Here is a 44,333-nt window from a genome sequence, read left to right as displayed (position 1 = left end):
TCAGGGGCTTTATGGACGATGCGTGTGGGCGGGGTGAGTTCGACTTGTGGTGGCGGCAGCGATGGCCGTTCCGACGGCGACTGTGACGATCACACCGAGCCCGGGCAGGAAGGTCGCGCCTAGCACTACCCCTGCGGCGGCCAGCATGGTGGCGTTGCGGGGGGTGCTGAGGGTGGTGCGTATGGTGAGGGCCCAGATGCTGAGGATGAATAGGGCGACGGGGATGGTGAGGGTGGCTGCGGCGGTGAGCTCGGTTGTGTGGGCGTGGTGGGTTGTGGTGTCGATTATGACTTCGATGCCGGCGGAATAGGCGCCGGCTGCGGCGAAGATGAGGTAGTGGGTGTAGCCGTAGGTCAGTGATGAGCGTAGCGAGTTGATGTGGTGGTGGTGTTCGCGGGAAAAGTAGATCCACCACATGCCGGCGGCGATGGCGAGGCCTGCCGCGGAGATAGTGAGCAGTTCAGGGATGTGGTTTCCTGCTTCGAGCGCTTCGACGACGGCATTAGCTGAGGCGAGGATGGATTCGCCGAGCAGGATGAGGGTGAACAGTCCATACCGTTCGGTGATGTGGTGCGGGTTCCATGGTGTCGGCCGGTGGGACTCCGCCCAGATCGGGACCGCGATCTCCGCAGCGGCGAGAACGAAGAACCCAATGAACCCGGCCGCCTCAGGCAGGGCAAGTCGGAGGATCCACGCGATCTGGACGGCGGTGATACCGGCGGCGTAGCGGAGCGCGGTGCCGCGGAGGGGCGGATTGGTGAGGGCGACGCGAAGCCATTGTGTAACCAGCGCGAGGCGCATGATCGCGTACCCGAGGGTGATGACGGCGAAGTCGTGGTGTTCCATGGCGTCGGCGGCGCCGGAGGCGAGGACGAGGACGCCGGCCATCTGCACAAAGGTGAGGATGCGGTACAGCCAGTCGTCGGTGTCGAACGAGGTGGCGAACCAGGTGAAGTTCATCCATGACCACCAGATCGCGAAAAACACCATCAGGTATCCCAGGACTCCCAGTCCTAGGTTGCCGCTCGCTTCCATGTGGTGCAGCTGCACGGAGGAGAACGACACCGCGACCACGAACACCAGGTCGAAGAACAGCTCGAGTGGACTAGCAGCGCGCCCCCGCTCGTGCGGGTCGCGGCCAGTCATGCGTCGAAGAGCACCGGTGAGGGGTGTGGTGGACATGTCGTTTCCTTGGGTCGTGAACCGGTGTGCGTCAGCGCCCCACGAGGCGCGTGGGCGGGTCGTGGGGCGCCGACGGGAGTGCCGAAACGGGTCAGTGGTTCGGCGGGATGGTGAAGCTGCGGAGGCGTTCGTCGTGGACGACGAAGATGCCCGTGGACTCACCGTTAAACACGCGGCTGCTCCAGTCAAAGCGGACCGTCGTGGTGTCAGCCTCGGTGCTCGCCGTCAGCAAGGTCATCTTCGCAAGGGCGCCGATGGCGTCAGAGTCCGCCCATCGGCGCACCCCCTCATGGCCGGTGTATTCCGTGTCCCAGTCGTTCACCAACCCGTCGGGGGTGAAGAGGTCGACGAATGCATCGGTGTCGGCGGAGTTGATGGCGTCCACGAACGCCTGCACGGGGGCGGGGACGGTCACATTGCTGCTCATGAAGTGTGCTCCTTCGGCCCGGTTTAGCGGGTGGTGTATCCGCCGTTGGCGAAGATGGTCTGCCCGGTGATCCACCAGCCCTCGGTTGCCAGGAACGCCACGATGGGGGCGATGTCCTCGATCTGGGTGAGCTGACCACCCATGGCCTGCGACTTGTGGAACTCCACCCGCTCGGGGGTTTCCTGCCCGTAGAAGAACGGGGTGTCCATCGGCCCCGGAGCGATCGCGGTGACCGAGATCCCGCGCTCCGCAAACTCCTTCGCCGCAGCGCGGGTGAAGTGCTCGACGGGGCTCTTACCGCCGGCATAGGTGGAGTAGCCATCAGTGAATGCCGCGAGGAGGGAGGTCACGAGGGTGATGACCTTGCCGCCGTCTGCGATGTTCTTGCCCGCTTCCTTGATGAAGAAGTACGCGGCCTTGCTGTTGACGTCGAACATGGCGTCGTACTCCTCCTCAGAGGTGTCGACGATGGGCTTGCGCAGCACCTTACCCACGGTGTTCACCGCGACATCGATCTTGCCAAGAGCGGCTTCGGCGTCGGCGAAGAGCTTGGTCACGTTCTCCGGAACCGTGAGGTCTCCGCTGAGGATGACGCCGCGTCCACCGGCCGCCTCAACGGCGGCAAGGGTGGCCTCGGCGTCCGGGCGCGTTGAGTCGGAGTTGTAGTGAATGGCGACGTTGGCCCCCGCATCTGCGGCCTGACGGCTGATCAGGCCGCCGAGGTTCTTCGCGCCTGCAGCGACGAGAACGTTCTTGCCTTTCAGGGTGTGAACAGTCATTGCGATTCTCCTTCGTGTGTCGGCTCTATGCAGCCATGTATCACTGCTACGGGTTACTATAGCGACATGACAGATGAGGTGCGAAGCGATACACGGACCCGTCTTCTAGACGCGGCTGCGGACATGATCGCCGCAGCTCCTGGCGAGGAGGTGTCGCTACGCGCGATCTGTGCCGCTGTGGGAGTGAAGATGCCCACCCTCTATCACTTCTTCGGCAACAAACAGGGCCTGATCGAAGCCGTCATCGAGCGCGGCTTCGACCTTTACCTCGCAGAAAAATCATCCGCGGAAACCAGCGGGGACCCCATCCAAGACATCCGCGCCGGATGGGATGCGCACGTAGCGTTCGGGCTGGCCAACCCCGGCTTCTACACGCTGATGTACGGGAAAGTCCGCCCCGGGTACTCTCCCGAGCCTCAGGCGCGTCCCAGCGAGATCCTTCGGACTCTCACCGCTCGGGCCGCGCAGCAGGGCCGTCTCGCGGTAACCCCCGACCAAGCGGCCGCGCACATCCTGGTCACCAACATCGGCGTCACTCTCCGCCAGATCGTTCTCGCCGCCGAAGACCGCGCTTTGTCCGTCGCCGTCCGCGAAGGGGCTCTCGCCGCAATCACCGGCACCAGCGGCTCAGCCCACTCCGCACGCGATCACATCACCCGCACGATCGAACACGCCAATGCCCACCCCGACCTCCTGGGCTCAGCGGAAACGTCACTGCTAACCACCTGGCTAGGGCGACTCATGCAACCCGGCATACAAGATCAGTGATGGTGATCGTGATCGTGAATATGAACGACCGTTTGCGAGACATCGAACGAATGGTCCGTTGAAGACGGCGCGTTGTCGGGTACGCGCGCGTCTCGACGAGATCAGAACCCTGACGGTCAGACCGACGCTCTCGAAGCGGCCGGCTGCGACAAGATCTTTGTCGAGCACGCCTCCGGCACCCTGGCGAAGCGACCCGCGCTGACCGATGCTCTCGGTTACCTGAGGGAGGGGGACTCCCTCGTCGTCACGAAACTCGACCGGCTCGGCCGCTCCGTCCGCAACCTCAAACAGATCGCCGACGAACTGCAGCAACGTGGAGTGGGCTGAGCGTCTAGAGGACGTGATGGCGGACTTCTCCTCGTTCGTTGCGATCTGGGGCTCAGATGAAGCAGTCGAGACCTTCTACCGTTTCAGGGTGGCGTCGGCGTCGTCCCCACCGACGCTCATCACGATGCGCCTCATGGCCGACTTCCTCATCGCGGTACGGAGGGACATTGCCTGGCCCGCAACGGAGATCACTGGCCTCCACGTCATCGGTATGCGCATTAACGACTTGCCCGAGCATCCTGAGATGAAGCGCGCCCTGGAGCAGCCGCTCGCAGAGTTGTGCAGAGCAGAGGGTTGGACACCACCGTTCGATCTTCAGACGGTCTAGACCGTAGTCAGGATCTGGCCAGGATGCTTCCGAGAAGCGAAGCGATCCACCGTTATGGCTAACTCTCGACCAAACACCCGCTGACCGGGGTTTTCCACAGTCTTCCCCACGCGCTCGGTAACGCCGCCTAACGCTGCATATCGCGTCTAATCGAACAGTGGGTTCTGGGTTCAAGTCCCGGGGGGTGCACAATGCAGGCCCTCACCCTCACGGGTGGGGCCTTTTCGTCGTCGCGGGGTGTCGCGGGCTGTCTCCGCGGTGCCGACGCGAGGATGGCGGCATGGCCGACGACGAGATGTGGGACGTCACCGACGTCCAGGGCACGCCCACCGGAACGCTCCACCGACGCGGCGACGGGCCGGTCCCGGCCGGGGCGTTCCACGTCGTGGCATCCGTCTGCGTGGTGGCATCCACGGGGCGGGTGCTCGTGAGCCTCCGCGCCGAAGGGAAGGACTATCCGCTGGCGTGGGAGTTCCCAGCGGGAAGCGCGCTGCGCGGCGAATCGAGTCGGCGCGGAGCGATGCGCGAACTCGACGAAGAGGTCGGATTTTCCGTCCTTCCGGACGATCTCGCGCTCGTGGGCCGCGTCGTCGAGGACCGTGCGCTGTTCGACCTCTGGATCACGCGTGTCGAGGGGGAACCCGCACCGACCGTGGACCCCGAAGAAGTCCAGGCGGCCGAGTGGGTCGAGCTCGACGAGGTGCACCGCCGCTGGCAGGCCGGGATGTTCGCCGGTCCGTGGAACGCGCGCTTCGATCAGCTGTGGGACACCCTGCGCGAGCGCGTCCGGGAGGTGCGGTGACCGATCTCACCCATGAGGTCTCCATCCCCGGGGGGACGCTGCACGTGGGGGAGTGGCATCCGGATGCCGAAGGCCTCCCGTGGCTGCTCGTGCACGGCGTCACCGCGTCGCACCTCGCGTGGTCGTGGGTCGCCGGCGATTCTCCCGACGCGCGCCTGATCGCGCCCGACCTGCGTGGGCGAGGGCGCAGCGCCGACGTGGATGGGCCGCTCGGAATGGCCGCACACGCCGACGATCTCGCCGCGATCCTGGATGCCACGGGCGTCGAGCGGGCCGTTGTCGTCGGGCACTCGATGGGGGCGTTCGTCTCGGCGGTGTTCGCGGATCGGCATGCAGATCGCGTGGAGCGGGTCGTGCTCGTCGACGGTGGTCTGCCGCTCGATCTGCCGGCCGGGATGGCGCCGGCCGAGGCCGTCCGCCACGTGCTCGGCCCGGTCGCCGCGCGGCTGGAGATGCGGTTCCCGGATCGCGCGGCGTATCGCGACTTCTGGCGCGGCCACCCCGCGTTCACCGGGCGCGAAGATCCGCTGCTCGACGAGTACTTCGGCTACGACCTGGTCGGCGACGAGCCGGAGTTGCGACCCGCGACGGCCCTCGCCACCGTGGAAGCGGACTCGATCGACCAGAACACCGGCACCGACATCGCTCGTGCACTCGACCGGATGCCGCGGCCGACTGTGCTGCTCGCCGCCGAGCGGGGTCTGCGCGCGGAGGTGCCCCCGCTGTACCCCGACCTGGTCCGCGTGCGTCGAGAGAACCCGCTGCTGAGGGAGGTGCGTCGGGCGGAGGGGACCGACCACTACTCGATCGTCATGTCGGTGGAGGGGGCGCGCGCGGTCGTCGGCGCGGTCCGCGACGGCGCGTGACGCGTGGGGGAGACGGCCGCGTGCCACGGTGGCCGCGGGGGTGAATTCCACGCCCTCTGAGCCCCATCCGACGGGAGGCGGGTGCGAGACGCCCTACCGTCGGCCGAATGCGTCGTCTCCTCGCCTCCGGTGCCGGTCTCGCCCTCCTCGCCGTCTCGGCATTCCTGGTCGCCGGCGCTCCCGCCACTGCCGCCGTTCCCGACCTCACGGGCCGCTCGTACGTCGCGCTCGGCGACTCCTACGCCGCGGCCTGGGGGCTTCCGCTCGCGGCCACTCAGCCCGGTCCGGGGTGCGATCAGTCCGATCAGAACTACCCCCACCTTCTGGCGGCCGAGTTCGGCTTCGCCCTCGATGATCGTTCGTGCGGTGGGGCCGTGATCGCGAACGTCGTCGACACCCCGCAGTCCGTCGGCGGGGGGACCGCACCCGCGCAGTCCGACTCGCTGGATGCCGACACCGCACTCGTCACCCTCACGATCGGCGGCAACGACCTCGGCTTCTGGAACATCGGCCAGATGTGCGTCGCGCTGTCGGCCGCCGGGCCGGTCGTCGGGAGCATCGACGGGCAAACCCACGCGACCTGCCGGGAGCAGTTCATCGTGGACACCCCGTCCGGGCCGGTGAACACCCTGTCGACGCAGATCGACACGACGGTGGCGCCCGCTCTGACCTCGGCACTGGCGGCGATCCAGGCGCGCGCGCCCCACGCCGAGATCATCGTCATCGGCTACCCGGCCCTGGCCCCCGACTCCGCGCACACGCCGAGCGGAGGCTGCTACTCCGGCCTGTTCCAGGGACTGGGCTTCCGGACGAACGCGTTCCCCTACACCGACGTCGACGTGACGCTGCTCCACGAGACCGAGACGCATCTCGACGAGGCGATGGCCGCCGCGACCGTAGCGGCGGGAGCGACCTACGTCTCGTTGGCCGCCGACTCCGTCGCGCACACGCCCTGCAACCCGTCCGACTCGTACGTCAACGGCATCACGCTCACCCTGTCGCCGGACAGCATCCCGGTCAGCGGTCTCCCGTTCGGCGGTGTCCGCCGCGGTGCGCTGCACCCGAACGCCGCCGGCGCCGCGTTCGCGAGCGACCAGGCGGCGGAGGCCGTGCGCGAGCTCTTCGCGGCCCCCGACCCGACGCCGACCCCCACGCCGACGCCGACCCCCACGCAGACGCCGACCCCCACGCCGGAGCCGACTTCGACGCCGGAGCCGACGCCGACCCCCACCCCGACAGCCACCCCCGAGCCGACCGCGACGGCTTCGCCCACGCCGACCCCGACGACGAGTGCCAGCCCGGTTCCGTCCGCCTCGGCATCCCCGGCCGGGGCAGGCCTCGCCTCGACGGGAACGCCGTCGGTCGCCGGCGCGATCGGCATCGCCACGGTGATGCTCCTCGTGGGCGTCGTCGTCACGGTCGTCCTGCGGCGTCGGGCCATACGCGACTGACCCCCCGCACACGAACGCGCCCGGCCGTCGACGAAGGAGTCGACGACCGGGCGCGCTGTGGTTCCCGGGGTCCTACGCTGCGTCTCCCACCAGAACCGCCGCTCCCTCATCGGCTGCGGTCGGGTGCGCCCCGTCGATGTGCGCGAGCGTCCTGCGGCCGAACAGGATGCACGCCGCCGCGATCACGACCGACACCGTGGCCATGACGTACGGCACCCCGGCGCCGGCCGCGTGCCACAGGAAGGCCGCGAGCGGCGGAGCCATCGCGCCGCCCAGGAAGCGGACCGCCGAGTACGCGGACGAAGCGACGGAGCGTGGCAGGTCGGTGGCTTCCATGACCGCCTCGGTGAGCGCCGTGTTGATCACACCGAGCACGAGACCGCCGACCACGATGCACACGACCAGTGCCGCAGGCGAGCCCACCACGAACGCGGCCACGAGGAGGTCCGCCGCCAACAGCGGCAGTGCGACGAGCAGGACGGTGGTCAGCCGCATCCGGCGGAGGAGCAGCGGTGCGACCCACACGCTCGTGACGGCGAGGCCGAGACCCCAGCCGAAGAACGTCAGACCGATGCCCATGGCGCCGAAGCCGAGGGGGAAGGGCGAGAACGCCAGCAGCGTGAAGAAGCCGATGTTGTAGAAGAGTGCGGTCGCAGCCAGAATCGCCAGCGCGGGGCGACCGAGCGCCCGGAACGGCGCGCTGAACGGAATCGGGGAGCGCGCCGGGGCCGGTCCGCGCAGGAGCACCGCGACCGCGACGAACGCGATCGCCATGAGCACCACCACGCCGAAGAACGGCCCGCGCCAACTCGCCTCGCCGAGGATGCCGCCGAGCAACGGTCCCACGGCGATGCCGAGGCCGAGCGCGGCTTCGTACAGGATGATCGCCGCCGAACTGCCGCCGGAGGCGGCGCCGACGATCGTCGCGAGCGCGGTCGAGATGAACAGGGCGTTGCCCAGACCCCAGCCGGCGCGGAAACCGATCACGGCGTCGACGCTCCCGCTGACCGCGCACAGCAGCGCGAACACGACGATGAGGCCGAGACCGACCAGGAGGGTGGCCTTGGCGCCGATGCGGCTCGAGATCCAACTCGTCACGAGCATCGCGAGGCCGGTGACCACGAGGTAGCTCGTGAACAGCAGCTCGGTCTCGACGGGGCTCGCCTGCAACGACTCGGCGATCGCCGGGAGGATCGGATCGACGAGGCCGATCCCCATGAACGCCACGACGCACGCGAACGCGACGGCCCACACCTGGGCGGGCTGCTTCCACACGCTGGGAGCCGCGCTCATCGTGCGACCTCCGGCCGCAGGCCGACGCGGGCGGCGAGGGCATCGGCGCTCGTGCGGACCGCGTCCCACTCGGCATCCGTCAGGTCGGCGACGTGCGGGGTGAGAGCGGCGGCGAGGGTCTCGAGCCACCGGTCGAGTTCCACGAGACCGTCGTCGGTGGCCGAGACGACACTCACACGCGAGTCGTCCGGGTGGATGCCGCGGGCCACGAGGCCGGCACTCTCCATCTGGTGCACGAGCCTCGTCATCCCGGGCTGCGAGACGCGGCTGAGAGTGGCGAGGTCGCCCAGGCGCTGCGGGCCGTGGTCGCGGAGGAGTGTCAGGGTGCGCCACTGCGCAGCGGGGGCGTCGTTCTTGGTGTCGATGGCCGCGATGCGCGTCAAGGCGTGCACCGCGAGGATCAGTCTCTGGAGATCATCGTCGCGGGTCATTCCCCAGAGCATACCCCAGGTATATAACGGTGGTATCTATTATCGTCCCGCGATGCGCGTCGACAGTTGGTGCGCGTGCGCGAGCAGGATCCGCCCGAGCTCTGCCAGCCGGTCGCCGCCGAAGCGGAACTCCACCCCGGTGAGGCTGAGGGCCCACTGCGGTTCCCCGCTCCTCGTGAACACCGCGGCACCCAATCCCCAGCTGCCCTCGACGATGAGTCCGGGGTTCACCGCGTAGCCGCGGGCCTTCGTGTCGGCCACTCGCGTCCGCAGGCGGGCGGGGGAATGCGCGACGCCCCAGTGCTCCGTCAGGTCGTCGTGACGCTCGAGGTAGGCGTCGACCTCTTCCGGCGGCAGGAACGCCAGGATCGCCAGCCCCGCTGACGCGACCCCGAGGGGAAAGCGCACCCCCTCCGACAGGACGTGGGAACGGATGGGGAAGCTCCCGTCCTCGCGCACGAGGCACACCGTCTCGTCCCCCCGACGCACCGAGAGGAACGCGCTCTCCTCGGTCCGCACGGCGAGGGAGCGGACGATGTCGCGTGCGATCGCGGTCACGTCGAACCGGGATGCCGCGACGGTCCCCATCAGATAGAGCTCGGGGCCGGGCAGCCACCGCCCCGTGGCGTCGTCCCGGTCGACGAGGCCCTCCTGCCGGAGGGCGGACAGGAGTCGGTGCGCGGTGGGGCGCGTCAGTTCGGCGTGGCGCGCGAGATCGCCCACCGCGGCGCCCTCGGCCCCGGACGCCGTCACCAAGCGCAGCAGGTGCGCGGCGCGGGCGATCGCCTGCGTCCCCGGGACGCTCGTCCGCGCGGGGGGAGTCGGGGTAGTGTCCACGATGTGGACGCTACGCGGGCCGGCATCCACATCGCAAGAAGTGAGGCGACGCGTCGCGCGCTCCGGGCACAGGATGAGACCACCGATCCCTGCACGAAGGAGTCCGCGTGATCGACAAGACCTGGCCGTCGGCGGCCGACGCCGTCGCCGACATCCCCGATGGGGCGTCGCTCGCCGTCGGCGGCTTCGGCCTCTCGGGAAATCCCATCGCTCTCATCGAGGCGCTGCTCGCGCAGGGGACGCGCGACCTGTCGGTCGTGTCCAACAACTGCGGGGTGGACGATTGGGGGCTCGGCATCCTGCTGGGAGCCGGACGCATCCGCAAGATGACGTCGTCGTACGTCGGCGAGAACAAGGAGTTCGAGCGGCAGTTCCTCTCCGGCGAGCTCGAGCTCGAGCTCACGCCGCAAGGCACGCTCGCCGAGAAGCTGCGCGCGGGGGGATCGGGGATCGCGGCGTTCTACACGCAGACCGGCGTCGGGACGCAAGTCGCCGAGGGAGGCCTGCCGCAGCGCTACGACGGGTCCGGCGGGGTCGCCGTGGCCTCTCCTGCGAAGGACACCCGGACGTTCGACGTCCACGGGGTGCCGCGCGAGTTCGTCCTCGAAGAGGCGATCACCACGGACTTCGCGCTCGTGCACGCCTGGAAGGGCGACCGCCACGGCAACCTCGTCTTCCGTAAGGCCGCGCGCAGCTTCAACCCCCTCGCGGCGATGGCCGGACGCGTCTGCGTCGCGCAGGTCGAGCACCTCGTGGAGCCGGGCGAGATCGATCCGGACGACGTGCACCTCCCCGGCGTCTTCGTCCACCGCATCGTCGAGGTGGGACCCGACATCGAGAAGCGCATCGAGAAGCGCACCGTCACCGAAGGAGGCCGCTGAGATGGCGCTCACCCGCATCGAGATGGCCGCGCGCGCTGCGCGCGAACTCACCGACGGCTCGTACGTGAACCTCGGCATCGGTTTGCCGACCCTCGTGCCCAATCACGTCCCCGACGGAGTGACGGTCGTGCTGCAGTCCGAGAACGGCATCCTGGGTGTCGGTCCGTACCCGACCGAGGATGCCGTCGACGCCGACCTCATCAACGCCGGCAAAGAAACCGTGACGACCCTGCCGGGGGCGGCGTTCTTCGACTCGGCGACGAGCTTCGGCATGATCCGCGGGGGGAAGATCGACGCGGCGATCCTCGGGGCCATGCAGGTGTCGGCCACCGGCGACCTGGCGAACTGGATGATCCCGGGCAAGATGGTCAAAGGCCCCGGCGGCGCGATGGACCTCGTCCACGGAGCCGAACGCGTCATCGTCCTCATGGAGCACGTCGCCCGCGACGGGTCGCCCAAGATCGTCGACGCGTGCTCGCTTCCGCTGACCGGCCGCGGCGTGGTCGACCGGATCATCACCGACCTCGCCGTGATCGACGTCACGCCCGAGGGGCTCGTCCTCATCGAGGTCGCCCCGGGCGTCTCGGTCGACGACGTCGTCGCCGCTACCGAACCCCCGCTCACCGTCCGCATCCCCGAGGAGAAGATCGCATGACCTCCGACACCGACGTCGTCATCGTCGCCGCCGCCCGCACCCCGCAGGGCCGGCTCAAGGGGCAGCTCGCTCCGCTGACCGCGGTGCAGCTCGGCGCGGCCGCCATCTCGGGGGCTCTCGAGCGCGGCGGTATCCCCGCCGATGCCATCGATGCGGTGCTCGTCGGCCAAGTGCTGCAGGCCGGCGCCGGCCAGAACGCCGCTCGTCAGGCCGCGATCGCCGCGGGCATCGGGTGGGACGTCCACGCCGCCACCGTGAACAAGGTCTGCCTCTCTGGGCTCACGGCCGTCATCGACGCCGCACGCATGCTGCGACTCGGCGACGCGACCGTGGTCGTCGCCGCCGGCATGGAGTCGATGACCCGCGCACCGCACCTGCTGATGAACTCCCGCGAGGGGTACGCGTACGGCTCGATCGAGGTGCTCGACCACCTCGCGCACGACGGCCTCACCGACGCCTACGACCGCGAGAGCATGGGAGCGTCCACCGAACGCGCCAACGCCCGGTACGAGGTCACGCGGGAGGCCCAGGATGCCGTGGCCGCCCGGTCCCACCAGCGTGCGGCCGCAGCCCAGGCGGCGGGCGTCTTCGACGCCGAGATCGTCCCGGTGTCGATCCCGCAGCGTAAGGGCGACCCCGTGGTGGTCGCCGCCGACGAGGGCATCCGCCCGGACACGACGGTCGAGACGCTCGCAAAGCTGCGCCCCGCGTTCGCCGAGGGCGGGTCGATCACCGCGGGCAACGCCTCCCAGATCTCGGACGGGGCCTCGGCCGTGGTCGTGACCACCCGGGCGACCGCCGCCGCGCACGGCTGGGACGTCCTCGCCGTCGTCGGCGCGGCCGGACAGGTCGCCGGACCCGACAACTCGCTCCACGCGCAGCCCGCACGGGCCATCGCCCAGGCCCTCGAGAAGGAGGGCATCGCGGCATCCGACCTCGACCACGTCGAGATCAACGAAGCCTTCGGTGCCGTGGTGGCCCGGTCGCAGGCCGAACTCGGACTCACCGACGAGGTGGTCAACCCGCACGGCGGCGGCATCGCGATCGGCCACCCGATCGGTGCGTCGGGCAACCGCCTCGTCGTGCACGCGGTGCACGAACTCGTGCGGCGGGGGAGCGGCACCGCCGCGGTCGCGCTGTGCGGCGGGGGCGGTCAGGGCGACGCGCTCATCCTCACGCGCTGAAGGGATGCCGGGCCCCCGGGCCTGGCATCCTCTGTTCTCGCGTCAGCGCGCGAGGCGCTTCTTCAGGAGCTTCTGCTGCTTGCGCGCGACGGGCGAGTCGCCGGAGACTTGACGACCGCGGCGCGCCCGTCGCGTATCCACGACGGCACCGATGGCCAGGGCGAGCGTGATGCCCCAGCTCAGCCACGCCAGGGCCGTGCGCCATGTGAACGGCTCGTCGTTGCGGAGGCCGCGCAGCAGCGTGATGCCACCCGTGATGGCGCTGAGGAGTCCGGTTCCGAAGATGTACTGGCGCATGCCACCAACCTACTCATCCTCGCGCGGAGGCCGACGACGCCTTGACAGCGGGACGCCCCACCTCGATAAACGCCGTCTCTGTCGAGACACGCGGTGTCGCACCGTGTCTCGACAGAACGGGCGTTTATCGCATTCCGGCGCCCCCGCGGAACCATCGCACCCCGCTGTTAGCCTGAGGGGAAGCTACCGAGGAGGACCTGTGTCACAGGCCGATTTCGTCGTCGTCGCCAATCGTCTACCGGTGGATCGCACCCCCGATGGGGAGGGGTGGCGGCGTTCCCCCGGCGGTCTCGTCACCGCGCTCGAACCCGTCATGCGTCGGGCCGAGGGGGCATGGGTGGGCTGGGCGGGACAGCCCGGCGTCGCCCTCGAGCCGTTCGACTTCGAGGGGACGCATCTCGTTCCGATCGAGCTCTCCGCCGCGGACGTGCAGAACTACTACGAGGGTTTCTCGAACGACACGATCTGGCCGCTGTACCACGACGTCATCGCCGCCCCGACGTACAAGCGCGCCTGGTGGGACGCCTACGTTCGTGTCAACCGCCGCTTCGCCGCAGCAGCGGCCGACGTCGCGGCTGAGAACGGCACCGTCTGGGTGCAGGACTATCAGCTGCAGCTCGTGCCGAAGATGCTCCGCGAGCTGCGCCCCGACCTCACCATCGGCTACTTCCATCACATCCCGTTCCCGGCCTACGGCCTCTACGCGCAGCTGCCGTGGCGCAAGCAGGTGCTCGAGGGCCTCCTCGGTGCCGACGTCATCGGGTTCCAGCGTGTGGCCGACGCCGGCAACTTCGCTCGCGCCGTGCGGCGGCAGTTGCGGTACGACACCAAGGCGAGCGGCATCTCTGTACCGGATGGCGAGGGCGGCACCCGGGTCGCTCTGGCGAAGGCGTTCCCGATCTCGATCGACGCCGAGTCGTACATCGAGCTCGCGCAGCGCCCCGATATCCAGCAGCGCGCGCGGGAGATCCGCGAAGGCCTCGGCAATCCGAGGAAGATCCTGCTCGGCGTGGACCGCCTCGACTACACCAAGGGCATCCGGCACCGGCTGAAGGCGTGGGGCGAACTGCTCGAGGACGGCCGCGCCACCGTCGAGGACGCCACTTTGGTGCAGGTCGCGAGCCCCAGCCGCGAGCGCGTCGAGGCGTACGTGCAGTTGCGCGACGAGATCGAGATGATGGTCGGCCGCATCAACGGCGATCACGACACGATGGGGCACACCGCGATCCGCTACCTGCACCAGTCGTATCCGCGAGAAGAGATGGTGGCGCTCTTCCTCGCCGCCGACGTCATGCTCGTCACGGCTCTGCGCGACGGCATGAATCTCGTGGCCAAGGAGTACGTCGCCAGCCGGATCGACAACCGCGGCGTGCTCGTGCTGAGCGAGTTCGCCGGCGCGGCAGACGAGATGGGCAGCGCGCTGCTGATCAACCCGCACGACATCGGCGGGCTCAAGGACACGATCATCCGCGCGATCGACATGCCGGCCGCCGAGCAGGGGCGTCGGATGCGTGCGCTACGCCGGCGCGTGCGCGATCACGACGTCGAGGATTGGTCGCGCGAGTTCTTGGAGGCGCTCTCGGCCTTCCACGGCCGGACATCGAGCGCCCCGGCGGCCGTTGCCGCTCGGGCCGCCTCCGTGGACGAGGAGGCCGGCTCGTGACCGCCGCCGACGCCGCGATCGAGGCCGTGTCCACCACGGCGGTCCTCTTGGTCGCGCTCGATTTCGACGGCACGCTCGCTCCGCTCGTCGACGACCCGATGACGGCGCGGATGACGCCGCGCGCCCGGGCCGCGGTCGATGCCCTCGCCGCCGCGCCCGACACCGTGGTCGCCCTCGTCTCTGGGCGGTCCCTCGGGCACCTGCGCGAGATCGCGGAGCACGACGACGACTCTCCGGTGTGGCTGGCGGCGTCCCACGGCGTGCAGTACTGGGTTCCGGGCACCGGCGAGGAGCCGGCGCCGGACGACGCCGAGCACCTGTCGCTCCGGGACCGGCTCCAGGCCGAGCTGGAGCGACGCACCGCCCACGCGACCGGCGTCTGGATCGAGCCGAAGGAGTTCGGTGTCGGGGTGCACACCCGTCGAGCGGATGCCACCGACGCCGCGGAGGCGCGCGAGATCGCCGACGCGCTCGTCGGCACGGAAGCGCCACGGTGGCGTCGCCGCACCGGCCACGACATCCTCGAGTTCGCGTTCCGCCACGAGGGCAAGGACTCCGCCGTCGAGCGCCTGCGGGAGCGCGTAGGGGCGACGGCGGTGCTCTTCGCGGGCGACGACGTCACGGACGAAGACGCCTTGCGCTCGCTCTCGGCGGGGGATCTCGGCATCCACATCGGTTCCGGAGAGACCGCGGCCGACCTGAAGGTCGCCGACATCGATGCTTTCGTCGACGTTCTGGAGGCCGTGGCGCATCAGCGTGTCGCCCACGCGCAATAGACTGCGAGAATGCCCGCACCGCACAATTCGACCCCCGCCGGCGAGATCGACATCAAGCCCCGCAGCCGCGTCATCACCGATGGCATCGAAGCCACCACGTCGCGCGGAATGCTCCGCGGCGTCGGCATGGGCGACGATGACTGGGACAAGCCCCAGATCGGCATCGCGTCCAGCTGGAACGAGATCACGCCCTGCAACCTGAGCCTGGACCGTCTGGCCCAGGGCGCCAAAGAGGGCGTGCACTCCGGTGGCGGATACCCGCTGCAATTCGGCACCATCTCGGTCTCCGACGGCATCTCGATGGGCCACGAGGGCATGCACTTCTCGCTCGTGTCGCGCGAGGTGATCGCGGACTCCGTCGAGACCGTCATGATGGCCGAGCGCCTGGACGGCTCGGTCCTTCTCGCCGGGTGCGACAAGTCGATCCCGGGCATGCTCATGGCATCCGCTCGCCTTGACCTCTCGAGCGTCTTCCTCTACGCCGGCTCGATCGCGCCGGGCTGGGTCAAGCTCTCGGACGGCACCGAGAAGGAGATCACGATCATCGACTCCTTCGAGGGTGTCGGTGCGTGCCTCGCGGGCCGCATGAGCGAGGCCGACCTCAAGCGCATCGAGTGCTCGTTCGCGCCCGGTGAGGGCGCGTGCGGCGGAATGTACACCGCCAACACGATGGCCTCCGTCGCCGAGGCGCTCGGTCTCAGCCTCCCCGGCTCCGCCGCCCCGCCCTCGGCCGACCGGCGCCGCGACTACTTCGCCCATCGCTCGGGCGAGGCCGTGGTCAACCTGCTGCGCCAGGGGATCACGACGCGCGACATCCTCACCAAGGAGGCGTTCGAGAACGCCATCGCTCTCGCCATGGCTCTCGGTGGTTCGACGAACGTCGTCCTCCACCTGCTCGCGATCGCCCGCGAGGCCGAGGTCGAGCTGACGCTCCACGACTTCAACCGCATCGGCGACAAGACGCCGCACGTGGCCGACATGAAGCCGTTCGGCAAGTACGTCATGAACGACGTAGACCGTCAGGGCGGCATCCCGGTCATCATGAAGGCGATGCTCGACGAGGGCCTGCTGCACGGCGACGCGCTCACGGTCACGGGCAAGACCCTCGCCGAGAACCTCGCCGACCTCGACCCCGACCCGATCGACGGCACCGTCATCCACTCGTTCGACAACCCCATCCACGCCACGGGCGGCATCACGATCCTGCACGGCTCGATGGCTCCCGAGGGTGCGGTCGTCAAGTCCGCCGGCTTCGACGGCAACGTCTTCGAGGGACCCGCGCGGGTGTTCGAGCGCGAGCGCGCCGCCATGGACGCGCTCGAGGCGGGCGAGATCCACGCCGGCGACGTCGTCGTCATCCGCTACGAGGGCCCCAAGGGCGGCCCCGGCATGCGCGAGATGCTGGCCATCACGGCCGCGATCAAGGGCGCGGGTCTCGGAAAAGATGTACTACTCTTGACGGACGGTCGATTCTCAGGCGGCACAACCGGCCTCTGCATCGGCCACATAGCTCCCGAAGCGGTGGACGCAGGTCCTATCGCCTTCGTGCGCGATGGTGATCTGATACGGGTCGATATCGCCGCTCGCACTCTCGACTTGATCGTCGATGACGCCGAGCTGAGTTCCCGCCGTGAGGGCTGGGAACCGCTTCCCCCGCGCTATACCCGTGGCGTTCTGGCCAAATACTCCAAGCTCGTGCACTCCGCCGCGGAGGGCGCAGTCACGGGCTGACGGCCGTCCCCCTTTCACCCTCCATCGGTTCCGAGGTACCACCATGTCCGCCGAATCCGCCACGGCCGTTCCCCGGCCCCCCGCTCGCACCGCCCCGGCGCCCGTGCTCACGGGCGCCCAGGCGGTCGTCCGTTCGCTCGATCTGCTCGGCGTCACCGACGTGTTCGGTCTGCCGGGCGGGGCGATCATGCCCGTGTACGACCCGCTCATGGACGACGAGAACGTCCGCCACATCCTCGTGCGCCATGAGCAGGGCGCCGGCCACGCGGCCGAGGGCTACGCCGCCGCCTCCGGGCGCACCGGTGTCGCCATCGCGACGTCGGGCCCCGGGGCGACCAACCTCGTCACCGCGATCGCCGACGCCTACATGGACTCGGTCCCGCTGGTCTGCATCACCGGTCAGGTCTTCTCGACCCTCATGGGGACGGATGCCTTCCAGGAAGCCGACATCGTCGGCATCACGATGCCGATCACCAAGCACTCGTTCCTGGTGAAGTCGGCCGACGAGATCCCCGGCGCGATCGCCGCGGCCTTCGAGATCGCCTCGACGGGCCGACCCGGTCCGGTCCTGGTCGACATCACCAAGGACGCGCAGCAGAACGAGGCGCCGTTCATCTGGCCGCCCAAGATCGACCTGCCGGGCTACCGCCCGGTGACCAAGGCGCACGGCAAGCAGATCCAGGCGGCCGCACAGCTCATCGCGCAGGCCAAGAAGCCGGTCCTCTACGTCGGTGGCGGTGTCATCCGTGCCAAGGCGTCGGCTGAACTCAAGGCCCTCGCCGAGGCGACCGGCGCCCCGCTCGTGACCACGCTCATGGCGCGCGGCGCGTTCCCCGACTCGCACGAGCAGCACCTCGGCATGCCCGGGATGCACGGCACGGTGCCGGCGGTCCTCGCGCTGCAGGACAGCGACCTCATCGTCTCGCTCGGCGCACGTTTCGACGACCGCGTCACCGGCAAGGCTGCGCTGTTCGCCCCGAACGCGCAGGTCGTGCACGTCGACATCGACCCCGCCGAGATCTCCAAGATCCGCACGGCGGACGTGCCGATCGTGGGCGACCTCAAGGACGTGCTGGTCGACCTGGAGGCGGCGTTCCGCCAGGCGGCATCCGAGACCGAGGTGGACTACTCGGAGTGGTGGTCGTTCCTGAACGGCCTGCGCGAGGAGTTCCCGCTCGGGTACACGCCGACCACCGACGGCCTCCTCTCGCCCCAGCACGTGATCCAGCGCATCGGCGAGATGACCGGACCCGAGGCGATCTACGCGGCGGGCGTGGGCCAGCACCAGATGTGGGCCGCGCAGTTCATCAAGTACGAGCGACCCAACGCGTGGCTGAACTCGGGCGGTGCCGGCACCATGGGGTACTCCGTCCCGGCGGCCATGGGCGCCAAGGTCGCCGAGCCCGACCGCGTGGTCTGGGCGATCGACGGTGACGGCTGCTTCCAGATGACCAACCAGGAGCTCGCGACCTGCGTCATCAACGACATCCCCATCAAGGTCGCGATCATCAACAACTCCTCGCTCGGCATGGTGCGCCAGTGGCAGACGCTGTTCTTCGACGGCCGCCACTCGAACACCGACCTGAACACCGGTCACGGCACCCGTCGCATCCCGGACTTCGTCAAGCTCGCCGAGGCTTACGGATGCCTCGCGATCCGCGTCGAGAAGGAAGACGAGATCGACGCCGCGATCCAGCTGGCACTCGACACCAACGACCGCCCCGTCGTGATCGACTTCGTCGTGAGCGCCGACGCCATGGTGTGGCCGATGGTTCCGCAGGGCGTCAGCAACAGCTACGTCCAGTACGCACGCGATCACTCGCCCGCCTTCGCCGAGCAGGAGGACTGACATGTCCAGGCACGTTCTCAGCCTCCTCGTCGAGGACAAGCCGGGTCTGCTGACCCGCGTCGCCGGTCTCTTCGCCCGTCGCGGCTTCAACATCGAGTCGCTTGCCGTGGGTGTGACCGAGGTTCCCGGCCTCTCGCGCATCACGGTCGTGGTCGACGTCGAGGGGCTGCCCCTCGAACAGGTGACCAAGCAGCTGAACAAGCTGATCAACGTCATCAAGATCGTCGAGCTCGACGCGGCCAGCTCGGTGCAGCGCGAGCACGTGCTCGTGAAGGTCCGGGCCGACAACGCCAGCCGATCCAACGTGCTGGAGGTCGTGAACCTCTTCCGCGCATCGGTGGTCGACTACGCCTCCGACGCCCTGGTGATCGAGATCACGGGCGACAAGGGCAAGGTCGAGGCCTTCCTCAAGGCCATCGAGCCGTTCGGCGTGAAGGAGCTCGCCCAATCGGGCCTGCTCGCGGTCGGTCGCGGCGGCAAGAGCATCACCGAACGCGTCCTGCGCGGCTGACCCTCCCACCCTTTCCACACACCCCCGGTCCCCGTCGCGGGACCTGTATCCAAGGAGAAAGCATCCCCATGGCAGAGATCTTCTACGACGACGACGCCGACCTCTCGATCATCCAGGGCAAGAAGGTCGCGATCGTCGGCTACGGCTCGCAGGGTCACGCGCACGCGCAGAACCTCCGCGACTCCGGCGTCGAGGTCGTCATCGCGCTCAAGGATGGATCCAAGTCCACCGCCAAGGCGCAGGAGGACGGCTTCGAGGTCAAGAACGTCGCGGACGCCGCCGAGTGGGCCGACCTCATCATGATCCTGGCGCCCGACCAGCACCAGCGCTCCATCTACGCCGACTCCATCAAGGACAAGCTGACCGAGGGCAAGACGCTCGCCTTCGCGCACGGCTTCAACATCCGCTTCGGCTACATCGATGCGCCCGAGGGCGTCGACGTCATCCTCGTCGCCCCCAAGGCCCCCGGCCACACGGTGCGTCGTGAGTACGTCGCGGGCCGCGGCATCCCGGACATCATCGCCGTCGAGCGTGACGCCTCGGGCTCGGCCTGGGACACCGCGCTGTCGTACGCCAAGGCGATCGGCGGCACGCGCGCCGGCGTCATCAAGACGACCTTCACCGAAGAGACCGAGACCGACCTGTTCGGCGAGCAGTCCGTGCTCTGCGGTGGCATGAGCCACCTCGTGCAGTACGGCTTCGAGACGCTCACCGAGGCCGGCTACCAGCCCGAGATCGCCTACTTCGAGGTGCTGCACGAGCTGAAGCTCATCGTCGACCTCATGTGGGAGGGCGGCATCGCCAAGCAGCGCTGGTCGATCTCGGACACCGCCGAGTACGGCGACTACGTCTCGGGCCCGCGCGTCATCGACCCGTCGGTCAAGGAGAACATGAAGGCCGTCCTCGCCGACATCCAGTCGGGTGCCTTCGCCGAGCGCTTCATCGCCGACCAGGACAACGGCGCCCCCGAGTTCCTCGCCCTTCGCGAGAAGGAGCAGGGTCACCCGATCGAGGCGACCGGCCGGGAGCTCCGCGGCCTGTTCGCGTGGAAGCAGCAGGACAGCGACTACACGGAAGGCAGCGCTGCGCGCTGACCTGCGTCCTCGGACGCCCCGGAGCCCTCGCGGTTCCGGGGCGTTCGGCGTACCGGCGGGGCATCCTCGCTGTGTCGGTGCCCGGCGCTACCGTGGTCGGGTGAGCACTCCCCGCGACGACGACGCCCTCTCTTGGGACGGTGACGACGACCCGACCCTCGACGTCGGCGATCGTGCCCCGGCCGACGACCCGGGAACGCCGGCCGGAGCGGAGCCCGCTGCGGCGGCCTCGACGCACGGCGCGGCCACCGCGGCCCCGACCGATCCGGCCGTGCGACAGCCCGCGGCGTCCTCGGCGCCCGATCCGGCCCCGACGATGGCGCGGGCGCAGGCCCCCGCGCAGGAGGAGACCGAGACGGCGCCGGCCGCGTCGGCGCCCCTCGGCAACGCCGGGCTCGTGGGCATCGGCATGGTGGCGGCGACCTTCCTGCTCTTCGCCATCGGGTGGGTGCTCGCCGGGCGCCAGCTCCTCGCCCTCGGCATCCCGATCCCCGACGTCACCGTCATCGCACTCACCGCCGGCGCCGCGCTGGCCCCGCCGACCTGGTTCGTGGCGACGCTCGTGCTGACGCGCGGCTGGCGCACGTGGCAGCGGTTCCTCGTGCTGATCCTGGGAGTCGTCCTCCTCGTGCCCTGGCCGCTGCTGTCGATGGGATCCCTCGTATGAACGCCGTCCCGCGTACCCGCCTGCTTCCGACGTGGATCGTCGTCGCGATCGCCGGTATCTTCGGCCTCTTCTACGCGTTCGTCGTCTGGAGCTCGGTCGACCTGCTGATCCTCCAGGTCAAAGGCCCCCTCGGACTGAACGGTCTGGGCTGGTTCGTCTACATCCTTCCGATCGTCTTCCCGCTGGCGGCCTTCGGCGTAGCTTTCGCGATCGGCGCACGTCGGCGCGCGGGGGAGTTCTCGCTCGCGATGCTGGCGGGGCTGACGCTGTCTGCGGCCTTCTGGCTCGCGGTCGTGGGCTACGGCACGACGTCGTACGGCCTCTACGGCGGCTGACGCGGCCGGTCGTGCGCGTGCGGTTCGGCGCGTGCGGGTTCGGCGCGCGCGGAACGGCGGGGGATGCCGCGGCACGTCACAGTGTCCGGGGCGCATCGGCGACCGCGCTAGGCTGACAGACGGCCCGCACGGGCCGCGCGCCCGGATCTCATCGGTGGTGTGCGGTGGTGCGCGCCGGTCCCGTGCACCGTTTCGAAGGACTCATCCGTGACGAAGCCCGTCGTGCTCATCGCCGAAGAACTCTCTCCCGCCACGATCGACGCGCTCGGCCCCGACTTCGACGTGCGCCACGTCGACGGGACCGACCGCCCCGCGCTGCTCTCGGCCCTGGCCGACGCGCACGCGGTGCTGGTGCGGTCGGCCACCAAGATCGACTCCGAGGCGATCGACGCCGCCCCGTCGCTCAAGGTCGTCGCCCGGGCGGGTGTCGGCCTCGACAACGTCGACATCAAGTCCGCGACCGCGGCCGGTGTCATGGTGGTCAACGCGCCGACGTCGAACATCATCTCGGCCGCCGAGCTCACCGTCGGCCACGTGCTGAGCCTTGCGCGTCGCATCCCCGCCGCGCACGCCTCGCTCGCGCAGGGATTGTGGAAGCGGAGCTCGTTCACCGGCACCGAGCTCTTCGAGAAGACCATCGGCATCATCGGCCTCGGCCGCATCGGCGCCCTCATCGCCGCCCGCCTGCAGGCGTTCGACATGCGCGTGATCGCGTACGACCCGTACGTCACGGCGACGCGCGCTCAGCAACTGGGAGTGCAGCTCGTCTCGCTCGACGAACTGCTCGAGCAGAGCGACTTCGTCACGATCCACATGCCGAAGACGCCCGAGACCACGGGCATGATCGGCGCCGAGCAGCTGCGCCGCATGAAGAAGACCGCCTACGTCATCAACGTCGCCCGTGGCGGCCTGATCGACGAGGACGCCCTCTACGACGCGCTCACCTCGGGTGAGATCGCCGGGGCCGGCCTCGACGTCTTCTCCACCGAGCCCCCCGCCGAAGACGGTCCGGCCCGCAAGCTCCTCGACCTGCCGAACGTCGTCGTCACCCCCCACCTCGGTGCCAGCACCGAAGAGGCGCAAGAGAAGGCGGGCGTGTCGGTGGCACGCTCGGTCAAGCTCGCGCTCGAGGGCGACCTCGTGCCGGATGCCGTGAACGTCGCCGGCGGCGCCATCGACCCGTTCGTGCGGCCCGGTATCGCGCTCGTCGAGATGCTCGGCCAGTTCTTCAGCGGCCTGGCCGACAGCGCGCTCTCCAGCCTCGACATCGAGGTGCGCGGCGAGCTCGCCGCCTACGACGTGAGCGTGTACCGCCTCGCCGCACTGAAGGGCATCTTCAGCCGCATCGTCAGCGAGACCGTTTCGTACGTCAACGCGCCGCTGTTCGCCGAGCAGCGCGGGGTCGAGACCCGCCTGATCGTCGAGGCCGAGAGCCCGCTATACCGAAACATCACGATCCTGCGCGGCACCCTCGCCGACGGCTCGACGCTCACCGTCGCCGGGACGCTCGCGGGCACCCGCATGGTGCCCAAGGTCGTCGCGATCAACGGGTACGACATCGAGGTGCCGATCGAGCGGCACCACCTCGTCATGCGCTACGCCGACCGCCCCGGCATCGTCGCGATCTACGGCCAGAAGCTGGGGGAGGCGGGCATCAACATCGCCGGTCTGCAGGTGGCGGCCCCGGATGCCACCGGCCGAGCACTGTCGGTGCTCACGGTCGACTCGCCCGTGCCCGATGGCATCCTCGACGCGATGCGCGAGGCCGTCAACGCCGACCTGTTCCGTCAGATCGAGATCGTCGAGAGCTGACGCTCGATCGGAGAATCGGGGAGGGGGTCGCGGAAGCGGCCCCCTCCGTCGTTGCCGGCGGTGGGTCGCGAGGTCGGCGATGTGCACAAATTCAGCGGGTCGGCGCCACTCTGATGTGAGTTTGCGCGCATCGCTGAGTCTGCGCGCACGCACGCGAGTGGCGCGCGGATCGTGGTTCGGGTAGGAGCTGGCGTTCAGGTGGTCGCGGCGAGGACAGCGGAGATGAGGGCGTCGAGGTCGGCGCCTTCGAGCGTCGACCCCGGCACGGCGTTGAGGTCGAGCACCGCGTTGAAGTAGAGGCCGTCGCTGACGAGCAGCACCATCTGCAGGGCCGTCTCGTCACGGGTGTGCGGGCGCAGGCTCGCTTCCCACAGTTCGCGAACGCGCCGGAGCGAGGCCGACGCCGCGTCGTTGCCGTTCTGCGCCAAGCGGGAAACGGCGAGGATCGTCGCGTCGAGGGGTGACCCGGTGTTCTGTGACGAGCGCAAGTGGGCGGCGACGACGCCCTCGGCGGACTTCTCGATCTCGTCCACGTCCTGCTGGGCGAGTAGCTCGAGTCGACGCACCAGTGCTTCTTCGAGCGCGCTCTTGGAATTGAAGTGATACAGCAACCCGCCCTTGGAGACGCCCGCGGCGCGAGCCGTGGCATCCATCGTCGCGGCGCGTTCGCCCTCGTCGACGAGGATCTGGGTGAACGCGTCCAGGACGGCATCGCGGGCGAGAGGGGGGCGGCTCATGACTCCTCGATCGTAAGGGCGGATGTCGGTTCCTTCTGATACTATACCGGCCGGACGGTTCAGAATCAGGAACGGAACTATGCTCACCTCGTCGTTGCCCACTCAAGAGATCAACGCCCCTCGCGCCGGCTGGCGCGGGTGGTTCGCGCTGGCCGTGCTCATGCTCCCGGTGCTGCTGGTCTCGGTCGACAACACGGTGCTGAGCTTCGCGCTCCCCGAGATCGCGCTCGACCTGCAGCCCACGAGCATCGAGCAGCTGTGGATCATCGACGTCTACCCGTTGGTCCTGGCCGGTCTGCTCGTGACGATGGGCACGCTCGGCGACCGTTTCGGGCGCAAGCGCATGCTCCTCATCGGTGCCACGGGTTTCGCGGCGGTGTCGGCGCTGTCGGCGTTCGCCCCCACCGCTGCCGCCCTCATCGCCGGCCGCGCGCTCATGGGCGTGTTCGGTGCCATGCTGATGCCCTCCACGCTCTCGCTCCTGCGCAGCATCTTCCGCGATCGCGACCAGCGTCGGTTCGCGATCGCCGTGTGGGCGTCCGGCTTCTCTGCGGGTGCCGCCCTCGGCCCCATCGTCGGAGGGTTCCTCCTCGAGCACTTCTCATGGGGCTCGGTCTTCCTCATGGCCGTGCCGGTGCTGGTCCCGCTGCTCGTGCTCGCCCCCTTCTTCGTGCCCGAGAGCCGCGACCCCGCTCCCGGCCGCTTCGACCCCGTCAGCGTGCTGCTGTCGCTGGCGACGATGGTGCCGATCGTGTACGGCATCAAGAAGCTCGCGGTCGACGGCCCGCTCTCACTCGCGCCCGTGCTCTTCGCCGTCGGCATCGTCTTCGGGGGGCTGTTCGTCCGTCGTCAGCGGCGCCTCGCGACACCCATGCTCGACATGACGCTGTTCCGCCGCGGCACATTCTCGGGCGCCATCCTGGTCAACCTCCTCAGCGTCGTCGGGCTCGTGGGCTTCCTGTACTTCGTCGCCCAGCACCTGCAGCTCGTGGTCGGTCTGTCGCCGATGGTGGCCGGCTTCGCGCTGCTGCCTGGACTCGTGCTCATGATCGTCTCGGGTCTGGCGGTGGTGCCGGTGGCACAGCGGTTCCCGGCCCGAACGGTCGTGCCCGTAGCGCTGGGCTTCTCGGTCGTCGCCTACGTCATGGTGGCGTTCTCGACCGCGGATCTGGTTCTGCTGATCGTCGCTTTCGGTCTGCTCGGCATCGGCATCGGAGCGGCCGAGACGGTCTCGAACGAGCTCATCCTCTCCAGCGCTCCGCCGGCCAAGGCCGGGGCGGCCAGCGCCGTGTCCGAGACGGCCTACGAGCTGGGTGCCGTGCTCGGCACCGCCGTGCTCGGCGGCATCCTCGCGGCGTTCTACCGCGCGCAGCTCGTTCTCCCCGCGGGCCTCCCCGGTGGGGCGGCGGACGCGGCTCGCGAGACGCTCGCGGGCGCTGTCGCGGTGTCGGAGACGCTCGAGGACCCGTCGCTCGCCGAGGCCTTGCGCACGGCCGCGGCGCACGCGTTCGACTCGGGTGTGGTCGTGACCGCGCTGATCGGCGCGGGTCTCATCGTCATCGCCGCGCTCATCGCTGCCACTACCCTGGGAGGAAACCGCGGCGCGTCGACGAAGTGACGCGCCCTGAGCGCTGAGGAGTGCGATGTCGCGCGTCGTGAAACTGGCCGTCATCCCCGGTGACGGCATCGGCCCCGAGGTCGTTGCGGAAGCCGAGAAGGTGCTCGACGCCGTGACCGCGGCCTCCGACGTCACCTTCGAGAAGACCCCCTTCTCGCTCGGCGCGGGCCGGTACCTCGAGACCGGTGACACGCTCACCGACGACGATCTCGCCGCCATCGCCGCGCACGACGCGATCCTCCTCGGCGCCGTCGGGGGAGTGCCCGGCGATCCGCGACTCAAAGACGCCAACATCGAGCGCGGCCTGCTGCTGAAGCTGCGGTTCGAGCTCGACCACTACGTCAACCTGCGTCCGTCGAAGCTCTACCCCGGAGCGACCAGCCCGCTCGCCGATCCCGGTGCGATCGACTTCGTCGTGGTACGCGAGGGCACCGAGGGGCCGTACGTCGGCAACGGCGGCGCCATCCGGCGCGGCACGGCCCACGAAGTCGCCAACGAGACGTCGGTGAACACCGCGTATGGAGTCGAGCGCGTCGTCCGGTACGCCTTCGCCCTCGCCGAGCGGCGGCGCAAGAAGCTCACGCTGGTGCACAAGACGAACGTGCTCGTGCACGCCGGCGGAATGTGGAAGCGGATCGTCGACGACGTGGCATCCGAGTTCCCCGGGGTCGACGTAGACTACCTGCACGTCGACGCGGTCACCATCTTCCTGGTCACGAACCCGAGCCGCTTCGACGTGATCGTCACCGACAACCTCTTCGGCGACATCCTGACCGACCTGGCCGGCGCCGTCACCGGTGGCATCGGCCTCGCCGCATCGGGCAACATCAACCCCGACGGCGCGTTCCCCTCGATGTTCGAGCCCGTCCACGGATCGGCGCCCGACATCGCAGGCTCCCAGAAGGCCGATCCCACGGCCGCGATCCTCTCCGTCGCCCTGCTGCTCGATCATCTCGGGCTCACCGACGAGGCCGCCCGCGTCACCCACGCGGTCGAGTCCGACATCGCGGACCGGGATGCCTCGCCCCGAACCACCGCGCAGATCGGCGACGCCATCGTCGACCGTCTCCGGGCGTAACCTGGAGCGATCCGGCCGCGCCGCCGTCCCGCGCCCCCGAACAGTCTGAAAGCGCAGATCATGACCACCATCGACACCGACCCGGACACCGGACTCGAGCCCCTCGAGTTCTCCGTCACCCGCAACCTCGCGGCCACGAACGCCGCGCAGCGCGACGAGATCCTGGTCGCGCCCGGCTTCGGGCAGAACTTCACCGACCACATGGTCGACATCTGCTGGTCGGTCCGCGGCGGGTGGCATCGTCCGCGCGTTTCGCCCTACGGTCCGATCTCGCTCGACCCCGCGGCCGCTGTGCTGCACTACGGGCAGGAGATCTTCGAGGGCATCAAGGCATACCGTCACGCCGACGGCTCGGTGCACACGTTCCGCCCCGACCAGAACGGTCGGCGCCTGCAGCGCTCCGCCCGCCGCTTGGCGCTTCCCGAACTGCCCGTCCCGTACTTCCTGCAGTCGCTGCGCGAGCTCATCGCGGTCGACGGGGCATGGGTGCCCTCGGGCGAGGACCAGAGCCTCTACCTGCGTCCCTTCATGTTCGCGAAGGAGGCCTTCCTCGGCGTGCGTCCCGCGCACAAGGTGGCCTACTACGTGATCGCGAGCCCGGCGGGCGCGTACTTCAAGGGCGGCGTGCAGCCCGTCTCGATCTGGCTCAGCGAGGACTACTCGCGCGCCGGCAAGGGCGGCACCGGTGCGGCGAAGACCGGGGGGAACTACGCGGCGAGCCTGTTGCCGCAGTCCGAGGCCTACGAGAACGAGTGCGACCAGGTGGTGTTCCTCGACCAGGACCGCAACGTCGAGGAGCTCGGCGGGATGAACGTCGTGTTCGTCTACAAGGACGGCACGATCGTCACTCCGCAGTCGGACTCGATCCTCGAGGGCATCACGCGCGACTCGCTCCTGCAGCTCGCTCGCGATCGCGGCCACCACGTCGTCGGGCGGAACGTCTCGCTGACCGAGTGGCGCGAGGGTGTGGCATCCGGTGACATCGTCGAGGTGTTCGCGTGCGGCACGGCGGCGGTCGTCACCCCGATCGGGACGCTCAAGGGGCGCGACTTCATCGACGAGCAGCCCACCGGCACCCTCGCGCTGGAGCTTCGTCAGGAACTCACCGACATCCAGTACGGCCGCGCCGAAGACAAGCACGGCTGGCTCTACCGCCTCGACGCCTGAGTCGCGCCACCACGAAGGGGTCCCTGAACGGGGGCCCCTTCGTCGTTGCTGCACCGGCGGCGGTGGGCGGCTGCGGCGGTGGGCGTGCCGACAAACGCCATTCCTGTCGAGACACGCGCTGTCGCGGCGTTCCTCGCGAGGAACAGCGTTTATCGCGAGGAGGGCGGGGGCGGGGGCGTGGGCGGCGGGGCGGGAACGGATGCCATGGGGGAGGCCGCCGATAGGCTGACGGGGTGAAGATCGCTCGGTTCAGCCACCAGGAAACGCTCCGCTACGGGATCATCGACGACGGCGAACTGGTCGTCCTCGAGGGCGATCCGCTGTTCGCGGGTTTCGACACGACGGGGGAGCGGATCCCGCTGACCGAAGTGACGCTGCTCGCGCCCGTGATCCCGCGCTCGAAGGTCGTCTGCATCGGCAAGAACTATCACGACCACGCGGCCGAGATGGGCGGCGAGGCACCGGCCGAGCCGCTCATGTTCCTCAAGCCGAACACGTCGGTGATCGGTCCCGACGACGTGATCGTGCGGCCCACCGCCGTGAGCTCCCGCACCGACTATGAGGGAGAGGTCGCGGTCGTGATCGGGCGTATCGCCAAGAACGTCCCGGCCGAGCGCGCTCTCGACTACGTCTTCGGCTACACCGTCGCGAACGACGTGACCGCCCGCGACCTCCAGAGCCGCGACGGGCAGTGGACCCGCGCGAAGGGCTTCGACACGTTCTGCCCGGTCGGGCCGGTCATCGAGACCGATCTGGACACGGATGCCGCCGTCATCACGACGCGCGTCAACGGCGAGGTGCGGCAGAACGGGCCCATGTCCGACATGATCCACTCGGTGCCCGACCTGATCGCGTACGCCTCCGCGGTGTTCACGCTGCTGCCGGGCGATCTGATCCTCACCGGCACGCCCGCGGGCATCGGGCCGTTCGAGGCGGGCGACACCGTCGAGGTCGAGGTCAGCGGGATCGGAGTGCTGCGCAACACCGTGCGCGATGCCTGACACGATCCCCGACGTGGATGCCGCGGTCGACATCGCGGCCGTCCAGCGTCGGACCGTGCGGGTGCTGGCCTCGGGCCAGGTCCTCAGCGGGGTGGCGTTCGGGTCGACGCTGTCGCTGGGTGCGCTGCTCGCGGCGGACCTGTCGGGGCAGGACGCCCTGTCGGGCTTCGCCACGGCGGCGGTCACGCTGGGAGCGGCGCTGACGGCGATCCCGTTGGCGCGTCTGGCCTCCGTCCGCGGCCGCCGCTTCGCGCTGAGCGCGGGGAACATCGCCGCGCTCGTCGGCATCGCGATCGTGGTGCTGGCGGCTTCGACGCGCCTGTTCCCGGTACTGCTCGTCGGCATCGCCCTCATCGGTGCGGGCAACGCCGGCACGCTGCAGGCGCGGTTCGCCGCGACCGACCTCGCGAGCACGCGTCGCCGGGGCCGAGATCTCGCAACGGTCGTGTGGGCGACGACGGTGGGCGGGGTCGTGGGGCCGCTGCTGCTCGCGCCGGGAGAACTGCTCGGGGCGGGCATCGGGATGCCGCGGCTCACGGGGGCGTACCTCTTCTCGTTCGCAGCGCAGGCGTGCGCCCTGGCGCTGTACGTGCTCGTGCTGAGGCCGGACCCGCTGCTGCTGGCGCAGCGTCAGGCGCGCGACAGCTCGCGGTCGGTCGAGGATTCCGTCGTCGATCGGCCCCGGCTCGCGCGGTACGCGATGCTCGCGGTGGCGGCCTCGCACGTCACGATGGCGTCGGTGATGGCGATGACGCCCGTCCACCTCTCGCACATCGTCGCCCCGGATGCCGTGACCCTCGCGGTCGGGGTCACGATCGCGTTGCACGTGTTCGGCATGTACGGCCTGTCGCCGATCTTCGGCATCCTGGCCGACCGCGTGGGCCGCATTCCGATCGTGCTCCTCGGTCAGGTGCTGCTCGCGGCGGCTCTGGCGGTGGCGGCGACCCTGTCGTGGTCGCAGGCCGGCGTGCTCGTCGCTCTCGTGCTCCTCGGGCTCGGCTGGAGCGCGGCCACCGTCGCCGGGTCGGCGCTGCTGACCGAGGCGACCCCGGTGGCCGGACGGCCGCGTCGTCAGGGACGCAGTGACACGCTGATGACCGCGTGCGCGGCGGTCGGCTCGGTCGCGGCCGGGCTCATCCTCGGGGTGGCAGGCTACGGCGGCCTGGCGCTGTGGGCGCTCGTGCCGGTCGCGGCGGTGTGTCTCGGCGCGGTGTGGGTCAGAGCGCGAGGCTGACCGGAGCGGTCCGCTCCGCCCGGAGGGCTCGGAGCGCGCGGTCGACGTCGTCTTCGTCGTTGAAGACGTGGAACGCGACGCGGGCGCGTCCGGCGCGTCCGGAGGCGATGATCCCGGATGCCGTGAGTCGCGCGAGCGCGCAGCCCTCGGCATCCGGCCAGGTGACGATCGCGGAGGGGCGATCGGGGTCGGCGAGGTCGAGGCCCGCGCGGAACCGCGCGGCGAGCCCCGTGGCATGCGCGTGGACGGCGGCAGCGTCGGCGGTGGCGAACATCTCCAGCACGGGGGCGGCGCCGACGAACGCCTGCCACGCGGGGGACACGTCGAAGCGTCGGGCGTCGGGCGCCAGTCGCGCCTCCGCGCCGTAGCACGAGGCCCACGGGTCGTCGCCGGAGTACCACCCGGCCTGCACGGGCCTCAGCCCCGCCGCGAACGAGGGCGAGAGAGTGAGAAAGGCGACGCCGCGCGGCGCGCACAGCCACTTGTAGGCGTGACAGACGGTGGCGTCGAACAGGGTGGCATCCACGGGGAGCCATCCCGCGGCCTGAGTGAGGTCGCACAGCGTGCGCGTACCCGTGCGCGCGGCGGCCGCGGCGATGGCCATCGCGTCGGCGACCTCGCCCGTCGCGGACTGCACGAGCGAGAACGCGACGAGCCACGTGTCCGCGGTGATCTCGTCGGCGAGACGGGCGAGCGGGACGGTGCGCAGGCGGATGCCGCGGACCGTGTGCGCGAACGGGGCGACGAGCGAGGCGAAGTCGCCCTCCGGGCACAGCACCTCGGCGCCCTCGGGCACCGACGCGGCGATGAGCGAGACGGCGACGGAGGTCTGCGCGGCGATCGCGACCTGCGACACCGGCGCGCGGACCAGCTGCGCGTAGGAGCGGCGCGCGTCTTCGACGGCGCGGGTGGCGGCTGCCACGTCGGGGCGACCGGATGCCGCGGCCGCGAGGTCGGACGAGAGAGCCGCCACGGTCGCGCGGGACGGGAGGCCGATGGTGCAGGCCGCGAGGTAGTCGCGACCGCCGGCGAAGTGCGGGGCGAGCGTCATGGATCCAGGATGCCGACCCTCCCACGCATTCCACTACGGCAGGTATTGCATGAGAAACATTCGATCTGGTTATGTGTTCGCATGACCGACGCGCCCCTCGACGACGGCCTCGACGCCCACGCCCTGCGCGTGGTGAAAGCGATCGCCGACACCGGGTCCATCACCGCGGCCGCGCGCGCCCTGGGGTACAGCCAGCCCGCGGTGAGCCAGCAGCTGCGGCGCCTCGAGCGTCGGGCCGGCCTGCCGATCGTCGAGCGCGTCGGCCGCGGCGTGCGGTTGACCGAGGCGGGGCGGATGCTCTCCCGACACGCGGCCACCGTGACGACGGCCCTGGATGCCGCGGCCGGCGACCTCGCGGAGCTCCGCGGTCTGCGCGCGGGGCGCGTGCGGATCGCGGCCTTCCCTTCGGCGTCCTCCACCGTCGTGCCGCGGGTGATCGCGGCGGTCTCGGCGCGCCGACCGGGGGTGTCGATCAGCTTCGTCGAAGCGGAGCCGCCCGACGCCATCGCCGCCGTACGCGAGGACCGCGCCGACATCGCGCTCACCTACAGCTACCCGGGCGACCGGGGCGAGCACTCGGACTCCGCGGCGAGCGGGCTCTCGGTGCGGACGGTGGGGGGCGACGACACCGTGCTGGTCGTGCCGATCGAGCACCCCGCCGCGGACGGCGGTCCGATCGACCTGTCGCAGCTGGCGGGGGAGCGGTGGATCGCCGGGTGCCCCCAGTGTCGCGGCCATCTGCTCGAGGCCTGCGGGCGCGCGGGGTTCCTCCCCGACATCGCGTTCGAGACCGACAACTACATCGCCGTCGAGAACCTCGTGGCCCAGGGGGTCGGCGTCGCGATTTTGCCGCGCATGGCCGTGGCATCCCTCCCGCTCGTCGCCGGGATCGCGGCGCCGCGCCTGCCTGCCGCCGAGGCTCGCACGCTGCACGTCGTGACCGCGCGCGGTGCGGAACGCGTGCCCGCCGTCGGGGCCGCGCTGCAGGTCATGGACGAGATGCTCGCCGAGTACCGGCATCCGGTCGCTCGCACCCCCGGATCGGCGCGCGCCCGCGAGTAGGATCGAGGGGATGTCTGCCACGCCCGATCCCCGCACCACGACCGCCACCGGCGCCGACGTTCGCGTCCGGTTCTGCCCCTCACCGACGGGGCTGCCGCACGTCGGTCTGATCCGCACGGTGCTGTTCAACTGGGCGTACGCCCGGCACAACGGTGGCAAGCTCGTCTTCCGCATCGAAGACACCGACGCCGCGCGCGACAGCGAAGAGAGCTACCAGCAGCTCCTCGAGGCGCTGCGCTGGATGAACATCGACTGGGACGAGGGTGTCGAGGTCGGCGGACCGCACGCGCCGTACCGGCAGTCGCAGCGTCACGAGATCTACCGCGAGGTGCTCGACAAGCTCGTCGCCGCCGGCGCCGTGTACGAGAGCTACTCGACCGCCGAAGAGATCGACGCGCGCAACGAGGCCAACGGCCGCGCCAAGCAGCTCGGCTACGACAACTTCGACCGCGACCTGACCGACGAGCAGAAGGCCGCCTTCCGCGCCGAGGGTCGCGAGCCCGCGTGGCGCGTGCGCGTGCCCGACGAAGATCTGACGTTCGTCGACCTCATCCGCGGCGAGGTCACCTTCCCGGCGGGGTCGTTCCCCGACTTCGTGATCGTGCGGGCCGGCGGCATCCCGCTCTACACGTTCGTGAACCCCGTCGACGACGCCCTCATGGGCATCACCCACGTCATCCGCGGCGAGGACCTCATGCCGTCGACGGCGCGTCAGCTCGCGCTGTACCGCGCCCTGCTGGATGCCCGTGTGACGACGTACATCCCGCGCTTCGGCCACATGCCGCTCGTGCTCGGCGAGACCGGCAACAAGAAGCTCTCCAAGCGCGACCCGCAGGCCGACCTGTTCCTGCAGCGCGAGAAGGGCTTCATCCACGAGGGGCTGCTCAACTACCTCTCGCTGCTCGGCTGGTCGCTCTCGCACGACCGCGACGTGTTCTCGCTCGACGAGATGATCGCGGCGTTCGACATCGCCGACGTGAACCCCAACCCGGCCCGCTTCGACCAGAAGAAGGCCGAGGCCATCAACGGCGACCACATTCGAATGCTGGACGCCGACGACTTCGCGGCGCGGATCGTCCCGTACCTCGCCGGTGCCGGGCTGATCGCCGAAGAGCCGAGCGAGGAGCACCGGGCGATCATCGCCGCCGCGGCACCGCTCGTGCAGGAGCGCGTGCAGTTGCTGGGTGAGGTTCCCGGGATGCTCGGATTCCTCTTCGTCTCCGACGTGGAGTACGCCGAGGACGCGCTGAAGGGCCTTCCCGCCAACGCGGGCGAGGTGCTCGTCGCCTCCGTCGGCGCGCTCGAACTCGTGCCCGAGGGGGAGTTCACCGCCGCTGCCGTGCAGGAAGCGCTCTCGCGCGCTCTCGTCGAGGAGCTGGGGCTCAAGCCCCGCGTGGCCTACGGTCCGCCCCGCGTCGCCCTCACCGGCCGCCGGGTGTCGCCGCCGCTGTTCGAGTCGATGGAGCTCCTCGGCAAGGGCGAGACCCTTCGCCGCCTCGACGCCCTCGTGCAGCACCTGGGCTGAGGCTCTTCCTCAGCGACGCAAGCGCGCGGATGCCGGTGTCGGCATCCGCGCGTTCTCGTTGCGGATGCCGGGGGCCGGCGCCGCGACGCGCGCGGGGCGGCGCCGGTTTGGCGCACGGCCTCGCGTCACGTAAGCTTGATCCTCGGCACGAGCTTCGGTTCAGCGCCTTGGGGTATGGTGTAATTGGCAACACGGCGGTTTCTGGTTCCGTTGTTCTTGGTTCGAGTCCAGGTACCCCAGCAATAGATTCGGCGAGATTCCGCGGCTAAACAGCCCACTCGCCCGCACCCTTCCTCACCCCGTTTCGGGCCTGGTGACCACATTGGTGACCAGAAACCCCCAAACGCCCGCTGATCTGGCGATTCTCCGACGGGATGCGCGGGGGAGTGCGGGACGCTCCCGGCCCGTGCGGGGATGCGTCGCGTACCTGCCGGGCATGGATGACTCGCCCTCCCCGGTGCCGGTGTTCCTCACGGCGCGTGAGGTCGCCGACCTGCTGCGGCTGCCGCTGCGGACGGTCGAGGACTGGCGGCTTACCCGCTCCGGCCCACCGTATGTGAAGCTCGGCCGGCACATCCGCTACGACCGCGACGAGCTGCTCGCCCCGATCGGCACCTACGGCACCATCTCCATCCGACTCCAGCCCAGCGGGCGATACGCGGCGCGCACCCGCTACCGCGACTGGGACGGGAAGAGCCGAGAGGTCCAGTACACAGCCAGCACGAGGCCCGCGGCGGAGCGCGCGCTGAAGAAGAAGCTCGCCGATCGTTCGCTGTTCCACCCCGGGTTCACCGGGATGAGCGCCGACAGTGCGTTCACTGCCCTGGTCGACTACTGGCTGGAGGACGTGGAACTCGAAGACCGCCTCTCCCGCACGACCCGACTGCTCTATGAGCGCAACATGCGTTCGCTCGTACTGCCGTTCTTCCAGAACGTCACGCTCCGGGAAATCGGCGTGGCCCGCTGCGACTACTTCCTCAAACAACTCGCGAAGCAGAGCTACAACCGTGCCCGCCAAGCACGCGTCGTTCTCCGTCTCGCCCTCGGCCTCGCTGTGCGCCACGAAATCCTCCCTCGCAATCCCATGGACCACGTGTCGCGTCTGCGCAGACCGACGCGCAGCCCGACGTGTTCACCTGGGACGAGATCCAAGCCATCCGCGCCGCGATCCGCGACTGGGAGAAACGGCCCATCCTCGCCGGTCCCCGTCCCGACGGACAACTCGGACAGATCGTCGAGGTCATGCTCGGCACGTCCGCCCGCATCGGCGAGGTCCTCGCGATCCGCGTCGCCGACCTCGACGCACCCGTGCCGATGGTCCGTATCGCAGGGACGATCGTCAGCCGCAAGGGTGAGCCCACGCACAGGCAGGATCATCCGAAGACTGCACGCTCGGTCCGTCGCGTCGCGCTTCCCGGGTTCGCGTTGCGTGCGGTCGGTGCTCGGCTCCGCGGCTTGCGGTTCGTCGGCCCGGGGACGCTGTTGTTCGCCACCCGTGTCGGGACAGCGCACACGACGAACAACGTCCGTCGTCAGCTCCGTGATGTCATGGACCAGGCCGGCATCGAGGACGTCACCCCGCATCGGTTCCGCCGCACTGCCGCGACCGCGATCAACGACGTTGGGGGACTCCAGCTTGCCTCCGAGTTCCTCGGTCATAGCGATCCCGCGATCACTCGTGAGCACTACATCCGTCGGAAATCGAGACCGTGAACCCCGCTGCCGCCGGCTTCCTCGAGCAGGCGTTCGGGAGGGCGAGCTGACAGGCCAGCAGTCGGTGCGGCTGCCTACAGTAACGAGAAGCTATCTGCCATCTCGTATGAACTGATTTGCCGCCTGCGCGACTTCTCGACCTCCGAGCGACGCGTATCAGTCAGCACTGACACCCGCGAGAAGAGGACATGAGAGGCGAGCAGATCTCGCCAACCTCTCGACGTGGGCGGCGCGGCCACCTTCGTTGTCGGAGGCCGTCGGTACGCTCTAAGCATGAGCCTGATTGACCGCGCCGATGCGCGACGCAAGTGCGCGCTCGCGGCAGTGGGTCCATCGGATCAGGCTGGCTCGAGCGCCGGCCTCGTCTACGTCTCCTGCTTCCCAGATCGGGCTGATATGCGGAAGTTCCTGGCCGACCTGGCCTGGGAAACCGAGGCATGGCGCGCCTCTGATCCGGCCCACATGATCCATCTCAATGGGGACAAGTTCCTCGGTCCGCGCGCCGGTGAGGCGTCGTGAGAGCCGATACCTATCCGCTCTTCCTCGATGAGCCGACCGACGTCGACCTGTTGTCATTCGACGCTGTCGCCGGCACGGTCGTCGATGCCCTGCTCGACCCTCGTCTCGATCCCATCGCGCTCGGGCTCTCGGGCTCCTGGGGGAGCGGTAAGACTTCGGTGCTGCGCATCATCGCAAAGCAATTGAAACCGAAACAGGGCGAGCCGGTGTCCCGTCTCGTCATCGAGACTGACCCATGGCGATACGACCCTCAGCTCGGAGTCAAAGAGTCGCTGATCGGCGAGATCCTCTCCGCCATCGAGGAGGCTCTTCCCGAAGAGGGTGTCGGAGCGCAGTCGAAGGCTCTCGTCAAGCGCCTCTTGAAGCGGATCGACTGGACCAAGGCGATGAAGCTCGCTGCCCAGTCTGCGGTAACAGTGACCCTGCCCTCACTCGATAGCGTGCTGAGCCTCGTCAAGCCGAAGGAAGGCGGAGACAAGAACAGCCCTGAGCCGATCACGGACATGGTGCAGTTCCATGCTGAGTTCCGCGCTCTCCTTGAGTCGGAGGGTATGGAGACGATCAAGAACGTCGTCGTACTTGTCGACGACCTGGACCGCTGCCTTCCCGAGACCGTCGTCGAGACGCTTGAGACCATCAGGCTCTTCCTGTCGGTGCCGAAGATGTCTTTTGTCATCGCTGCTGACGAAGAGCGCGTTGCAGATGCGATCGCCACTCGCTATCCAGCTGCACCTGAGACAAAGCCGGGCGAAGAGACACCGGCGCAGCTCTATCTACACAAGATCGTCCAGACCTCGGTGCCTGTACCCGCACTCTCGGATTTCGACACCGAGGCCTATCTCGTTCTCCTTCAGATCCGCGCGCTGGTCGAACCAGCCGAATACGCGCAGATTGTGAGCGACGTCTCCGTCGCGCGGCGTGGAGCAATCGCGCTGGAAACGGTCGCCTCGCTCCAGAAGGACGAGTTCCTCGAGCAGCGCAACAACGCGGCCCGCATCCGCCCCATCGTTCATGAGAAGACAAAGGGCAATCCCCGACGCATCAAGCGGTTCCTGAATGACCTGTCGGTTCGTTTGAGCATCGCGGCTCGGCGCGGGATCACACTGGATGCGGCCACGATCGCGAAGCTCATGGTGCTCGAGCAGTACTTCCCTGATGAGTTCAAGGAAGTCACCGGCTGGCTGCGCGAGCAGACGCTCCGCCAGAATCTGGCCGCATTGGAAGCACAAGCCGGGACGCCTCAGGCTGATGACGAAGCAGAACAGCAGCTGGAACCGGCCGGTGCTACCGACACAGAAGGCACCGACGACACTGAAGCGAACGCGGAGGCTCCTGCGAAAACTGGAGCAACCAGCGGCGCCTCGAAGCCTCGGTTCGGCGACGGACTGATCCGCTGGGCGCGACTTTCTCCACCGCTCGCTAAGAAGGATATCGCGCCGTATCTCGTCTTCGCGGCAAGCTTTAAGAGCGTTTTCCTGGCTTCCGAAGGACTGCCGGAATCGATCCGCGACATCGCGACGCAGATCCTGTCGCGTTCGGTCGGTGAAGCCCGGCGCGTGACCGAAGATATGCTTCGCAACTTGCAGAGCAGCGAAGCAGACAAGCTGATCCACCATATTGGTGGCGTGATCGCTGACGAGCCGCAGAAGCAGTCGGCTGGCATAGTCGCGATACTTCGGATTGTTCGTGTTCAGCCATCGTCTGTTGCGACGGCTGTCTCGGCGCTGAAGCGATTGCGGCCCGCGGATCTCAAGGTGGGCGGTTTCGCCCAGCTTCGCGCAGACGATCCTGAGCCAATTGTCGAGCAGATGACGCAGATGGCGAACGCCAGTGGACGTAAGCAACTCATCGAAGCCGTTGCTGCTGCCAAGGAGGGCATCTAGTCATGGGGACAAGCTCGTCGTATAAGGGGTCGACGGGCAAGGTCGGTCGTGCCCTCCGTGATGGCGTCGACCAATGGGCGGACGGTCAGGCGGACGGCCAGAAGACTCGCATTCCTGAGGGTGTCGTCGCCCAGGCGCTGAAGATCCCTGTGTTCTCGCGCCGCTCATCGGGCGGCGGAGGCGGTGGAGCCAGCGGTGGCAGCGGGGGCACCGGCCGCAAGCAGAGCGCCCCGCGTCGTGACGCGCGCGCGTACGCCTCGACCGCGAGCCGTGCTGCCAATCTCGCCCGCGCATTCCGCGAAGGTGATCGCGAGGCCCTCGCGAAAGCCGGTCTCGACTTTGATTCGCTATCCGCCCTGCCTACCCGAGCCGAAATGGTTCGAGCCATTCTCGACGTCGTCTGCGAGGCGCAGACTTCCAGCGATATCCCCGCCGAAGAGCAGCGAGACATCGCGCATCACCTTCTCGAGTGGATGCTCGATACGGATGTGAACCCGTCGACGCCGGACGCTGCAGCCACTGCTGAACACGCGATTGGCGTGATGATCGCGGAGATCTTCATCTCCGAGTCAGACGAATTCACATCCACCGGCTCGGTCTCGCGCGAGGACTTCATCGATGAGGTCTACGACACGAGTCATCACTTGGCCGCACGAGCGAACCTCTCGGAGACGGGTGCAAGTCCGGACGCCATCGACACGACTATCGAGCGTGGCCTCCGTTATCTCCGCCGCATCTACAAAGACGGAGCCGAGTAACCATGTTCTCGTACGAGCTGACTGTCGCGCCCGTCCCATCTACGACGACCTCCGACGCGGATCGAACGTTCTACTGGCATGATGGTCATTCTCACCAATACTTCCGAGCCAACTACGGCCCACTACTTGGTGGTCTCGGCGCAGTCAATGACCGCAACATCGATCTGGTCCGCATTGCCATTGCAGTCCTGGCAGCGGACCGCTCATCGTTGCGCTCCGGGCGACTGTCTAACTGGAATCAGCGAGACATCTCCATTGCCGTAGACGTGCTGGCGGCAAGTCCGTGGCAGACCGTGCAGCCCGAGCTCGAGAAGCTCCTCGGCTTCCTCACCGGAGATATCTGGCGGTTCACATTTCGCGAGAACGCTGGAGCTCCGGAACAGATCGCAACCGTCGGACTTGGCGCAACGCGCGTCGTACTGCTGAGCGGTGGAGCAGACTCAGCGACCGGTGCCTTGCTGTCCGCTGTCGACCTCGCTTCGCGCGGTGAACAACAGATCCTCGTCTCGCACTGGGCGTCGCCAAACCTGTCTCCGATTCAGACTCGAGTCGCGGATGCGATTGAGGACCTCGCGCCTGGTACGACGGCCGATCATGTGAAGGTGCTGCTGGCGCGTGGCCGTCACTCACCGACCGGGAAGGCTTACGGCAAGGAAAACTCGACGAGGTCTCGTTCCTTCCTGTTCATCGCTTTGGGGCTCGCGGTGGCTTCGGTCCACAAGGTGCCCCTCTGGCTGCCCGAGAACGGCTACGCATCGATCAACCCGCCGCTCTCTTGCAGTCGTCGGGGGAGCCTCTCCACCAAGACAACGCATCCAAAGTTCCTCGGCGATCTGATTTCCCTTCTCGCATCGGTGGGAGCGCACCACGACCTGGTCAATCCGCACGCCACTGAGACTAAGGGCGAGATGTTCGAGCGCGTGCGGGAACTGCTTGGAAACGAGCGCGCCAGCGCGTTCCTCAGTGACACGTCGTCCTGCTCGCATACGGGCGCGAAGTCGTACGGAATCTCCGCCAAGATCGCGTGCGGCGTGTGCTTCGGGTGTGTACTGCGACGGGCCTCGTTTAAGGCGGCAGCGCTGGACGACAGCACGCCCTACCTCGTCCCCGAGGGCGACAAGCAGTTAGCTTGGGTGAAGGAAAAGTCCGTGGTGCCAGCCATGCGTGATTTCCTTCGCGAATCATTCGGAGAACCAGATCTTGCGAAGCTCCAGCTCCCGTCGAGCATCGCTCTAGCCGACGCCCTCGAGCTGTGCCGACGAGGACGCGAGGAATTGCGGGGACTCGATCTATGAGGATCCCCCCACCGCTCGATACTCATGCGCACGTGGACCCGGGCATCGACGCCTCTGAATTGCGGAAGCTCGGGGCCTTCATCTTCGCGATGACTCGGTCGCTAGACGAGTTCGAAGCAGTGCGATCACGTTCTGATCGCAGGGCACTCTGGGGTGTCGGAGTTCACCCGGGACTTGTCCGGGCGCAGAAAGCATTCACTGTCGAGCGTTTCCGACAGCAGATCCAGGACACGCCTCTCGTGGGTGAAGTTGGCCTGGACGGCTCGAGCCGCGTGCCGATCGAGCTGCAGACGGCAACGTTCCGACACGTTCTCGAGGAGCTCCAGCGTCACCCGCGGATTGTGAGCGTGCACAGTTCCGGCGCGCACCTTCGCGTGCTACGAGAGCTGCATCGCACTCCGGTCGAGGGCGTCATCCTGCATTGGTGGACCGGGGGAGCTGAGGTGACCGAAGAGGCCGTCCGGCTCGGGTGCTACTTCTCGCTGCCGCCAGCCATGATGTCCTCCGAGGAGACGGTTCGCGCAATCCCGCCGTATCGACTCCTTACAGAAACTGATCACCCGTATGGCGATCGGCGTACGCGAGGGGCCAAGCCCGGTCGTGTTAGCGAGGTAGAACAGAGTCTTGCTGGCCTCCGCGGCATCGAAGCGCACGTGCAGCGGATCGAAGTGTGGGTCAACTTCGCCAAGCTTGTGGATGCGGCCGGGGTCGGAGCAGCCCTGCCTTCTGAGTGGCGAACGACGCTTCGTGGCGGTGACCGAAGATGAGTAGCGCTGCGCCACGTCAACTTCCAGTGCCCTGGCGGCGCGTTCGAACGGAATGAGGAGCACCTATGGCCACGGTTCGTAGTCAGGTCCCGTCTGCGGCGACCATCTCGGAGAACATCGAGGCGCTCGCGGGCAATCGGCAGTTGATGTCGAAGAACATCATCAAACAGCTTCGAGACCTGACCGAACGTGTCATCGTCCGCGCCCACACGAAGTCGGACACCACTACGTACGATCTCGACGCCATCAAGGCCGGGACGGCGTGGATCGGTTCGTCCGGCAAGAAGTTCAATTTTCTTCATAAGTTCCACAAACTCCTCCAACAGAGCGAGTCGCATTACACCTTCGACGGTGATGTATCTGAGCAGCTCGAGCGTTGCGTCAGCCAACGCTCCACCCCCTTCGCGGGTACCGCGATGATCTCGGCCACAAAGGGGTCCTCCAAAGAATCGGCGAGCAGCCGAGACAGCTCGCCCGCGAGTACCGCACCGCTCTCCGTCCGATGGACGACGGGGCTGCGTCAGCATCCTGTTGCAGGGGACGCTCATAGCATTGTCTTGTCGGCTTGAAGGCCCAGGCAGAAACGAGTGTTATGGAAGATGCGAGCGAAGCGAGGGCGACCCCAGGCCTAGGGGCTGCCGTCGGGAGCCCCTACGCCAGCGGCGGAGGAGGCGTGACTTTCGAACGCCGCGTCGCGGCTGGCTATCTCGCAGCACTTCTGACCGGCGATGCGGTCGCAGGGCTCAGGGGCACACGCGTTGTGCGAGTCGCGTTCCAGCAGGCACCGCGTGAAGCTGTGGACGATCTCGTCATTTCGGCGCAATCGAGCCGAGACGCCGCACCTTCGCTGACGTCGGCTGTGGGAGTCCGCCGCCACCCTCGCTTTACCCGAAGCGACCAGGACACGCAGAAGCTGCTGGCGTCGTACCTTCGCTCCCAGGCCGAGGTTCGGCGAGCCGGGCACGATCACGAATACGCGCTCGTCGTCGCGGGGCCCCAAGGCGCTGCGACGGAATTGGCGATGCTGGCCGCCCATGCGCGGACCTCTACCGAGGCCGAGTTCTACGATCTCGTGGAGCAACCTGGACGTTTCGACTCGCGCGTGCGACGTCGGCTGGGGTATTTCCGATCTCTTGTCGCCGGGGCTCTTACTGACCTCGGGATGCCGTCGGCAGAGCAAGATGCCCGCCTCGCTGGCTGGAGGCTCCTTACTCGCCTGACCGTGCGGCAGCCGCGCTACGAGGCACCAGACGCGACGGACTGGGAGGAACTCCTCAACACACTCCGCGCCAGCGCCAGAGAAGGAACCCTCGACGGCGCTCGGGCACTTCGCGACCGCCTCGAAGTCCTTGCTGGGACCTACTCACCGCAGGCCGCGAGCGTTGATCGCGCGACCCTACTCCGGGATGTGCACGGTCTCATCGCCACCGACCTGACTCGCCACGATCCGAGTTGGTTGTCCCTCGAAGCGATTGAGCGCACGGCTAGAGCATCGGTACGGACGACCATCGGGCAAAGCCCCGCCGGAGAAGGCATACACCTTGAGCGAGAAAGCATCCTCGATGCGCTCCGCACCCAAGTTCGGGACAAGCGCTTCGTTGTGGTGCATGGCTCATCCGGGTCTGGCAAGAGCGCGCTCGTTCTGGCGGCTATCGATGCGGAGAAGTCAAGTGAGACGGACGCCTTCGATGCCGTCTACCTGAATCTGCGCCAGTTGCCGGATTCGAGCGTGAGCCTCGACGCGGCGCTCGGCACGCCCCTCCGTGATGTCCTCAGCCTCATGACTGCGCCTGAACGCCGGCTAGTGATTGACGGGGCCGACTACCTGACCGAGGTGAGTGCAACGCCGCTCCCTGGTCTGCTTCAGGCGGCACGTGACGCCGACGTCGGGGTCGTGCTCGTCGCGACGGACGAGGCAGTCGGTGCTGTGAAAGCTGAACTCGGTCCGGCACTCGAAATTGCCGAGCTTCCTGTAGGCGGCCTGGAGGACTCGGACCTGGAGCAGGTCTCCACATCCCATCCTCGGCTCCAGGCCCTGTTCTCAACTGAGCGCTCGAGAGACCTCATTCGTCGACCTGTTATCGCGGACCTTCTCGTCCGCGCGCAGGTCTCGGTCGACGCGGTAACCGAGGTCGACGCGATGGCGCAAGTCTGGTCGATTCTAGTGCGACGGAACGAGCGCAACGACCATGGCGCGCCCGATGCGCGTGACTTCACCCTCAAGCTGCTCGCTCAGCACGCCTTGGGCGGCATGGACGATGATGAACTTCTCCACCGGATCGACCTTGGCGTGGTCGATGCGCTACGTCGGGACGGCATCCTCGCGCCCCGTTCAGAAGCGCCGTGGCAGCGAGTCCCGGAGTTCTTCCACGAGCAGCTTCGCCTCTACGCCGTCAGCCAGGTCCTCCTCACTCGCGCGGATCCGGTCAGTGAACTGCAGACAGCTTCTGCCCCCCGGTGGGCGCTGCCAGCGGCGCGCCTAGCAGTGCAGTATCTATTGGCCGCCGGCGACTCTCCCGAGAACCCTCTCGCGGGCCGATTCGAGCGCCTCCAGGGCGCCTTCGACCTCCTAGCCGATGCAGGATACGGCGAGAGGTGGTCCGACGTGCCCACCGAAGCCGCACTGCCGCTGCCTTCATCCGATCAACTGCTCGCGCCCGCCTGGACAGCTCTCACCGCCGGCGCAAGCGCTGGCCTGATGCGAATCTTCCGGCTGGTTCAACAACGCCACTACCCAGGGCCGTGGGTCGATCGTTTCGTTGCAGAGCCGATCGTGTCAGCACTCCTCAACAATGGATGGCCGCGCGCGGCCAACGACGATGCCGCACACTTGATCCGGAATTGGCTTCAGTCTCTCATTGTCGCGAATGTGCCGGCGGGCAACCCGTTGAGGGTCCGGCTGCGCGACAGGATTGCCGATCGTGTCGCAAGCGCGGATGCGAAGGAGATCGAGAGTGCTCGTGCGGCAGCAGAAGCACTCGCGGCACGTACCCCGGAGCAGGTCGCCAAGGACGAGGCCCGGCGAAGTCGCTTGCCCTCCAGTAGCGGTCCGATTGGCTTCCGCCGCCGCAGGCAGCAGGTGCGGAAACAATCTCAGCCGCGGGAGTTGACCCAGGAGACCGTAGTCGAGCAGTTGGGGCTACTCGGTTCGGACCTAGGCGAGGCCGGAGAGAGCCTGTTGCGACGTATCGCTGAGCATGCACCGTCGCGCCTGGAACCCGCCGTCGAGACCATCCTCGCGGGCCAGGCAATCGCCTCTTACAGCCCCACGCTACTCACCGAACTCACCGAGGCCTATTACCTCGAGGACGTCCATCCTGAGGACGACGATTTCGGTTGGGACCGGCGAGACGAGGGCGTTCGCCGTCACGGGCACCGCGGCGGGACGACGCCGTTCAGCTCGGCCTATCGTGGACCTTTCTTGGCGATGTTCCGAGCGGACTTTCAGGGGGGCGTCGCCTTCCTGATCCGGCTCCTCAACCATGCGGCGCTCTGCCGAGTGAAGAGTTTCCGTCGTTGGCAGGACAGTGCTGATCCCATCGAAGAGAATTCGGTCACACTCTCCATCGCCGGCCAGCCGCAGCCCTACGTGGGCGACTCGAATGTGTGGCTCTGGTATCGAGGCGGTGGCGTAGGCCCTTATCCATGCATGAGCGCTCTTCAAGCTCTCGAAGTGTTCACCGATGAACTCCTCGCCGCAAAGGCTCCAATGGATCGGCTCGTCGAGCTACTCATGCCGAATTGTGAGAACCTCGCGATGCCAGCCTTCGTCGTTGGAATGCTGGTGCGCCACATTGAAGACGCGGGAAGCTTGCTGGACCCCTACCTCAGCGAGCCAGACGTCTGGCACCTGGAGTTCGGGCGGACTGTTCAAGAGGGCACCGGGATGCTGAGCCGACGCGATACAGCCACCTCCCCTGAACGGCGAAACTGGACCTTCCGGGAGGCCTCGATGATGCTCGCCCTGCGCGCGGATCCG

Annotated in this window: 43 protein-coding genes, 1 tRNA gene and 2 pseudogenes (1 of these 46 running past the window's edge); 36 read left to right on the top strand and 10 right to left on the bottom strand. The window is 68.3% G+C overall.

All coding sequences use genetic code 11. The features are described from left to right. Nucleotides 1–9 precede the first annotated feature (9 nt). The 3 genes from AC3E6M_RS05320 to AC3E6M_RS05310 all read right to left on the bottom strand — a co-directional run bounded on the left by AC3E6M_RS05320 (nucleotide 10) and on the right by AC3E6M_RS05310 (nucleotide 2,388). Nucleotides 10–1,182: a low temperature requirement protein A gene (locus AC3E6M_RS05320; RefSeq protein ID WP_252370966.1), complete on the bottom strand. Its 1,173-nt coding sequence runs from the start codon at nucleotides 1,180–1,182 to the stop codon at nucleotides 10–12. Nucleotides 1,183–1,273: 91 nt separating this feature from the next. After that, nucleotides 1,274–1,609, bottom strand: coding sequence for a nuclear transport factor 2 family protein (locus AC3E6M_RS05315; protein ID WP_138175089.1), 336 nt, complete (start codon nucleotides 1,607–1,609; stop codon nucleotides 1,274–1,276). Nucleotides 1,610–1,632: 23 nt separating this feature from the next. After that, nucleotides 1,633–2,388 carry an SDR family oxidoreductase gene (locus AC3E6M_RS05310; RefSeq protein ID WP_138175087.1) on the bottom strand — a complete coding sequence of 252 codons (756 nt, stop codon included), beginning with the start codon at nucleotides 2,386–2,388 and terminating at the stop codon, nucleotides 1,633–1,635. A gap of 66 nt (nucleotides 2,389–2,454) precedes the next feature. Here AC3E6M_RS05310 and AC3E6M_RS05305 point away from each other — a divergent pair, with 66 nt between their 5' ends. From AC3E6M_RS05305 to AC3E6M_RS05280, 6 genes are all read left to right on the top strand, one after another. Then, nucleotides 2,455–3,156: a TetR/AcrR family transcriptional regulator gene (locus AC3E6M_RS05305; protein ID WP_138175085.1), complete on the top strand. Its 702-nt coding sequence runs from the start codon at nucleotides 2,455–2,457 to the stop codon at nucleotides 3,154–3,156. Between the two features lie 72 nt (nucleotides 3,157–3,228). Then, the gene (locus tag AC3E6M_RS05300) at nucleotides 3,229–3,483 is read left to right on the top strand and encodes a recombinase family protein (protein WP_252370965.1); all 255 of its coding nucleotides are present in this window, start codon (nucleotides 3,229–3,231) and stop codon (nucleotides 3,481–3,483) included. Next, nucleotides 3,470–3,811, top strand: coding sequence for a hypothetical protein (locus tag AC3E6M_RS05295; protein ID WP_490529255.1), 342 nt, complete (start codon nucleotides 3,470–3,472; stop codon nucleotides 3,809–3,811). Before AC3E6M_RS05300 ends, AC3E6M_RS05295 begins: the two co-directional genes overlap by 14 nt. Nucleotides 3,812–4,091: 280 nt before the next feature. Then, on the top strand, nucleotides 4,092–4,613 hold the full coding sequence (locus AC3E6M_RS05290; RefSeq protein ID WP_138175081.1) for an NUDIX domain-containing protein: 522 nt from the start codon (nucleotides 4,092–4,094) through the stop codon (nucleotides 4,611–4,613). Continuing rightward, the gene (locus AC3E6M_RS05285; RefSeq protein WP_490529254.1) at nucleotides 4,610–5,479 is read left to right on the top strand and encodes an alpha/beta fold hydrolase; all 870 of its coding nucleotides are present in this window, start codon (nucleotides 4,610–4,612) and stop codon (nucleotides 5,477–5,479) included. The genes AC3E6M_RS05290 and AC3E6M_RS05285 overlap by 4 nt, the downstream gene beginning before the upstream one ends. Nucleotides 5,480–5,586: 107 nt before the next feature. Next, nucleotides 5,587–6,930 carry an SGNH/GDSL hydrolase family protein gene (locus AC3E6M_RS05280; RefSeq protein WP_394529561.1) on the top strand — a complete coding sequence of 448 codons (1,344 nt, stop codon included), beginning with the start codon at nucleotides 5,587–5,589 and terminating at the stop codon, nucleotides 6,928–6,930. A 72-nt stretch (nucleotides 6,931–7,002) separates the two neighbouring features. Here the strand turns inward: AC3E6M_RS05280 and AC3E6M_RS05275 are convergent, their stop codons facing one another. The 3 genes from AC3E6M_RS05275 to AC3E6M_RS05265 are packed head-to-tail and all read right to left on the bottom strand — an operon-like array spanning nucleotide 7,003 to nucleotide 9,491. After that, nucleotides 7,003–8,223 (bottom strand): MFS transporter, encoded by a 1,221-nt coding sequence (locus AC3E6M_RS05275; RefSeq protein WP_138178137.1) that lies wholly within the window; start codon nucleotides 8,221–8,223, stop codon nucleotides 7,003–7,005. Next, the gene (locus tag AC3E6M_RS05270; protein ID WP_138178139.1) at nucleotides 8,220–8,654 is read right to left on the bottom strand and encodes a MarR family winged helix-turn-helix transcriptional regulator; all 435 of its coding nucleotides are present in this window, start codon (nucleotides 8,652–8,654) and stop codon (nucleotides 8,220–8,222) included. The genes AC3E6M_RS05275 and AC3E6M_RS05270 overlap by 4 nt, the downstream gene beginning before the upstream one ends. Before the next feature lie 39 nt (nucleotides 8,655–8,693). Beyond that, a complete protein-coding gene (locus AC3E6M_RS05265; RefSeq protein WP_490529253.1) occupies nucleotides 8,694–9,491 on the bottom strand; it encodes an IclR family transcriptional regulator in 798 nt (265 codons plus the stop codon). A 107-nt stretch (nucleotides 9,492–9,598) separates the two neighbouring features. On the opposite strand from AC3E6M_RS05265, the gene AC3E6M_RS05260 reads away from it, so the two are divergent. The 3 genes from AC3E6M_RS05260 to AC3E6M_RS05250 are packed head-to-tail and all read left to right on the top strand — an operon-like array spanning nucleotide 9,599 to nucleotide 12,211. Further along, on the top strand, nucleotides 9,599–10,372 hold the full coding sequence (locus AC3E6M_RS05260; RefSeq protein ID WP_490529252.1) for a CoA transferase subunit A: 774 nt from the start codon (nucleotides 9,599–9,601) through the stop codon (nucleotides 10,370–10,372). 1 nt (nucleotide 10,373) lies between these two features. Beyond that, nucleotides 10,374–11,027 carry a 3-oxoacid CoA-transferase subunit B gene (locus AC3E6M_RS05255; protein WP_490529251.1) on the top strand — a complete coding sequence of 218 codons (654 nt, stop codon included), beginning with the start codon at nucleotides 10,374–10,376 and terminating at the stop codon, nucleotides 11,025–11,027. Further along, entirely contained in the window at nucleotides 11,024–12,211 is a 1,188-nt protein-coding gene (locus tag AC3E6M_RS05250; protein WP_490529250.1) for an acetyl-CoA C-acetyltransferase, read from the top strand. Before AC3E6M_RS05255 ends, AC3E6M_RS05250 begins: the two co-directional genes overlap by 4 nt. A 42-nt stretch (nucleotides 12,212–12,253) precedes the next feature. Here AC3E6M_RS05250 and AC3E6M_RS05245 read toward each other — a convergent pair whose 3' ends face one another. Then, entirely contained in the window at nucleotides 12,254–12,508 is a 255-nt protein-coding gene (locus AC3E6M_RS05245) for a cytochrome c-type biogenesis protein (RefSeq protein ID WP_138178147.1), read from the bottom strand. Nucleotides 12,509–12,707: 199 nt separating this feature from the next. Here AC3E6M_RS05245 and AC3E6M_RS05240 point away from each other — a divergent pair, with 199 nt between their 5' ends. The 9 genes from AC3E6M_RS05240 to serA all read left to right on the top strand — a co-directional run bounded on the left by AC3E6M_RS05240 (nucleotide 12,708) and on the right by serA (nucleotide 22,946). Next, the gene (locus AC3E6M_RS05240) at nucleotides 12,708–14,171 is read left to right on the top strand and encodes an alpha,alpha-trehalose-phosphate synthase (UDP-forming) (protein WP_394529560.1); all 1,464 of its coding nucleotides are present in this window, start codon (nucleotides 12,708–12,710) and stop codon (nucleotides 14,169–14,171) included. After that, nucleotides 14,168–14,947 carry a trehalose-phosphatase gene (gene otsB / locus AC3E6M_RS05235; protein WP_292899279.1) on the top strand — a complete coding sequence of 260 codons (780 nt, stop codon included), beginning with the start codon at nucleotides 14,168–14,170 and terminating at the stop codon, nucleotides 14,945–14,947. Before AC3E6M_RS05240 ends, otsB begins: the two co-directional genes overlap by 4 nt. A gap of 9 nt (nucleotides 14,948–14,956) precedes the next feature. Then, complete coding sequence (gene ilvD, locus AC3E6M_RS05230; RefSeq protein WP_138177287.1) at nucleotides 14,957–16,678, top strand: dihydroxy-acid dehydratase; 1,722 nt, start codon at nucleotides 14,957–14,959, stop codon at nucleotides 16,676–16,678. A 43-nt stretch (nucleotides 16,679–16,721) separates the two neighbouring features. Next, entirely contained in the window at nucleotides 16,722–18,527 is a 1,806-nt protein-coding gene (locus AC3E6M_RS05225; RefSeq protein ID WP_490529249.1) for an acetolactate synthase large subunit, read from the top strand. A 1-nt stretch (nucleotide 18,528) separates the two neighbouring features. Continuing rightward, nucleotides 18,529–19,038 carry an acetolactate synthase small subunit gene (gene ilvN, locus AC3E6M_RS05220; protein ID WP_138177291.1) on the top strand — a complete coding sequence of 170 codons (510 nt, stop codon included), beginning with the start codon at nucleotides 18,529–18,531 and terminating at the stop codon, nucleotides 19,036–19,038. A gap of 68 nt (nucleotides 19,039–19,106) precedes the next feature. After that, nucleotides 19,107–20,132 (top strand): ketol-acid reductoisomerase, encoded by a 1,026-nt coding sequence (ilvC, locus tag AC3E6M_RS05215; protein WP_138177293.1) that lies wholly within the window; start codon nucleotides 19,107–19,109, stop codon nucleotides 20,130–20,132. Nucleotides 20,133–20,232: 100 nt separating this feature from the next. Continuing rightward, nucleotides 20,233–20,799: a DNA polymerase III subunit gamma/tau gene (locus tag AC3E6M_RS05210; RefSeq protein WP_490529248.1), complete on the top strand. Its 567-nt coding sequence runs from the start codon at nucleotides 20,233–20,235 to the stop codon at nucleotides 20,797–20,799. Then, on the top strand, nucleotides 20,796–21,134 hold the full coding sequence (locus AC3E6M_RS05205) for a bacitracin resistance protein (RefSeq protein ID WP_490529247.1): 339 nt from the start codon (nucleotides 20,796–20,798) through the stop codon (nucleotides 21,132–21,134). Before AC3E6M_RS05210 ends, AC3E6M_RS05205 begins: the two co-directional genes overlap by 4 nt. A 207-nt stretch (nucleotides 21,135–21,341) precedes the next feature. Then, nucleotides 21,342–22,946, top strand: coding sequence for a phosphoglycerate dehydrogenase (gene serA, locus AC3E6M_RS05200; protein WP_490529246.1), 1,605 nt, complete (start codon nucleotides 21,342–21,344; stop codon nucleotides 22,944–22,946). Nucleotides 22,947–23,140: 194 nt separating this feature from the next. On the opposite strand, the gene AC3E6M_RS05195 is transcribed toward serA, so the two are convergent. Further along, a complete protein-coding gene (locus AC3E6M_RS05195) occupies nucleotides 23,141–23,683 on the bottom strand; it encodes a TetR/AcrR family transcriptional regulator (protein WP_138177301.1) in 543 nt (180 codons plus the stop codon). 79 nt (nucleotides 23,684–23,762) lie between these two features. On the opposite strand from AC3E6M_RS05195, the gene AC3E6M_RS05190 reads away from it, so the two are divergent. The 5 genes from AC3E6M_RS05190 (at nucleotide 23,763) to AC3E6M_RS05170 (ending at nucleotide 29,781) form a co-directional block, all read left to right on the top strand. Beyond that, on the top strand, nucleotides 23,763–25,301 hold the full coding sequence (locus AC3E6M_RS05190; RefSeq protein ID WP_138177303.1) for an MFS transporter: 1,539 nt from the start codon (nucleotides 23,763–23,765) through the stop codon (nucleotides 25,299–25,301). A gap of 25 nt (nucleotides 25,302–25,326) precedes the next feature. Continuing rightward, entirely contained in the window at nucleotides 25,327–26,379 is a 1,053-nt protein-coding gene (locus AC3E6M_RS05185) for a 3-isopropylmalate dehydrogenase (RefSeq protein ID WP_490529245.1), read from the top strand. A gap of 60 nt (nucleotides 26,380–26,439) precedes the next feature. Next, a complete protein-coding gene (locus AC3E6M_RS05180) occupies nucleotides 26,440–27,546 on the top strand; it encodes a branched-chain amino acid aminotransferase (protein ID WP_490529244.1) in 1,107 nt (368 codons plus the stop codon). A gap of 233 nt (nucleotides 27,547–27,779) precedes the next feature. After that, nucleotides 27,780–28,547 carry a fumarylacetoacetate hydrolase family protein gene (locus AC3E6M_RS05175; RefSeq protein WP_490529243.1) on the top strand — a complete coding sequence of 256 codons (768 nt, stop codon included), beginning with the start codon at nucleotides 27,780–27,782 and terminating at the stop codon, nucleotides 28,545–28,547. Then, the gene (locus tag AC3E6M_RS05170; RefSeq protein ID WP_490529242.1) at nucleotides 28,540–29,781 is read left to right on the top strand and encodes an MFS transporter; all 1,242 of its coding nucleotides are present in this window, start codon (nucleotides 28,540–28,542) and stop codon (nucleotides 29,779–29,781) included. The genes AC3E6M_RS05175 and AC3E6M_RS05170 overlap by 8 nt, the downstream gene beginning before the upstream one ends. Here the strand turns inward: AC3E6M_RS05170 and AC3E6M_RS05165 are convergent. Continuing rightward, entirely contained in the window at nucleotides 29,765–30,832 is a 1,068-nt protein-coding gene (locus AC3E6M_RS05165) for an aminotransferase class V-fold PLP-dependent enzyme (RefSeq protein ID WP_490529241.1), read from the bottom strand. The two genes, AC3E6M_RS05170 and AC3E6M_RS05165, sit on opposite strands and share 17 nt — an antisense overlap. 81 nt (nucleotides 30,833–30,913) lie before the next feature. On the opposite strand from AC3E6M_RS05165, the gene AC3E6M_RS05160 reads away from it, so the two are divergent. From AC3E6M_RS05160 to AC3E6M_RS05145, 4 genes and pseudogenes are all read left to right on the top strand, one after another. Next, a complete protein-coding gene (locus tag AC3E6M_RS05160) occupies nucleotides 30,914–31,894 on the top strand; it encodes a LysR family transcriptional regulator (RefSeq protein ID WP_490529240.1) in 981 nt (326 codons plus the stop codon). A gap of 10 nt (nucleotides 31,895–31,904) precedes the next feature. Further along, nucleotides 31,905–33,419: a glutamate--tRNA ligase gene (gene gltX / locus AC3E6M_RS05155; protein WP_490529239.1), complete on the top strand. Its 1,515-nt coding sequence runs from the start codon at nucleotides 31,905–31,907 to the stop codon at nucleotides 33,417–33,419. 168 nt (nucleotides 33,420–33,587) lie between these two features. Beyond that, nucleotides 33,588–33,659: transfer RNA gene (locus tag AC3E6M_RS05150), tRNA-Gln, on the top strand. A 196-nt stretch (nucleotides 33,660–33,855) separates the two neighbouring features. Beyond that, a pseudogene (locus AC3E6M_RS05145) lies at nucleotides 33,856–34,011 on the top strand (helix-turn-helix domain-containing protein); the annotation flags it as partial. Between the two features lie 80 nt (nucleotides 34,012–34,091). Here the strand turns inward: AC3E6M_RS05145 and AC3E6M_RS05140 are convergent. Continuing rightward, nucleotides 34,092–34,238 (bottom strand): hypothetical protein, encoded by a 147-nt coding sequence (locus AC3E6M_RS05140; protein ID WP_490529238.1) that lies wholly within the window; start codon nucleotides 34,236–34,238, stop codon nucleotides 34,092–34,094. Here AC3E6M_RS05140 and AC3E6M_RS05135 point away from each other — a divergent pair. From AC3E6M_RS05135 to AC3E6M_RS05095, 9 genes and pseudogenes are all read left to right on the top strand, one after another. Then, a pseudogene (locus tag AC3E6M_RS05135) lies at nucleotides 34,216–34,347 on the top strand (tyrosine-type recombinase/integrase); the annotation flags it as partial. The gene AC3E6M_RS05140 and the pseudogene AC3E6M_RS05135 overlap by 23 nt on opposite strands. Nucleotides 34,348–34,547: 200 nt before the next feature. Next, nucleotides 34,548–35,132: a tyrosine-type recombinase/integrase gene (locus AC3E6M_RS05130; protein WP_490529237.1), complete on the top strand. Its 585-nt coding sequence runs from the start codon at nucleotides 34,548–34,550 to the stop codon at nucleotides 35,130–35,132. Nucleotides 35,133–35,405: 273 nt separating this feature from the next. Next, nucleotides 35,406–35,651 carry a BsuBI/PstI family type II restriction endonuclease gene (locus tag AC3E6M_RS05125; protein ID WP_490529236.1) on the top strand — a complete coding sequence of 82 codons (246 nt, stop codon included), beginning with the start codon at nucleotides 35,406–35,408 and terminating at the stop codon, nucleotides 35,649–35,651. After that, the gene (locus AC3E6M_RS05120) at nucleotides 35,648–37,534 is read left to right on the top strand and encodes a KAP family P-loop NTPase fold protein (protein WP_490529235.1); all 1,887 of its coding nucleotides are present in this window, start codon (nucleotides 35,648–35,650) and stop codon (nucleotides 37,532–37,534) included. Before AC3E6M_RS05125 ends, AC3E6M_RS05120 begins: the two co-directional genes overlap by 4 nt. A gap of 2 nt (nucleotides 37,535–37,536) precedes the next feature. Next, nucleotides 37,537–38,292, top strand: a complete 756-nt coding sequence (locus tag AC3E6M_RS05115) for a hypothetical protein (protein WP_490529234.1) — start codon at nucleotides 37,537–37,539, stop codon at nucleotides 38,290–38,292. 2 nt (nucleotides 38,293–38,294) lie between these two features. Continuing rightward, on the top strand, nucleotides 38,295–39,587 hold the full coding sequence (locus AC3E6M_RS05110; protein WP_490529233.1) for a hypothetical protein: 1,293 nt from the start codon (nucleotides 38,295–38,297) through the stop codon (nucleotides 39,585–39,587). Then, on the top strand, nucleotides 39,584–40,354 hold the full coding sequence (locus AC3E6M_RS05105) for a TatD family hydrolase (protein WP_490529232.1): 771 nt from the start codon (nucleotides 39,584–39,586) through the stop codon (nucleotides 40,352–40,354). The genes AC3E6M_RS05110 and AC3E6M_RS05105 overlap by 4 nt, the downstream gene beginning before the upstream one ends. Before the next feature lie 65 nt (nucleotides 40,355–40,419). Further along, nucleotides 40,420–40,923, top strand: a complete 504-nt coding sequence (locus tag AC3E6M_RS05100) for a hypothetical protein (RefSeq protein WP_490529231.1) — start codon at nucleotides 40,420–40,422, stop codon at nucleotides 40,921–40,923. A 104-nt stretch (nucleotides 40,924–41,027) separates the two neighbouring features. Next, nucleotides 41,028–44,333 carry the 5' portion of a TniB family NTP-binding protein gene (locus AC3E6M_RS05095; protein WP_490529230.1) on the top strand. 1,761 nt of this gene lie beyond the right edge of the window, so only the first 3,306 of its 5,067 coding nucleotides appear in the window; the start codon lies at nucleotides 41,028–41,030; its stop codon lies off the right edge, out of view.

The sequence above is a fragment of the Microbacterium sp. SCPM-O-B-15248 (M128) genome (genome assembly GCF_058214835.1).
The sequence above is the reverse complement of the archived record's forward strand: the minus strand, read 5'-3'. Positions and strand labels throughout refer to the sequence as shown.

Bases quoted from the DNA above. Each gene is read 5' to 3' on its own strand.
- AC3E6M_RS05320 (WP_252370966.1), bottom strand. From the start codon at position 1,182: ATGTCCACCACACCCCTCACCGGTGCTCTTCGACGCATGACTGGCCGC.
- AC3E6M_RS05315 (WP_138175089.1), bottom strand. From the start codon at position 1,609: ATGAGCAGCAATGTGACCGTCCCCGCCCCCGTGCAGGCGTTCGTGGAC.
- AC3E6M_RS05310 (WP_138175087.1), bottom strand. From the start codon at position 2,388: ATGACTGTTCACACCCTGAAAGGCAAGAACGTTCTCGTCGCTGCAGGC.
- AC3E6M_RS05305 (WP_138175085.1), top strand. From the start codon at position 2,455: ATGACAGATGAGGTGCGAAGCGATACACGGACCCGTCTTCTAGACGCG.
- AC3E6M_RS05290 (WP_138175081.1), top strand. From the start codon at position 4,092: ATGGCCGACGACGAGATGTGGGACGTCACCGACGTCCAGGGCACGCCC.
- AC3E6M_RS05280 (WP_394529561.1), top strand. From the start codon at position 5,587: ATGCGTCGTCTCCTCGCCTCCGGTGCCGGTCTCGCCCTCCTCGCCGTC.
- AC3E6M_RS05275 (WP_138178137.1), bottom strand. From the start codon at position 8,223: ATGAGCGCGGCTCCCAGCGTGTGGAAGCAGCCCGCCCAGGTGTGGGCC.
- AC3E6M_RS05270 (WP_138178139.1), bottom strand. From the start codon at position 8,654: ATGACCCGCGACGATGATCTCCAGAGACTGATCCTCGCGGTGCACGCC.
- AC3E6M_RS05255 (WP_490529251.1), top strand. From the start codon at position 10,374: ATGGCGCTCACCCGCATCGAGATGGCCGCGCGCGCTGCGCGCGAACTC.
- AC3E6M_RS05250 (WP_490529250.1), top strand. From the start codon at position 11,024: ATGACCTCCGACACCGACGTCGTCATCGTCGCCGCCGCCCGCACCCCG.
- AC3E6M_RS05245 (WP_138178147.1), bottom strand. From the start codon at position 12,508: ATGCGCCAGTACATCTTCGGAACCGGACTCCTCAGCGCCATCACGGGT.
- ilvD (WP_138177287.1), top strand. From the start codon at position 14,957: ATGCCCGCACCGCACAATTCGACCCCCGCCGGCGAGATCGACATCAAG.
- AC3E6M_RS05225 (WP_490529249.1), top strand. From the start codon at position 16,722: ATGTCCGCCGAATCCGCCACGGCCGTTCCCCGGCCCCCCGCTCGCACC.
- ilvN (WP_138177291.1), top strand. From the start codon at position 18,529: ATGTCCAGGCACGTTCTCAGCCTCCTCGTCGAGGACAAGCCGGGTCTG.
- ilvC (WP_138177293.1), top strand. From the start codon at position 19,107: ATGGCAGAGATCTTCTACGACGACGACGCCGACCTCTCGATCATCCAG.
- AC3E6M_RS05205 (WP_490529247.1), top strand. From the start codon at position 20,796: ATGAACGCCGTCCCGCGTACCCGCCTGCTTCCGACGTGGATCGTCGTC.
- AC3E6M_RS05195 (WP_138177301.1), bottom strand. From the start codon at position 23,683: ATGAGCCGCCCCCCTCTCGCCCGCGATGCCGTCCTGGACGCGTTCACC.
- AC3E6M_RS05190 (WP_138177303.1), top strand. From the start codon at position 23,763: ATGCTCACCTCGTCGTTGCCCACTCAAGAGATCAACGCCCCTCGCGCC.
- AC3E6M_RS05185 (WP_490529245.1), top strand. From the start codon at position 25,327: ATGTCGCGCGTCGTGAAACTGGCCGTCATCCCCGGTGACGGCATCGGC.
- AC3E6M_RS05180 (WP_490529244.1), top strand. From the start codon at position 26,440: ATGACCACCATCGACACCGACCCGGACACCGGACTCGAGCCCCTCGAG.
- AC3E6M_RS05170 (WP_490529242.1), top strand. From the start codon at position 28,540: ATGCCTGACACGATCCCCGACGTGGATGCCGCGGTCGACATCGCGGCC.
- AC3E6M_RS05165 (WP_490529241.1), bottom strand. From the start codon at position 30,832: ATGACGCTCGCCCCGCACTTCGCCGGCGGTCGCGACTACCTCGCGGCC.
- AC3E6M_RS05160 (WP_490529240.1), top strand. From the start codon at position 30,914: ATGACCGACGCGCCCCTCGACGACGGCCTCGACGCCCACGCCCTGCGC.
- gltX (WP_490529239.1), top strand. From the start codon at position 31,905: ATGTCTGCCACGCCCGATCCCCGCACCACGACCGCCACCGGCGCCGAC.
- AC3E6M_RS05125 (WP_490529236.1), top strand. From the start codon at position 35,406: ATGAGCCTGATTGACCGCGCCGATGCGCGACGCAAGTGCGCGCTCGCG.
- AC3E6M_RS05115 (WP_490529234.1), top strand. From the start codon at position 37,537: ATGGGGACAAGCTCGTCGTATAAGGGGTCGACGGGCAAGGTCGGTCGT.
- AC3E6M_RS05110 (WP_490529233.1), top strand. From the start codon at position 38,295: ATGTTCTCGTACGAGCTGACTGTCGCGCCCGTCCCATCTACGACGACC.
- AC3E6M_RS05105 (WP_490529232.1), top strand. From the start codon at position 39,584: ATGAGGATCCCCCCACCGCTCGATACTCATGCGCACGTGGACCCGGGC.
- AC3E6M_RS05100 (WP_490529231.1), top strand. From the start codon at position 40,420: ATGGCCACGGTTCGTAGTCAGGTCCCGTCTGCGGCGACCATCTCGGAG.